Genomic DNA, 43527 nt, shown 5'->3' with positions numbered 1-43527 from the left:
CCGATCAGGTTGGCCGCGTTGTTGGCCTTCCAGTAGGCGGCCACGGAGTAGGCCGCGATGCCGCTGTTGGCCAGCGCGTCGCTGGCGGTGTCACCGGCGGCCTGAGCCGGGGCGGCGAGGCCCCCGGCCAGGAGGCCAGCGGTGGCGACAAAGCCACCGAAGGCGATGGTGCGCTTCATTGTGGTGCTCCTTGGTCTGTCGTGGAACGCCTCTTGCGTCCCATGCGTCAGGAAAGGGATCGGGAGCAACATAGCTCAAAAAAACGGCATTTAAAGGGCTGGCCGAAGGCGGCGATCGGCGGGGGAGGAGGCTGCGGCGCGGGTTGACGGGCGGAAGCCCCGGCTGTCATTTCGCAACCGGACCATTGCCGCAGATCCGGACGTTTTCCGGCGCTTGCTGACTCCTTGTGGACGGCCTTGCAAAGGTCCGTACTGTGACGAAGGTCACACAGAAAACGCTCAGCGAACCCCCGATGACCAGGCGTTTCGCCCTCCTAGGGGGAGGCGGCCCCCAGTCGCTTGACCTGGCTCGCCGGTTTACATGGAGGCTGAGAAATTTTCCCCGACGCGGCGCCTTCCGGGAGCGGAAAGGGGCGTGGCGACATCGGGAAACCGCACTGACCGGGGAAACCGAAAGGGGTGGCCGTAAAGGCGGCCGCGGCGCCCGACCGAGAGGCGTCGCAGGGCGGGCGAGGGGATGCCGTACGCGTGGCCTCGCAGCGCCCTGAGAAGCAGCAGGAAGGCCCGGCCGAAGGGGCCGGGCCTTCCTGTGAGGGTGGAGTTCCCGTTCAGCCGGTGCGCGGCCTCCTCACGCCGCGCACCGCGTGCCCGGTCAGGCGATGGAGCCGGACCAGACGTTCGAGGCGGCCTTGTAGACGCCGTAGGTCTCGCCGTCGAAGTAGGGGGAGACGCTGGTGTCGATCCGCTTGTTGCCGTCGGTGTCGGCGACCCCGCTGGTGACGCCGTTCAGGTAGCCGAGGCGGCGGGTGTTCTTGTAGTTGAGCAGCCAGGCCGAGCCCGACGAGCCCTCACCGGTGAAGGACGACTTGACGCCGACCAGTTCCTCCGCCTTGACCGCGGGGGCCTTGGCGGCGAAGGTCTTGCCGTACGACCACTTGAGGGTCTTGCCGGAGAAGGCGTGGTTGCCGTCCGGGTGCGACCCGCTCGGGTAGCCGAACACGAAGACCTTCTTGCCGATCTTCTGGTTGTACGCGAGGCCCTGGCCGCCCACGTTGTCGCCCAGCCGACCGGCGTCGGCGAACGTGAAGACGTAGTAGTGGCCGCCGGACGCCTCGTTCTTGTTGCCGTCCTTGTCGAGGTCGAGGACGTCCCTGTCCGTACGGACGTAGGGGTCGTACTTGTCGTACGTCGCCTTGTCGACCTCCTTCCAGGTGCCGACCGTGTCCCAGTTGTCCTTCTGGATGCCGTCGTGCGGGGCCTTGAGGCCGTTGTAGACGGTGACGAAGGCGTAGTCGCGGTCGCCGTCCTCGTAGACGTCGAAGTCGTAGTGGGTGAACGCCTGCTTGCCGACGTAGACGCCCCACGGCGTCTTGCCCTGGTAGTAACCGGGGACGAAGACCCACTTGTCGAACGTGGTCTTGTTGGAGTCGGTGTCGTAGACGCAGTGGCCGGCCGTCGCGACGAGGTTGTGGTAGTGCGACTGGACCGAGGTGGCGGTGCACCAGTGCGGCTTGCCGTCGGCGCCCAGGAAGAAGACCTTGCCCGTCGTCCGGGGGAGGTTGACGTTCTTGGACTTCGAGGACGACTTCTTCTCGTCGCCGATCGCCGGGACCACGCCGGGCTTGCTGTCGGGAGCCGGGCCGCCGGTGGAGATGTGCTTGGCGGAGACCTGGGTCTCGTACGGCGAGGCGTTGATCAGGTTGGCCGACTCCTCGGCGAACCAGTAGGCGGCGATGTTGTACGCGGCGATGCCGGTGGTGGCCAGCGGGTCGGAGGACGTGTCACCGGCGGCCTGCGCGGGTGCCGTGAGGCTGGAGCCCACGAGGGCGGTGACAGCGGCGGCACCGAGGGGGAGTGCCAGGCGCTTGACTCGGGTGTTCATGGTGCTCCTTGCGCTGTCGTGAGACGCATCATGCGTCCCATGCGTCAGTAAAGGGATGTCAGGACACTACTGCGACGATCTTGCAGGTGGTGGGGTGTTATCCGACCTTTTATGGCACCTGCGAGGCGTGACTTTTCTGTGACATTTCACAGGGCTTGTCGGATGCGAGATCGTCTCGTGATTTCGCGCAGGTGGTCACGGTCCACAGATCGCCACCGTCGTGTCGAGACCGCGCCGCCGTACGCGAGGCCATGACCATCCGATGTGATGTAAATCACACAATGTGGATGGCACCGATTCCCGATGGACTACGTCTAATGTGCTCGTTCCAATGCCCTGGAACGCGGCAGGGCCCGGCCGCCGAGGCGACCGGGCCCTTCTGGGGGGTGCTGGGAACGGGGTCGTGTCCCTAGGCGATGGAGCCCGACCAGACGCCAGCCGCGGCCTTGTACACGCCGTACAGCTCGCCGTCGAAGTACGGGGAGACGCTGGTGTCGATCCGCTTGTTACCGTCGGTGTCGGAGACGCCGCTGGTGACGCCGTTCAGGTAGCCGAGGCGGCGGCTGTTCTTGTAGCTGAGCAGCCAGGCCGAGCCCGACGAGCCCTCACCGGTGAAGGAGGACTTCACGCCCACCAGCTCCTCCGCCTTCACGGACGGGGCCTTGGCGGCGAAGGTCTTGCCGTACGACCACTTGAGGGTCTGGCCGGTGAAGGCGTGGTTGCCGTCCGGGTGCGACCCGCTCGGGTAGCCGAAGACGTAGACGGACTTGCCGAGCTTCTGGTTGTAGGCCAGGCCCTGGCCGCCGACGTTGTCACCGAGGCGACCGGCGTCGACGAACTTGAGGACGTAGTACTTGCCGCCCTTGGCCGCGCGGATGTGGCGGTCGTACTTGTCGTAGGTGGCCTTGTCGACCTGCTTCCAGTTCCACTCGGCGGTGTCGCGGAGGTTGCTGCCGTGGCCGGCCTTGAGGCCGTTGTAGACGGTCACGAAGGCGTAGTCGCGGTCGCCGTCCTCGTAGACGTCGAAGTCGTAGTGGGTGAAAGCCTGCTTGCCGACGTAGATGCCCCACGGGGCCTTGCCCTGGTAGTAGCCGGGGATGAAGACCCACCGGTCGAGCGTGGCCTTGTTGCTCTTGGTGTCGTACACGCAGTGGCCCGCCGTGGCGACCAGGTTGCGGTAGTGGGACTGCACGGAGGTGGCGGTGCACCAGTGCGGACGGCCGTCGGCGCCGCGGAAGAACACCTTGCCCGTGGTGCGGGGGAGGTTGACGTTCTTCGACGTGCCGCCGGACTTCTTCTCGTCGCCGATGGCCGGGACGGTGCCGGGCTTGCTGTCCGCGGACGGGCCGCCCGTGGAGATGTGCTTGGCGACGACCTGGGTCTCGTACGGCGAGGCGTTGACGAGGTTGGCCGCCTTCTGGCCCAGCCAGTAGGCGACCACGTTCTTGGCGGCGATGCCACTGGTGGCCAGCGGGTCCGAGGCGGTGTCGCCTGCGGCCTGGGCCGGCACCGTCAGGGTGGCCCCGATGAGGCCGGCGGCCGCTACGCCCCCGAGGGGGAGGATCAGGCGCTTGACTCGGGTGTTCATGAAACTCCTGTGCTGTCGTGAGACGCCCCACGCGTCCCACTGGTCAGTAAAGGGATAGTCAAGACACTACCCTCCCGATTTACGCCTGCTTTACCTGGTGATCGCGCACAGTGGGCCGTGACTTTTCCGTGATCTTCCACAAGCGGTGTCAGCTTCGAGATCGTCTTGTGACGATCGCGCAGGTCGCCTCGCGGGATCCCTCAGTCAGAACGCGATCACCAAGGGTGGCCGCGGGCGGCGGGAATGTGACGAGGATCACGTTTATTCGATGGCACCGCGGCGCGATCGACTACGTCTAACCTTCTTGGCGCCGCGAGACGGTCAGCTCGTGGACTGGCGGGCGGCCTGGAGGTAGACCCGCTGGGTGAGCGTGTTGAAGTAGGGCGCGGAGATCGCGTCGAGCTTGCCGCCGCCGTTGAGGTTCCAGGTCAGGCTCGTCACGCCGATCAGGTAGCCGGTGCGCTTGGCGGCGTTGTAGCCGACCACCCAGGGGCCGCCGCTCGCGCCGGAGGTGAACGTGCAGCCCGGCAGCCGGACGCCGTGCTCGAGCTGCCAGGTCGGGGCGCTGACGAACTTCTTCTCGGTCGTCCCGGTGCAGCTCTTGACCGTCTGCCCGTCGTAGGGGCGGCTGCCGTCGGGGTTGGCCCCGGCGGGGTAGCCGAAGGCGTCGACGGGCCGCCCGATCGGCTTGTTCGAGGAGAACTGGAAGGCGCCCACCTTGTCCTCCAGCCGTCCGGCGCTCACCGCCCGGTACTTCACCTGGGCACCGTCCTTGTACGCCTGCCAGGTGAACCCGCGGTGCACGGTGACGAAGGCGTAGTCGCGGTCGAAGTCGCCCTGGCCCGCGAAGTCCTCCTGCATGTACAGGGTGTTGCCGACGAAGATCCCGGCGTTGGTGACCCCGTCGTGGTAGGAGGGAATGAAGATCCAGTTCTCGACCGGCTTGTCCTGGCCCAGCGCGTACGCGCAGTGCCCGGCGGTGGCCACGAGGTTGTGGTACCGCGAGTGGACGGCCGAGGCGGAGCACCAGTACTCCTTCTCGCCGACCTTGAAGAAGACCTTGCCGACCATCGGCGGCGCGGTGGGGGCCGGGGCGCTCAGGGGGGCCCGGCCGGAGGGCGTCGCCGTCCCCTTGGGGACCTCGAACGCCGACGTGGTGGCCGATCCCCTCGCCGGGCCCTTCACCTCGGCCTTCGCGGGGCTCTTGGACGCGCTCTTCCCCGGCGGCGACGGCTTCGTGCTCGGCTCGTAGCTGCTGGCCTGCTTGAGCCGCTCCGGGCTCCAGTACGCGGCGACCCGCTGCATGTCGGCGTCGGTGGGCGCCAGCGGGAACGTGCTCACACCGTTCTTCGACGGGCCGGCGGCCGGCATCGCCGTCGAGGCCGCCTCGTAAACGGCGGAGGCCGGGGCCGTGCGCGGCGCGGCGGCCGAGGCCGGGAGGGAGGCCCCCTGGGTCCAGAGCATGGCGGCGGCACTCACGACGGCGGCGACGCCGCCGAGGAGGAGTGCGAGCTGCCTGGCCACCGGGGACCTCTCAACGTGGGGAAATGGATGGTAAGGGGTGATTTTTCCAGATCCACACGGTTGCGGCACAGCTTCTTGGCCAGCTCGTTATGAAACCAGTGGAACCAGGGTGAATGACGGGACGTCAGATTTGACCCAGCGCGCGGAGTGGACGCTTGAACGGGGGCGCTCCCCTGGCGAGGCTGACGACCAGCCGAAACGGGGGGATCGACATGAAGCCACTCCTTGCTCTACTCGCCGGTACGGTGATCGCGGCCGGTCCGTCCGCGATCACTCACATTCCTCCTCCGCCGCGTCCCGCCTGGACGCCGCACGCGGGTGGGAACACGGCGACCACCGCGCGCGACGCGGCCGGCCGCACACTGATTGTGACAGTAAGCCGCGGCGAGCAGCCGCGTCCCGCGCAACGGTTCGCGCTGCTGACCTGCGATCCGGTCACCGGAACCCATCCGAGCGCCGTCGAGGCCTGCCAGACCCTGGAGAAGGTCCAGGGCGACCCGACCCGGCTCAAGGCGGACCCGAACCTCGTCTGCCCGCTCATCTGGGATCCGGTCACGGTCACCGCCAACGGCATCTGGGACGGCAGGTACGTCTGGTACCAGCGCACCTTCGCCAGCAGCTGCGAGAAGCGGTCCGTCGGCGACGGCGTATTCGACATCTGACCGCGCTGTCCGTACGGGCAGCGTAAAGGGGAGGAACGGAAGGGGGCCCGGTGGCGGTGCCACCGGGCCCCCGAGCCCGACCGAATGGCCGTGCGGTCAGGCGACGCGCGTCAGGACGTCCACCGGTTTGCGGCCACCTTGTACACGTCGTAGGTCTCGCCGTTGAAGTACGGCGAGGAGATCCTGTCGTAGCGGTCGTTGCCGTCCGTGTCCCAGGCGACGCTGTTGATGCCGTTCAGGTAGCCCGTACGGCTCTTGCTCTTGTAGTTGAGCAGCCAGGGGCCGCCGCTCGCGCCCGCGGTCATCCCGCACTTGAAGCCGATGTGCTCCTGGATGTTGTACTTGGGCGCGGCCGGCATGGGCGTGCTCTGGCCGTAGCACCACTTCATCGTGCGACCCGTGAAGGGGCGGTCGCCGTCCGGGTGGGGGCCGGCCGGGTAGCCGAACGAGAAGACCTTGACCTTCGTGCTGCGGTTCCACGTGAAGCCCTGGCCGCCGACGTTGTCGCCGAGCCGGCCCACGGGGGTCTTCGTCGCCTTGTAGGTGTTGCCGACCTTCTCCCACTTGATCTTGAAGCCGGACGCCACGTTGACGAACGCGTAGTCGTAGTCGTAGTCCTCCTTGACCACGAAGTCGTCGTGCGCCTGGAACCAGGTGGCCGGGTAGATGCCGTACGGCGCCTTGCCCTCCCACGCCTGGTTCCCGTCCCAGTAGGACGGGATGAACACCCAGTTGTCGTAGAACTGGTTGGTCACCGGGTCGTAGACGCAGTGCCCCGCGGTGGCGACGACGTTGTGGAACTTGCCCTGGACCGAGGTGCCGGAGCAGTACTTCCAGCTCTTCGGGTCGAGGGGGTTCTTGCCGGGCAGCGTGAAGAACACCCGGCCGACCGTGTTGGGCAGGTTGACCTGCTTCGACGTGCCGGCCTTGCCCTTCTCCTGGCCGATCGGCGGGACCGTGCCGGCCTTGCCGTCCGGCGTCGCCTTGCTGACCTTGCCGAAGCCCTTCACCGAGTTGCCGAGATCCTCGGTGTAGTCCTTGGCGGCCCGCAGACGGTCCGGCGACCAGAACGCGACCGCCGCGCTCGTCGACCCGGAGGCGGCCTTGGTGGTGACGTCACCCGATCCCGCGTGGACCGTGGTCACGCCGCCTCCGGCGGATGTGGTGGCGGCCGCACTGGGGGCCGCCTGGGTGGCGCCGACCACGCCGGACGCGAGCAGCGCTCCGGCGAGGGGGATGGTCAGGCGCCGTGCTCGGGAGATCATGGAGCTCCTTTCCCCGGGACGTTTGAGGGTGCGTCCCATTCGTCAGGAAAACGCTCCGAAGATTAATAAGGCGATCATTACCCATGCTCGGGATATAACGAGAACAATCAGCAGATTGCCCTATCCGTTATCGATGCCGAGCGGTTATGGATACCGTCTTCCCAGGTCAGACGCTATGCCGAGGGAGGGTCGCATCAGCCTGTGGAGCGGTTTACCGGCATTCTTGACCGGTCTTTCTTCTCGTCCGCCCCGGTGGTTCTTCCTGTCCCGCTGATGGTGTGGCGTCACAAATCGGACGCGGGCGGGTTGTTCCCGGAGAACCAGGCGACCCAGCGGCGCTGCCACGGCGTCTCGACGGCCCGGCGGTGGTAGTTCGCGCGCACCCAGGCGACCGCCTCGCCGGGGGGCAGGCCTCCCAGCGTCGCCAGGCAGGCGAGAACGGTGCCGGTGCGGCCCACGCCGCCGCCGCACGCCACCTCGACCCGCCTGCCGGCGAGGGCCTGCTCGCGCAGGCCGGCGACAGCTCCGGCCGCGGCCTGCCGGTCGAGGGGCAGCAGGAAGTCGGGCCAGCGGAGCCACTGGTGCGGCCACGGCAGCGCCTCCTCGTGGCGCCGCCGCAGGCGGTCCGAGCCGAGGTAGAGCCCGAACTCGGGGGACGGGCCTCCGGGCGCGGGACGCCGCAGGCCGCGTCCGCGCACCAGGATGCCGCCGGGGATCTCGATCGCACCCGTCAGCGATGGCGTCATGCGTCCATTCTCGGGTGCTCCGCATCGAAGGGGATGGGCATCCTCACAATCGACGCGGCATGCCGGCGGCACGGTGCTCCCTTCGGGGATCGGCCGGGGCAACGAAGTAATGTTCTGGACATGTTCGCCGTAACCGCCACGCAGACCGATCCCGACAACCCGCTGAAGGGGCTGACGCTCGGGGAGCACCCCGAGCCCGTCGTTCCCGAGGGCTGGACGACGGTCACCGTCAGGGCCGCCGGGCTCAACCACCACGACCTGTGGACGCTCAAGGGCGTGGGCATCAGCCAGGACCGGCTGCCGATCGTCCTCGGGTGCGACGCCGCCGGAGTCGACGAGGACGGCAACGAGGTCGTCGTCCACTCGGTGATCGGCACGCCGGTCAACGGTGACGAGACCCTCGACCCCAAGCGGTCGCTGCTGTCGGAGGGCTACGACGGCACGTTCGCCGAGAAGGTCGCCGTGCCCCGGCGCAACCTGGTGCCCAAGCCGGCCGCGATCAGCTTCGAGGAGGCGGCGTGCCTGCCCACGGCCTGGCTGACCGCCTACCGGATGCTGTTCGACAAGGCCGGGCTGGAGCCCGGGTCGACGATCCTCGTGCAGGGCGCCGGCGGCGGCGTCGCGACAGCGCTGATCGCGCTCGGCAGGGCCGGCGGGTTCCGCGTCTGGGTCACCAGCCGGTCGGAGGAGAAGCGCGCCAGGGCCCTGGACCTCGGCGCCGACCGGGCCTTCGAGACCGGCGCGCGGCTGCCCGAGCGGGTGGACGCCGTGATGGAGACGGTCGGCGAGGCGACCTGGAACCACTCGCTCAGCTCGGTGCGCCCCGGCGGCCGCATCGTGGTCAGCGGCGCGACCAGCGGAATGGTCGCCCCCACGCAGCTCGCGCAGGTGTTCTTCCTGCAGAAGTCCGTCATCGGGTCCACCATGGGAACCCGGGACCAGCTCGCCAGGCTCGCCGTGTTCCTGGAGCAGACGGGCGTCCGGCCGCTGATCGACCGGGTGCTTCCGCTCGCCGAGGCGGAGGAGGGCTTCGCCGCCATGCACCGCGGCGACCTCTTCGGAAAGATCGTCTTCACGGTCTGAGGGCGAGGCGGCCGCTGCCGCCGCCGCCTCCCCCGGGTGGGCCGGTCAGGGACGCGAGGGCGCGGGAGCGCCGGGGCGGCGGGCCTCGGCCTCGCCGCCCGCCGGGCGGTCCTGGCCGGCGGGCCGCTCGGGCCGGGAGACCCCGGCGGGGGCGGCCGGCGGCCGGGGCAGGGGAGAGCGCAGGAACGGGTTGCGCCAGCCGTACGGGCCCATCGCCGCCTCCTCGTGCACGACGGTCCGAATGGGTGGGGGATCACTGCCGCAGCGAGGCGCGGATGCGCTCGGCGGCATCGTCCAGAGCGGCGCGGCACTCGGCCAGCGCCGCGTCGGTGAGCCGGCCCTCCGTGGCGGCCCGGCGGATCTCGCCGACGAAGTCGGCCAGCAGGCGCCCCAGCTCCGCGTCACGGTTGTAGCCGGGGCCCGGCGGCATCCCGGTCAACGACAAAGCGTCCTCCCAGATGCGGCGCCACTCGTGCTGCCAGCGCTGGGCCTCGTCGCGCATCTGGCGCTTGTGGCGGCGCCACTGGTCCTTCTGCTGGCGCCACTGCTCCTTCTGCCACTCGCGCTGGCGCTTCCACTCCTCCTTCTGGTCACGCCAGGCGTCGCTGCTGTCCCGGGGCGTCTCCTTGCCGATGTCCCTGGCCATCTGGGTCAGCTCCTCGCGGAGGGAGCGCACGGTCTGCCGCACGTCCTCCTTGACCTCCCGCGCGATGTCCTGGACGGAGGCGGTGATCTCCCGCTCCAGCTCGGCCAGCTCGTCCATCCGGTCGGCCAGCTCGGCCCGCCCCTGCTCGGTGAGCGTGAACACCTTCTTGCCCTCCACGACCTCGTGGGTGACCAGGCCCTCCTCCTCCAGGCGGGCGAGGCGCGGGTAGATCGTGCCGGGCGACGGCGAGTAGACGCCGAGGAAGCGGTCCTGCAGCAGCCGGATCACCTCGTAACCGTGCCGGGGGCTCTCCTCCAGCAGCTTCAGCAGGTACAGCCGGAGCCGTCCGTGGCCGAACACAGGGCTCATGCCCTCTCCTCTTCTCGCCTGTCGCTCGTCTGCTTGCTGAGCAGGGTCACACTCCCCGACACGGTGGTGGCCGAGACACGGGCCATACCGCCGCCCAGCCGGCCGCTGAGCGAGCGCGCGCCGGGATGGCGGGCGCCGGTCAGGCGGGGGAACGCGGACTCGATCCTGCCCGACGTCGAGTGGACGCTCACATCCGCGTCGACCGTCTCGGGGAGACGGATCACGATGGAGCCCGACATGCTGTTCAGCGAGAGGTTGCCGGTGGGGGTCAGCTCCACGTCGGCCGTGATGCTCCCCGACACCGTGTTCGCCGCCAGGCGGTGCGGGATGCCGCCGGCCACGGTCAGCTCCCCGGAGACGCTGCTGAAGGACAGGTCGCCCGCGAGGCCCCGGCTCTCCACCGAGCCCGAGACCGTCTCCGCGTGCACCTCGCCGCTCACGCCGTCCAGCACGATGTCGCCCGAGACGCTCTTGACGCCGGTGGCGCCCTCGAAGCCCGCGACGACCGCCGACGCGCTGATCACCCCGGCCTGCACCGGGCAGTCCTTCGGCACGGTCAGCGTCAGGACGCTGGACCGGGAGCCGGGACGCAGCCACCCGAGGATGCCGTCCCAGGTCAGGTCCTTGTACGCCACCGTGAGGCGGCCGTCCGCCTCGTCGTGCGTCACCAGCAGCGGGCCCGACTCGAGGCCGGTCACCTCCAGGGTCGGCGGGCCGTCACTCGCCAGCAGGGCCAGCCGGCCGGCCACGATGCGCACGCTCAGAGCGCTCACGGTGTCGAACGTCAGCTGCCCGGGCTTGTCGATCGTCCATTGGGGCATTGCTCGGCCCTTCCACGCGACCTGGTCCGTCGTGTCGTCGTCCGACGACGCTGTACAAGACACGATATGTCGCGTTGGGCGAAAGTCAAGATGTATCGCGTTTATCTCCCGGGTTCGCGCGGGCCGTACGCGACGGTCGCCGGGCGGTGGTGGTTGCCGCGCCACGGCCGGGCCGTGGCGGGCGCCGGGCGAGGCCGGCCCCCGGCGGCGGGTGGTTCAGTCCTCCTCGTCGAGGCGGGCCAGCCAGGTGGCCAGCCGCTCGACGGGCGTCTCGAACTCGGGGTTGAGGTCGACGAACTCGCGCAGCCGCTCGGCGAGCCAGCCGACGCTGACCTCCTCCTCGCCGCGCCGCTCGGCGAGCTCCTCGATGCCTCTGTCCGTGAAGTACATGTCCGGTCGCTTCCTCGATGGAACGTGGTCGGGTATGGGGAAGTCCCCCGCGGTCCGGCCGCGGGGGACTTCCGTCGTCGTCGAGGTCCCCGGCGTCAGCCGAAGATCTCCTTCAGCATGGCGGCCACCTCGGAGTCGTGCGTGGAGTGCGACCCCGTGGCCGGCGACGAGTTCGGCGTGCGCGACACCCGGCGCAGCCTACGGCCGCCCAGCAGGTCGGGCTTCTCCGTCATCTTCAGGCTCAGGTACGGCCAGGGGCCCATGTTGACCGGTTCGTCCTGCGCCCAGATCAGCTCGACGTCCGCGCCGTACCGGTCGAGCTCGGCGTTGAGCGGGTTCTCCGGGAAGGGGTAGAGCCGCTCGACCCGGACCAGGGCCACGTCGCCGCGCCCCAGCTTCTCGCGGTGGGCGAGCAGGTCGTAGTAGATCCTGCCGGAGGAGACCACGACCTTGGTCACGGCCGACGGGTCGACCGTCGCGTCGCCGATGACCGGCCGGAACGAGCCGGAGGTGAACTCCGACGTCGCCGACGTCGCGCTCTTGTGCCGCAGCAGCGACTTGGGCGTGAAGACGATCAGCGGCCTGCGGCGGTTCGACAGCACCTGCCAGCGGAGCAGGTGGAAGTAGTTCGCCGGGGTGGTCGGCTGCGCGACGGTCATGTTGTCGAGCGCGCACATCTGCAGGTAGCGCTCGATGCGGGCGGAGGTGTGGTCCGGCCCCTGGCCCTCGTAGCCGTGCGGCAGCAGCAGGACGATCGAGGACCGCTGGCCCCACTTCTGCTCGCCCGAGGAGATGAACTCGTCGATGATCGACTGGGCGCCGTTGGCGAAGTCGCCGAACTGGGCCTCCCAGGCGACCAGGGCGTCCGGCCGGACCACGCTGTAGCCGTACTCGAAGCCCATCGCGGCGAACTCGCTGAGCAGCGAGTCGTAGACGTAGAACTTCGTGGTGCCCTGGTTGAACGTCTTGAGCGGGGTGTACTCGTCGCCGGTGACCCGGTCGACGAGCACCGCGTGGCGCTGGCCGAACGTGCCGCGGCGGGAGTCCTGGCCGACCAGGCGGACCGGGTGACCGTCGATGAGCAGCGAGCCGAAGGCGATGGTCTCACCGGTGGCCCAGTCGATCGCGTCCTCGGACACCATCGCGCCGCGGCGCTGGAGCACCGGGGCGAGCCGCGGGTGCACGGTGAAGCCCTCGGGGAGGTTGAACTGGGTCTCGATGACCCGCTTGACCGTCTCCTCCGAGACCGCCGTCTTGGTGTCGTCGTGCGCCCACGGGATCACCTCGTCCGGCTCGGGCGCGACGACGGCGCCCGGCTCCAGCGGCCGCTTGGTCGCCTCGCGGGTCTCGGTGAAGGCCCGCTCGAGCTGCTCCTGGTAGTCGCGCAGCGCCTGCTCGGCCTCCTCGACCGTGATGTCGCCGCGGCCGATCAGCGCCTCGGTGTACAGCTTGCGGGTGGACCGCTTGGCGTCGATGAGGTCGTACATCAGCGGCTGGGTGAAGCTCGGGTTGTCGGCCTCGTTGTGGCCGCGCCGCCGGTAGCAGACCAGGTCGATGACGACGTCCTTGCGGAACGTCTGGCGGTACTCGTAGGCGAGCCGCCCGACGCGGACCACGGCCTCGGGGTCGTCGCCGTTCACGTGGAAGATCGGCGCCTGGATCATCCGCGCGACGTCGGTCGCGTAGACCGAGGAGCGCGAGCTGGCCGGGCTGGTGGTGAAGCCGACCTGGTTGTTGACCACGATGTGCACGGTGCCGCCGGTGCGGTAGCCGCGCAGCTGGGACAGGTGCAGGGTCTCGGCCACCACGCCCTGGCCGGCGAAGGCCGCGTCGCCGTGGACGAGCACAGGAAGGACGGTGAAGCCCTCCTCGCCGCGCTCCAGGAGGTCCTGCTTGGCGCGGACCACGCCCTCCAGGACGGGGTCGACGGCCTCGAGGTGCGACGGGTTCGCCACGACGGAGGCAGCGATCTTCTTGCCGTCCGGGCCGACGAAGTCGCCGGAGGCGCCGAGGTGGTACTTCACGTCGCCCGAGCCGTGCGCGCTGCGCGGGTCGAGGTTGCCCTCGAACTCGCCGAAGACCTGGGCGTAGGACTTGCCGACGATGTTCGCGAGCACGTTGAGCCGGCCGCGGTGGGCCATGCCGATGACGACCTCGTCGAGCTCCTCGGCCGCCGCCGCGCTGATCACCGAGTCGAGCAGCGGGATCAGCGACTCGCCGCCCTCGAGCGAGAACCGCTTCTGCCCGACGTACTTCGTCTGCAGGAACGTCTCGAACGCCTCGGCGGTGTTGAGCCGGCGGAGGATGTGGAGCTGCTCCTCGCGGCTCGGCTTGGCGTGGGGCCGCTCCACCCGCGCCTGGATCCAGGCCCGCTCCTCGGGGTTCTGGATGTGCATGTACTCGATGCCGACCGTGCGGACGTAGGAGTCGCGCAGCACGCCGAGAACGTCGCGGAGCTTCATCAGCGCGCAGCCGCCGAAACCGCCCGTCGGGAACTCGCGCTCCAGGTCCCACAGGGTCAGACCGTGGGACTGGATGTCCAGGTCTGGGTGCTTGCGCTGCCGGTACTCCAGCGGGTCGGTGTCGGCCATGAGGTGGCCGCGCACGCGGTAGGCGTGGATGAGCTCCAGCACGCGGGAGGACTTGGCCACGTCGTCGTCGTGGGTGGCCGAGATGTCCGGGACCCAGCGGACCGGCTCGTACGGGATGCGCAGCGACTCGAAGATCTCGTCGTAGAAGCCGTCGGCGCCGAGCAGGAGCTGGTGGATGCGGCGCAGGAAGTCGCCCGACTGGGCGCCCTGGATGATCCGGTGGTCGTAGGTGGAGGTGAGCGTCATCACCTTGCTGATCGCGAGGCGGGACAGCGTCTCCGCCGACGCGCCCTGGTACTCGGCGGGGTACTCCATCGCGCCGACGCCGATGATCGTGCCCTGGCCGGGCATGAGGCGCGGCACCGAGTGCACCGTTCCGATGGTGCCGGGGTTGGTCAGCGAGATCGTGGTGCCCTGGAAGTCCTCCACGCCGAGCTTGCCGGAGCGGGCCTTGCGGACGATGTCCTCGTAGGCGACCCAGAACTGCCGGAAGTCGAGGGTCTCGGCCTGCTTGATGGACGGCACGAGGAGCTGGCGGGTGCCGTCCTCCTTCTGCACGTCGATGGCCAGGCCGAGGCCGACGTGCTCGGGCTTGACCAGCGCCGGCTTGCCGTCCAGCTCGGCGTAGGCGTGGTTCATCTCCGGCATCGTCTTCAGCGCCCGGACGATCGCGTACCCGATCACGTGGGTGAAGGAGATCTTGCCGCCGCGCCCGCGGGAGAGATGGTTGTTGATGACGATGCGGTTGTCGATGAGCAGCTTCGCGGGGACCGCGCGCACGCTGGTCGCGGTGGGGACCGCCAGCGAGGCCTCCATGTTGAGGACCGTGCGGGCGGCCGCGCCGCGCAGGCGCTCCTCGGCGGCGCCGGCCGGGATCGGCGTGCTCGCCTTCGGCTTGGCCGCGGGCACCGCCTTGGCGGCGGGCGCGGGCGCGGCGGGGGCCGCCGGGGCGGCGGGAGCCTGCTGCGGCGCCGGCGGCGCCGGCGGGGCCGTCTCTGGGGCCTCCGGGGCCGGCGCCGCGACGGCGGTCACGCCGTTGGCGCCGGTGGAGGCCTTGGGAGCGGTCTTTCCCGCACCGTTGTAATCCGCGAAGAAGTGCCACCAGGCCTGGTCGACAGATTCCGGATCCTCGAGGTACTTCTGATAGAGCTCGTCGACAAGCCATTCGTTCTGCCCGAAGCTTGCCAGCGGGTTTGTCCGCGACGACTCAGACGACACGGCGGAAATCGCCCTCTTCCGCAGATCGGCGTTGATGTTTGATGAACCTGTCCAAGGCTACTCGCCCGGGGCGGTGAGGTGCGCCGGTCGGGTCGCAGGTCCCGGCCCATCCTCCCAGGACCGATCAAACAGGTCACGCGGGAGTAGCCCGTCTGGGTGGTCAGGTTCTCCTCACCAGATGGTCACATCGGAGCGCTGCGGCGGCTCAGCCGACGAGCCGCGTCTCGATCCGGACGTCTGGGGAGATCTCCGACAGCTTCCCGGCGAGGTCGTCGCCGGCCGCGCGGAGCCCCTCGATCGTCAGCGGCTCCAGCCGTTCGAGCAGGAAGAGGGCGTCCACCGTCTCCTCGGTGATCCGCGTCCTGACGCACTGGCGCCAGTTCCACCGGCGGCACGTCACGCCCGTGTCGTCGCGCCAGACGACCTCGCCGATCTCCGGCTCGCCCAGCGCCTCCTCGGACGGCTCGTCGCCGGCCGCCCGCACGAGCCGCGCCGGGCCCGTGTAGCGGCGCAGGTCCTCCCCGCCGATCGGCAGCCCGTGCCGTACGGACACGGCGTTGTAGGCGTCGACGACCTGGTTGATCTCGGGCAGCGGCATCCGCCGGACCAGCGCGTCGACCGACGGCCGGGTGCGCTGCGGCTTGGCGCCGAACGCCCGGTAGGCCGCCCGCCACGCCTCGATCCTGGCGTCGTCCGGCGGCACGGCGGCCTCGGCTGCCTCGGCCAGCCACCCGCGCGACCGGTCGTCCGCCGGGCCGTTCGCGAGGCCGTGCGCGGTCATCACAAGGACGGCGAAGTCGGGGCGCAGGGCGGTGACGGCGGCGTCCACCGCGATGTCGTCGATCACGGGCACAGCTTACGGCCAGGCCCGCAGGGCGAGCGTCGCCACGGCGTCGAGGTCGTCCCTGGTCGCGCCGTCGCGGGCCTGCGCCGACATGCCCTGCAGGGCGGCGGCGTAGAAGGTCGCGAGCCCGTGCGCGTCGGTGTCCGCGGGAAGCAGCCCGGCCTCGACGTCCTCCTCGATCCGGCGCAGGATCTGCCGCCTGCCGGCCTCGCGGTGGTCCCTTAGGCCGGCCGCGACGCCCGCGTCCGTGGTGTTGACGCCCGCGAAGATGATCAAGCAGCCCGGCGGGTGGGCGGGGTCGGTGTAGATCCGCGCCGCCTCGCGGAGCAGGCGCTCGACCGCCCGCCCGGCCGTCGGCTCCTCCGACAGCGCGCGGGCGCTGAACGCCCCGTGGGTCTCCTGGTAGCGCCGCACGGCCTCGCCGAACAACGACTTCTTGTCCCCGAAGGCGGCGTAGAGGCTCGGCGGGTTGATGCCCATCACCGCCGTGAGGCCCGCGATCGAGGTGGCCTCGTACCCGTTCCGCCAGAACTCCTCTAGTGCCCGTTCCAGGGCGGCGTCCCGGTCGAACGCCCGCGTCCTCCCCATCGGCCCATTCTATAGCGCTCACTACACAACGTGCTATCGTCTCAATTGTAGTGATCGCTACAGAAAGGATTTCAGGCATGAGCCGTGCTCTGGACGGAAGGACCGCGCTGGTCACGGGCGCGAGCAGGGGGATCGGCCGGGCCGTGGCCGAGCGGCTGGCCGCCGAGGGCGCGCTGGTCGCCGTCGGGTACGCCCGGGACGAGGCGGCGGCCCGGGAGGTCGTCGACGCGATCGCCGGCGCTGGAGGGCGGGCCTTCCCCGTACGGGCCGAACTCGGGGTCCCGGGCGACGTCGAGACGCTGTTCGACGCCCTCGACGAGGCTCTCGGCCCGGACGCCCCGCTGCACATCCTGGTGAACAACGCCGGGATCAGCGTGCACGCGCCGATCGAGGACGTGACCCCGGAGATCTACGACCGGGGGTTCGCGGTGAACACCCGGGCGCCGTTCTTCGTCACGCGGCGCGCGCTGCCGCGCATCCCCGACGGCGGCCGGATCGTCACCGTCACCTCCGGCGTGACCCGGATCTCCTTCCCCGAGGCCATCGCGTACGCGATGACGAAGGGGGCGCTGGAGACGTTCACGCTCGCGCTGGCCAAGCATCTCGGGCCGCGGGGGATCACCGTCAACAACGTCGCGCCGGGCATCGTCGACACCGACGCCAACGCCGGCTGGCTGAGGGGCGACCCGGGGGCGTGGGAGGCGTCCGCGCGGCGATCCGCGCTGGGCCGCGTCGGCGTGCCTCGGGACGTGGCGGGAGTGGTGGCGTTCCTCGCCTCGGACGACGCGGGCTGGGTGACCGGCGTCACGGTCGACGCGACCGGAGGCGGCGACCTCTGACCGGCGCACCCCCAGGAGGCGAGCTGCGACACCAGAGAACGCCTATGGGGGTTGCGCGCAGGCGACACCGTTGTTAGCTTTCAACGGTGTCGCCTTCCGTTCCGGTGGAACCGTTCGCCGTCTCCGTCCCCGACGCCGTGCTCGACGACCTGCGGGACCGCATCGCGCGGACCCGCTGGCCGGACCAGCCGGCCGGCGCCTGGGAGTAGGGGGCCGACCTGGGATACCTGCGTGAGCTGCTGGCCTCCTGGGGCGGCGAGTTCGACTGGCGCGCCCAGGAGCGGACGCTCAACGCGCTCGCGCACTTCCGGGCCGACCTCGGCGGCCTGCGGGTGCACTTCGTCCACGAGAGGGGCCGGGGGCCGAGCCCGCTGCCGCTCGTCCTGACCCACGGCTGGCCGAGCTCGTTCGTGGAGTACCTCGACCTCGTCCCGATGCTCGCCGATCCCGCCGCGCACGGCGCCGACGCGGCCGACGCCTTCGACGTGGTGGTCCCCTCGCTGCCCGGCTACGGGTTCTCCGACCGGCCCGCCGGACCCGGGCTGCTCAACACCGAGGTCGCCGATCTGTGGTGCCGCCTGATGACCGAGGGGCTCGGGTACGACCGCTTCGGCGCCTGCGGCACCGACATCGGGGCGGGCGTCACGAGCAGGCTCGGCCTCCGGCACCCCGGCCGCGTGGTGGGCGTGCACCTGTCCGCCGCCAGCTTCCCGGTGCCGCCCGAGCCGTGGAGCGCGGCCGAGCGGGAGTTCTTCGCGGCGCAGGCGCGGTGGGACGACGAGGAGGGCGCCTACGCGCACCTGCAGGCGACCCGGCCGCAGACCCTCGGATACGGGCTGACCGACTCCCCGGCCGCTTTGGCCGCCTGGATCGTGGAGAAGTTCCGGGCGTGGAGCGACTGCGATGGCGACGTCGAGTCCCGGTTCAGCAGGGAGCGCCTGCTCACCAATCTGACCGTCTACTGGGCGAGCGGAACCGCCGCCTCGTCCCTGCGGCCGTACCACGCCCATCGCGACCGCGGCGCGGCGCTGCGGGAGGACGACCCGGTGCGGGTGCCGATGGGGTACGCGTCGTTCGCGAACGAGTTCGCCCCCCAGGGCCGGCCGCCGCGCGAACTGGCCGAGCGGTACTTCGACGTGCGCCGGTGGACCGAGTCGCCGCGGGGCGGGCACTTCGCCGCGCTGGAGGAGCCGCGGGCGCTCGCCGAGGAGATCCGGGCCTTCTTCCGCCCCTTGCGGGCGACGGCCTGACCGGCTACGACGCGGAGCCGTCCTCCCCGTCGGCGTGGCGCTCCCGGTAGCGCCGCGTCTTGGCCCGGTTGCCGCACACGGCCATCGAGCACCAGCGCCCGCCTCCGCTCCGCGAGGTGTCGTAGAAGACCCAGTGGCAGTCGGGGGCCGCGCACATCCGCAGCCGGTTCCACGAGCCCCGGGCCGCCGCCCGCGCGACGGCCGCGACGATGCCGCCCAGGGCCTCCGCCAGCACGCCGCCGCCGTCCGGGTCGAGCCGGGGCGTGCCGCCCGGCGTCAGCCCCAGCCGGAGCGGGAACCAGCCGAGCGTGGTGTTGGCCTCGGCGACCGCGTCCTCGTCCGGCGGCTCGATCCGCCCGGCCAGGGAGGCCCGCAGGGCCGCCCGCAGGTCGCGCGCCACGGACAGGTCGTCACGGCCGGCCCGCGTGCCCGGGGGGACGAGGCCCTCCCGCGCGAGCCACGCCGACAGCGCCGCGGGCGTGGTGAGCTGGTCACCGCCCGCGTGCCGCGTTCCGCGGTGGGTGTAGGCGCGCTCGTCGAGCGTGTTGAGGAACGCCTCGACGGCGAGCAGTTCGGCGGGGGCGGAGCGGTCGGCGGCCACGACACCATCGTAGAGCGACGGCGGTTGAGGTCCGGACGCGCGCCGGCCGCCGCCCGGGTGGGGACGGCGGCCGGCGCCCGCCGCCCCCGCGGGAGCGGGCGGCGGCGGGGTGGTGCGGGCGTTGCGCCGGTCAGGCGCAGGCCGCGCCGTTGAGCAGGAACAGGTCGGGGCTCGGGTTGGCCCCCGGCGCCGAGGTGCCGTTGAAGCCGAACGTCACCGACTGGCCGGGGTTGATGGTCTTGTTCCAGGCGTCGTTGGCCGCCGTGACGGTCGCCGCCTGCTGGGACAGGACGGCGCTCCATCCGTGGTCGATCTTCTGGCCGCCGAGGAACGACCACTTCAGGGACCAGTCGTCGATCTTCTTGGTGCCGGTGTTCTTCAGCGTGACCTGGGTGGTGAAGCCCTGCGGCCACGAGCCGTGCACCGTGTAGGTGACCTTGCAGGCGGCGGGCGCCTGGACGGTGCCGTCACCCTGCCCGGCGATGAAGCCCGAGACCCACGACAGCGCCGAGTTCCAGTTGATGGCCTCCTCGTTGGTGGAGTAGGAGCCGATGTCGTCGATGTAGCAGAACTGGGGCTTGCAGCCCGTCAGCTTCGCCTGCGCCACCGGGTCCTGGAGGCCGGAGTTGGCGCCTCCGGCGAGCGTGCCGTGCGGCGGGTTGGGCAGCGAGGTGTCCAGCGAGTGGGCGTACCACCTGCTGTGCTCGTTCTTCGACGCCACCTCGCCGTAGCCGGTCACGTACGACTGGTTGAGGGCGTTGCGGCCGAGCAGGTAGTCGATGCCCTGGAGCACGGCGTCGCGGTACTTCACGTTCCCCGTGAGGTCGTAGCCCGCCCCGAGGACCACCATGTTGTTGAGGATCGCGCTGTTGGAGCCCCAGAAGTAGTCGCCCGGGTTGAACGGCAGCCCGTACGGGTGGTCGTTCACGATGGCGAGGTACCGGTCGGCTCCGTCGAGCACCGACGTGCGGACGGCGGCGCGGCCCGGCAGGTCGTTCGGCACGGTCGCCAGGTCGATGCGGCCGAGCGCCGCGACGTGACCCCAGTCGAAGGCGCCGGAGGGGCTCCACAGGTCGGCCGTGTGGTGCGGGGAGGCGAGCACGAAGTCGCGGTACTGGGCCTCGCCGGTCGTGATGTACAGCTCGGCCGCCGCCCAGTAGAACTCGTCGCTGACGTCGGCGTCGTCGTAGGTGCCGCCGCCGTTGCCGTCGGACGGGGACGCCAGCAGGCCGGGGTTGGCCCGGGCCGCCGCCCACGCCTTCTTCGCGGCGGCGAGGTTCTTGGCCGCGAAGGCCGCGTCGTACGGGGCGAAGATCCGGGCGGCCTGGGCGGCCGTCGCGGCGAGGTTGAGCGTGGCCGCCGTGGAGACCGGGTGGAGCTCACGCTTCTGCGGGTCGAGGTTGGGCAGCAGCGGCAGGCCGGTCCAGTTCTGGTCGTGGATCTTGTGGTGGACCATGCCGTCCGGCCGCTGCATCTTGAGCAGGAACTCCTGCTCCCAGCGGGCCTCGTTCAGAATGTCGGGGACGGCGTCGCCGCTCTCGGGGATGGCCAGGGAGCCGATCGGCTTGGCGGTCGCGGCGTTCTTGGTCCGCTCGAACTCGCTCATGAGCTGCGCCACCGCGATGCCGCCGTTGACGACGTACTTGCCGTGGTCGCCGGCGTCGTACCAGCCGCCGGAGACGTCGAGGGAGTAGTCGCACACGCCCGGCTGGCACGGCACGCTCGTGTCGCCCTGGTTGGGGGCGACGCCGACGTGGCCGGCCGGCCTGCCGTACCCCGGCCGCAGCGCGTCGTCGATCGCGATGCCGCTGCGCTGGGTGTAGTAGAACTTCAGCGCGTCGAGCTCGAGGTCCCGGTAGGAGTCGCCCTTGATGTCGAACGGCCGGCTGGTCTCGCCGTCGGCCGTCAGCGTGAACCCGGTGCCGCCCCGGGTGTAGGAGCTGAAGTCGATCGAGTGGACGTTCTGCCCGGAGCTCGCGTCCACGCCGCGCGGGGTGGTCACGCCGTGGGCGACGGTCGTCCCGGAGGAGTTCTTGAGCTGCCAGGGCAGGGCCGCGGTGGCGTCGGTGACGAGCGTGGCGTTCTTCGGCCCCTTGGGGAGGTAGGCCACCTGGTTCACCCGCACCCGCGGGCCGGTGTCGGGCGTGTAGACCTCCGGCGGGACGCCGCCCTTGAGCGACACGTCGTCCACGCAGAACCGCCACGGCGTCGCGCTGCCGCCCAGCTGGAAGACGACCTGCCCGTTGGCGAGGTCCACCGGTGACGTGAACGTGTAGCTGTAGGTGTCGCCCGACACGCTCAGCTCCGGCGCCGCCGAGACGTACTGCGTGTACGGGTCCACCGGGAGCTGGACGTACGCCCGCGCGACCTTCCCCGGGTCGGCCGAGGCGAAGAAGCTGAACCCGTACGTCTCGTCCTTGACCAGCGGGATGTCGTTGACCCCGATGATCGCGTCCCAGGGGTTGACCGTTCCGCCCGGGACGTCCGCGCACAGGCGGCCGCCCGAGAGGGAGAAGGACAGGTTGTCCGTGTGCCACCAGGGGTCGGTGGTCGTGTCGAAGGTGCCGTTGGGGATCTGCTCGGGGCCGTCCGCGTGGGCCGGCACGCCGGTCACGGACGCCATGGCCAGGGTCGTGGCCAGCGCCGCGGAGGCGAGCATGCTGAGTCGTCTGAGCACGGTGGTCCTCGAAGATATGGGAGCGCTCCCAAAGTGGTGAGCGACTCGATGTTTGCCCTGGGTTTCGCGGGGCGTCAACGACGGCCGGAGGTCGCGGGCGCTGACCGTGCCGTTGTGATCCCGCACCGATGAAAGTTTCAATTCCGCAAAGAGATGTTTGCAAAGTTCTCTTTGCATTGTTAGCGTTCCGAAGGAGGGAGAGGAGGCGTCGGCAATGGGCGACGAGGTCTTTCACGTCGGCGACCCCCGCACGCTGAAGGCGGTGGCGCACCCGCTGCGGGTGCGGCTGCTCGGCGCGCTGCGGGCGGACGGGCCGGCCACCGCGACCGAGCTGGCCGCGCGGTTCGGCGAGAGCTCCGGGGCGACCAGCTACCACCTGCGGCAACTCGCGCGGTACGGCTACGTCGAGGAGGACGAGGACCAGCGGGACCGGCGCGAGCGGCGCTGGCGCTCCGCGCACCGCGCGACGGCCTGGAACAGCGCCGAGATGGCGGCCACGGCCGAGGGCAGGGAGGCGGCGGCCTTCCTGCGGCGCCGCCAGATCGAGGTGCTCACGGCCGACGCGGAGGCGTTCGAGCGCGACCGCGACTCCTGGAGCCGCGCGTGGGTCGAGGCGGCCGGGATGTCCGACGAGGTCGTCCGGCTGCGCCCGGCCACGGTGGCGGCGCTGCACGAGCGCTTCGACGCCCTCCTGCGCGAGGCCGCCGAGCGCGACGCGGGCGCGCCGGACGCCGAGCAGGTCTCCGTCTTCGTGGCCGCCCTCCCGCGCCGCCGTCCCGCGACGGACTCCCCGCCTCCTGAGTCGCGCCGTGGCTCCGGTGCGGGCTCCGCGTCCCCGGGGTCGCGCCGCGGTTCCGGTGCGGGCTCCGCGCCCTCGGAGGATCGCCTCCCGCGCCACAGGTCCACGTCCGGGCCGGCCGAGGAGGCCGGCCGTGCGTGACCGTGCCGCGAGCCCGAGGCGCGGCGGCTGGGGGCGGTACGCCGCGATCGAGTTCCTCACCTGGCTGCCGCCGGGGCTCATGATGGCGCCGATGGTGCTGCTCATGGCGGCCCGCGGGCTGAGCGTCGCCGAGATCGGGCTCGTGAGCGCGGCCTACTCGGTCACCATCGTCGTGCTCGAACTGCCGACGGGCGGCCTGGCCGACGTCCTCGGCCGCCGGGCCGTGCTGGCCGCCTCCGCCGCGACCAGCGTGGTGGCCCTCGTGGTGCTGGCCACCGCCACCACGGCCTGGCTCTTCCTGGTGTCGTCGCTGCTCAAGGGCGTGGCGCGGGCGCTGTCCAGCGGGCCGGCCCAGGCGTGGTACGTGGACCGCCTGCATGACGCCGAGGGGCCGTCCGCCGACCTCAAGCCCGGCCTCGCGGCGGGCGGCGCCGCCGGGTCGGCCGCCCTGGCGATCGGCACGGTCATCGGCGGCCTGCTGCCGCTGGCCGTCCCCGGCGCCGGCCTGGTCGCGCCCGTCTGGGCGGCCGCGGCGGCGGCCGCGGTCCTGCTGGCGGCCGTCCTCGTCCTCATGCGCGAGCCGCGCGGTCGTACGCGGGGCGCGGAGCCGGAGCGGGCCGCCACGTCGGCGGCCGCCGGGACGCGCCTGCGGGCCGTGCTGCGCGGCGTGCCGGCGACGATCGCGGGCGGGGTGCGGCTGGGGCTGGTCGACCGCGGGCTCGGCCGCCTCCTGCTCGTGGCCGCGGGCGTCGGGGTGATGCTCAACGCGATCGAACTGCTGACCCCCGGTCGCCTGGCCGGCCTGACCGGCGGGGCCGAGACGGGAAGCGCGGCGTACGCCCTCGTCACGGCCGCCGGGTTCGCGGCCGACGCCCTGGGCAGCTCCCTCGCGCCCGCCGCGGCCCGTCTCGCCGGCGGCTCGGCGCGGGCGGCCGTGCTCGCCTCGGCCGTCGTCGCGGCGGCGGTCGCCGCGCTGGCCGCGTCCGTGGCCCTGGACGGCTGGGCGGGCGTCGCCGCGGCCTGCGGGGCGTACGTCGTGCTCTTCGCGGCCCTCTCGGTCGCCGGGCTGATCCGGTCGGAGCTCGTGCACCGCCGGGTCGCGTCGGCCCAGCGGGCGACCGTGATGTCGGTGGACTCGCTCCAGTTGCAGTTCGGCGGGCTGCTGTCCGCGCTGTTCCTCGTGCCGCTGGCCGGCGCCGCCGGTCCGGGAGTCGCCTGGGCGGTCACCGCCGCGGTCGTCGTCGCCTCCTCGCTGCTGTTCGTCCGGCTCCCGGCCCCGAAGGCCGCCGTACGGCCCGAGGAGGGCGCGTTGAGCCACCCGCAGTAGAACGAGGTTCGGGAGAGGGGGACAATCAGGCGGGACCGGGCTGCGAGAGGGGCAGGGGCCGATGAGCAAGACGAAGGTGACCGCGGCGAACCAGGAGCAGCGCGCGGCGTGGCTGGACGGGCGGCTGCCCGAGGTCGAGCGCGTGCGGCCGGGGCTGTGGTCGATCCCGGTGCCGATCCCGATCAACCCCCTGCGGTACGTGCTGGTCTACGCCCTGGAGGTCCCCGACGGCGTGGTGATCATCGACGCGGGCTGGAACACCGACGAGGCGTTCACCGCGCTCGCGGCCGGACTCGGCGTCGCCGGGTACGCGATCACCGACGTCAAGGCCGTGCTCGTCACGCACATCCACCCCGACCACTACGGCCTGGCCGGCCGGATCCGGGAGACGTCCGGCGCCTGGATCGGGCTGCACCCGGCCGACGCGCGGCTCGTCCACGACCGGTACGACGACTCGGCCATCGAGGCGCTGATGGCTCGGGAGCGGTCGCTGCTGCTGCGGTCGGGGGTGCCCGAGATGACGGCCCAGGAGCTGGCCGGGGCGTCGATGATGATCCGCCAGTTCGTGACGATGGCGGCGCCCGACCGGCTCATCGAGGACGGCGACCGGCTCGACCTGCCGGGGTGGGACCTGCGGGCCATCTGGACGCCCGGCCACTCGCCGGGCCATTTGTGCTTCGTGGAGCCCGGCCGCCGGGTGCTGTTCTCCGGCGACCACGTCCTGGCCAGGATCACGCCGATGGTGGCGGTGCACCCGCAGTCGGGCCCGAACCCCCTCGCCGACTACCTCGACGCCCTGCGCGCGGTGGGCAAGCTCGACGTCGACGAGGTGCTGCCCGCCCACGAGTTCCGCTTCCTCGAGCTGGGCGAGCGGGTCGACTACGTGATCGGCCACCACGAGGAGCGGCTGGCCGAGGTGGAGCAGGCGGTGACCGCCGTCCCCGGCTCGACCTGCTGGGACATCGCGCGGCAGCTGCGCTGGTCGCGGGCCTGGGACGCGATCCCGCCGCACATGCGGCGGGCGGCCAACAACGAGGCCCTCGCGCACCTGGTGTGGCTGGAGGCGCGCGGCACGGTCTCCCGCGTCGCGGGCGAGCCGGAGCGCTGGTATCCGGCGGAGTCCTGAATATCCCTGCAAAAGCAGTAGGAAATGTTGACTATGCCCCGGGATGCGTTTAGCGTCTCGGGTATGAGCCAGGGCCTGTACTTGATCCGGCGCGTCCACGTGGACTTCGGCCACATCCTCAGCGCGCAGTGTCGTCGCGTCGCCCCCTAGCACAGGGGGGATGTCCGCCCCACGACGGGCGCGGCGCACCCGACGTCCCGTCGCCCCCTTTCCCGCCGCGCGCGCCCCCTTCCGCCCCCGGCCGCGCGGACCAGCGGTCGGCGGCTCGTCGAGCCGCCGCGTGTACAGCTCTGAGGACTTCGCATGCGCGCGTTCAGAATCGCTCTCGTGTCCACGCTGCTCGCGGCCCTGTCCGCCTGCGGCTCGTCGGGACCGCCCAGAGGCGGCGAGGTCGCCGAGTTGCGCTACCAGGGCAACGCGGGAGCCGTCACACTCCCCGAACTGGCGGCCGACCTCGGTTACCTCGGCACGGTCAAGCTCAAATGGGTCGGCAACACGATCAGCGGCCCCCAGGACATCCAGTCGGCGGCCACCGGCCAGACCGACTTCGGCGGCGCCTTCAACGGCGCGGTGGTCAAGCTCGTCGCCGCGCGGGCGCCCATCAAGGCCGTCATCAGCTACTACGGCTCCGACAAGGACGCCTACAACGGCTTCTACGTCCTCGACGGCGGCCCGATCAGATCGGCCAGGGACCTGATCGGCAAGAAGGTCGGCGTCAACACGCTCGGCGCCCACCTGGAGGCGGTGCTCAAGGAGTACCTCCAGCGGCAGGGCCTGACGAAGGAGCAGGTCGCGCAGGTCCAGCTCGTCGTGGTGCCGCCGGTCGACACCGAGCAGGCGCTGCGCCGCGGGCAGATCGACGTGGCCTCGCTCGGCGGCATCCTGCGGGACAAGGCCCTGGAGCGCGGCGGGATCCACCCGCTGTTCACCGACTACGAACTGCTCGGAGCGTTCGACGCCGGCACGTACGTCCTGCGGAACGACTTCATCCGGGACAACCCCACCACCACGAGGGCCTTCGTCACCGGGGTGGCCAAGGCCATCGAGTGGAGCAGGACGCACCCCCGCCAGGAGGTGGTCGCCCGGCTGAAGGCGATCATCGCCAAGCGCGGGCGCAACGAGGACTCCACGGCCGTCGGCTACTGGAAGAGCTTCGGCGTCGCCAGCACCGGCGGGGTGATCGACGACAAGGACTTCCAGACCTGGATCGACTGGTTGCAGCGGGAGGGCGAGCTCCGGCCCGGCCAGGTCAAGGCGGCCGACGTCTACACCAACGCGTACAACCCCTATGCGAACGGAGGCGCGAGGTGACCGCCACCACGGCGAAGATCGCCGTACGCGGCGTGGGCAAGGTGTTCCGCACCCGCGACGCCGACCGGCCGTTCACCGCCCTGGACGGGGTGGACCTCGACGTGCGGGAGGGGGAGTTCCTCACCCTGGTCGGGCCGAGCGGCTGCGGCAAGTCGACCCTGCTCGACCTGATCGGCGGGCTGGCCGCACCCACGTCCGGCGAGATCCTCCTCGACGGCGAGCCGGTCACCGGGCCGGGCCTCGACCGGGGCGTGGTCTTCCAGCAGTACGCGCTGTTCCCGTGGCGCACGGCCCTGGCGAACGTCGCGTTCGGGCTTGAGGCGAAGTCGGTCCCGAGGCGTGAGCGGGAGGAGCGGGCCCGTCACCATCTCGGCCTCGTGGGGCTGCGCGGGTTCGAGGACCGCTACCCGCACGAGCTGTCCGGCGGCATGCGGCAGCGGGTGGCCATCGCCCGGAGCCTCGCGTTCGACCCGGACGTGCTGCTCATGGACGAGCCGTTCGCCGCGCTCGACGCGCAGACCCGGGAGTCGCTCCAGGAGGAGCTGCTCGGCATCTGGGAGCGGACCGGCAAGACGATCGTGTTCATCACCCACGGCATCGACGAGGCCGTCTACCTCGGCCAGCGGGTGGCCGTGATGACCTCGCGGCCGGGCCGGATCAAGCAGGTCATCGACGTCGAGTTCGACTCGCGGACCGGCGACCTGCGGGCGGACCCTCGGTTCGGGGAGTACCGCCACCGGCTGTGGACGCTGCTGCGCGACGAGGTCGCCGCGGCCAGGGAGCAGGAGGTGGCCCGCGTTGGCTGACACGCTGACCTCGCCCGCGGCCGTGTCGGCGCCGGCGCTCGAGCGGTCCCGCGGCGGGGGGATCGCGGCCCGGCTGGGCGCCTTCGGCAAGCGGTCGCTGGCCGTGGCCCTGCTGCTCGCGCTGTGGGAGATCCTCCCGAGAGCCGGTGTGGTGGACCGCGTCTTCCTGCCGCCCCTGTCCGAGGACCTGGCGGCGTGGGCCGACCTGCTGCGCAGCGGGGAGCTCCTGGAGCACACCGAGGCCAGCGTGGCCCGGTCGCTCACCGGGTTCGGCCTGGCCATCGTCGTCGCCATTCCGCTCGGGCTGCTGATCGGCTGGTACAAGCCGGTGGCCGAGTTCCTCAGCCCGGTGCTTGAGCTGTTCCGCAACACCTCGGCGGTGGCGCTGCTGCCGGTCTTCACACTGATCCTCGGCATCGGCGAGACCTCGAAGATCGCGTTCGTGCTGTACGCCTGCGCCTGGCCGATCCTGCTCAACACGATCAGCGGCGTGAAGACGGTCGACCCGCTGCTGGTCAAGTCGGCCCGGTCGATGGGGCTGCCGCCCGCCCGGCTGTTCCAGAAGGTGCTGCTGCCCGCCGCCGTGCCGGCGATCTTCACGGGCGTCCGGCTGGCCGGGGCGTACTCGATCCTCGTGCTGCTGTTCGCGGAGATCGTCGGCGCCAAGGCGGGGCTCGGCTACCTCATCAACGCGGCCCAGTCCAGCTTCCGCATCCAGGACATGTACGCCGGGATCATCACGATCTCCGTCATCGGCCTGCTCTTCAACCAGCTCCTCGTCCATCTGGAGCGCCGCTTCTCGACGTGGAGGACCACATGACCAGGAGACTGCACCTCAACGCCTTCCTGATGGGCGTCGGGCACCACGAGGCGGCGTGGCGGCACCCGCGGACCGAGCCCCGCCGCGTGACCGACGTCCGGCACTTCCAGGACCTCGCGCGGATCGCGGAGCGGGGGAAGCTCGACTCGGTCTTCCTGGCCGACGGCCTCGCCCTCTGGGGCAACGTCCGGCACAACGCGCTCGGCGGGCTCGAACCGCTCACGCTGCTGTCGGCCCTGGCGGCCGTGACCGAGCACGTCGGGCTCATCGCCACCGTGTCCACGACGTACAACGAGCCGTTCCACGTGGCGCGGAAGTTCGCCTCGCTCGACCACATCAGCGGCGGCCGGGCCGGCTGGAACATCGTGACCTCGGCAGGCGAGGCCGAGGCGCACAACTTCGGCATCGAGCGCCCGCCGCACCGCCTGCGCTACGAGCGGGCGACGGAGTTCCTCGAGGTGGCCACCAAGCTGTGGGACAGCTGGGAGGACGACGCGGTCCTGGCCGACCGGGTCGGCGGCGTCTACGCCGAGACGGCCCGCATCCATCCGGTGGAGCACGTGGGCGAGCACTTCCGGGTGCAGGGCCCGCTCAACACCCAGCGGCCGCCGCAGGGCCGCCCGCTGCTGGTCCAGGCCGGGTCGTCCGACGACGGCAGGGACTTCGCCGCCCGGCACGCCGAGGCCGTGTTCACCGCCCAGCAGACCCTGGAGGAGGGCCAGGAGTTCTACGCCGACCTCAAGGTGCGGGCGGCCCGGTACGGCAGGCGGCCCGAGGAGATCCTCGTCCTGCCCGGCATCTCGCCCATCCTCGGCTCGACCGAGCGGGAGGCGCTGCGCCTGGAGAAGGAGCTGGAGGACCTCATCATCCCGGCGTACGGCGTGGCCCAGCTGTCCAACGTCCTCGGCGTCGACCTGTCGGGACACCCGCTGGACGAGCCGCTGCCCGAGATCCCGGAGCGCACCGAGGGCCAGCAGAGCCGGCTGAAGCTGGTCGTCGACCTCGCGCGGCGCGAGCGGCTGACCATCCGGCAGCTCGTCGGCAGGCTCGCCGGCGGCCGCGGCCACCGGGTGGTCGCCGGTACGCCGGAGCAGGTCGCCGACCAGCTTCAGGAATGGTTCGAGAACGGCGCGGCCGACGGGTTCAACGTCATGCCGCCCATCCTTCCGGCCGGCCTGGAGGACTTCGTGGACCACGTGGTCCCCGAACTGCGGGCCCGCGGCCTGTTCCGCCACGAGTACGAGGGCCGGACGCTCCGTGAGCACTACGGCCTGGCGAGGCCCGCGAGCCGCTACGCGGCGGCCGCGGACGCCCCGCCGCAGGAGGAGCCCGCCGTGGCGGTCCCCTCGTGACCGCGCCGGAGGGGAACCGGCACAGCTCAGCACTGTTAGGGAGGACCGCATGGGCATCGTGACGCTGGTGGGGAACCCGAGGGACGGCTCGCGCACGCTCGCGGTGGCCGTCCGGGCGGCCGAGGAGATCGCCAAGGGCACCGGGACGTCCGCGCCGGTGGACGTGGTCGACCTCGCCGGCCTGGCGGCGCACCTGTTCGCCCCCGGGCCGTCGTCGGGCGTGGAGGTGGCGCTCGAGCTGGTTCGCGAGGCCGACGTCCTCGTGGTGGCCAGCCCCACCTACAAGGGCACGTACACGGGCCTGCTGAAGGCGTTCCTCGACCGGCTGCCGCACCGGGCGCTGGCCGGCACGGCGGCGCTGCCGCTGCTGGTCATGGGGGACGCGAAGCACGCGCTGGCGGTCGAGGTGCACCTGCGCCCGCTGCTGGTCGAGCTCGGCGCGACCGTGCCCACCCCGGGGCTCGCCGTACTGGAGTCCCAGATCCCCGACCTCGACGGCGTGCTGGCCGCGTGGGCCGGTCAGGTGGTCCCGCAGCTCCCCTTCCGCCAGGAGGTGTCCGCATGACGAGCGACGCCGCCACGTCCGCCGGGGAGGAGGGCGGCGCGGCCGTGCACGGGCCCGCGCCGGAGGGCCCCGCCCCGGCGCGGCTGCGGCTCGTCTCGTCGCACGGCGACGCGTCCGTCGGAGGCGACGAGTTCCGCCGTGCGCTCGCCGAGCACGCGGCGGGCGTGGTGGTGATCACGGCCCGGCCGGAGGGGGTGCCGGTCGGGCTCACCGCCACGTCGTTCTCGTCGGTGAGCCTGTCGCCGCCGCTGGTCTCCTTCTACGTGGCGCAGTCGTCCACGACGTGGCCGTGGCTGCGGCGGGCCGACCTGTTCGCGGTGAACATCCTCGGCGGCCACCAGGCCGACCTGGCGGCCCGGTTCGCGAAGAAGAGCATCGACCGGTTCGCCCACCCCACCCGCTGGACGCCGGGGACGGACGGGGTGCCGCTGCTCGACGACGTGCCGGCCCACCTCCTGTGCCGCCCCCACCACACGGTCGAGGTCGGCGACCACTTCCTGGTGGTCGGGCTGGTCACCTCGACGGTGGTCTCCGGCGGCGGGCGGCCGCTGCTGTACCACCAGGGCAGGTTCGGACGGTTCCTCCCCCACTGAGCGGGACCGGCCGGTCAGGCGAGGCGGACCGTGCCCCGGCCGGTGGCGAGGGGCAGGTCGAGGATCGTGCGGATGCCCGGCGGCGCCGCGCACACGGAGGCGATCGAGTTCACCGCGTGCGCGGCGGCGCCGGCGAGGCCGTGGGTGACCTCGTCCACCCTGATCGCCATGCCCGGCTGGCCCTCGATGTGGATGGCGAAGCCGGGCTCCGCCCAGCGCCGCACCTTCCGCGCGTCGGCCTTGTAGACGCACTCGACGGTCATGAACGGGCGGTTGCGCACCAGCCCGGTGAACATCCAGCGGGAGGCGCACACCGTGCCTGGACGCACCGTGCCCGCCGCGATCTCGAACTCCTCGCCGGCCAGCTCGTACTCGTCCGTCTCCTCGATCTCGTCGAGCCGTACGCCGAGGGCGGCGGCGACGAGCTGGACGCTCTCGGCGAACAGCGACCGCTGGAACGCCCGGAACGGCCGGACCGTGCCCGCGTAGTCCTTCGGCTCCCGGGTGAACCCGATGAGGTCGGTCACGATCTCCCGCGACGGGTGACCCCGGTAGTCGGAGGTCTCGCGGACGTAGATGTGGTCGAGCCGGGTCGACAGGCCCGACAGCGCGAGCGGCAGCAGGTCGCTCATGAACCCCGGGTTGATGCCGGTGCCGTGCAGCGACGCGCCGCCGCGCGCGCAGGCCGTCTCCAGCCGGTCGACCACCCCCGGCCCGTACGCCTGGGGGTAGACGAAGCCGGTGGTGGTGACGACGTTCTTGCCCGACAACAGCAGCGCGCAGATGGTCTCCACGTCGGTCGCGGGATCGCCGCCGAAGTAGGACGCGGGCAGGGGCATGTAGAGCACGCAGTCGGCGTCGAGCGCCAGCACGTGGTCGACGTCGTCGGTGCAGGCCACCCCCGCCTCCCCGACGCCCACCAGCTCCCCGGCGTCGCGGCCGACCTTGTCCTGGTCGTAGACGAGCACGCCGGCCAGCTCGAACTCGGGCCGCGTGATCACACTGCGCAGCGCGTACCCCCCGACCGCGCCCGTGGCCCACTGGACGACGCGTAGGGGTCGGGTCGCGGGCATGGGGCCTCCAGCCAGAGTCGAATCTGGGCGAGGCCGTGCTGGGAGAGGTGTCATCGTCGACCCACGCCCGTGCGGGGGCCAGAACTATAGCAGGAATTCACAATTTTGATCACTATCTGCGGCGTCGCGCTTTCCGCCCGCTTCGGGTCCCCACGTCGGCCGGTTATTGTGCTGCAGTACCAGAACCTTGTTCTCTCAGGAGGCGCCATGTCCGAGGTCCCGGTTTCCGACGCGGGCTCCGAGCTCAGGTTCGACGGGAAGGTCGCGGTCGTGACGGGGGCGGGGCAGGGGCTCGGCCGCTCGCACGCCCTCCTGCTCGCCCGCCGCGGTGCGAAGGTCGTGGTGAACGACCGGGGCGGCGCCCTCGACGGCACCGGCGCATCCGCCGGCCCGGCGGCCGACGTGGCGGAGCTGATCGGCAAGGAGGGGGGAGAGGCGGTCGCCAGCACGGACGACGTCGCCACCCCCGAGGGTGCGCAGGCCCTGGTCGCGGCCGCCCTCGACGCCTTCGGCCGGATCGACATCGTGGTGAACAACGCCGGCATCCTGCGGGACAAGTCGTTCGGCAAGATGTCGGTCGAGGAGTTCGACGCCGTGCTCGCCGTCCACGTGCGCGGCTCGTTCCTCGTCAGCCGCGCCGCCTTCCCCCACATGAAGGAGCAGGCGTACGGCCGGATCGTCAACACCTCCTCGCCCGCCGGGCTGTTCGGCAACTTCGGCCAGGCCAACTACTCCACGGCGAAGATGGGCCTGGTGGGCTTCACCAAGACGCTCGGCATCGAGGGCGCCCGCGCGAACATCAAGGCCAACGCGATCGCGCCCGTCGCGTGGACGCGGATGACCGAGGCGCTGCTGCCCGCGGAGTTCGAGTCGAGGTTCACCCCCGAGCGGATCAGCCCCCTGGTGGCGTACCTGGCCCACGAGAGCTGCCCGGTCAGCGGCGAGGTGTTCTCGGTCGGGGCCGGGCGGGTCGCCCGCGTGTTCGTCGCCGAGGGGCCGGGCTGGCGGACCGACGACCTCACGGTGGAGGCGATCCGCGACAACTGGGACGCCGTCATGACCGAGCAGCCGTACCTCCAGCCGACCGCGCTGGGGGAGCAGGCCACCGCGTCGCTCCAGGCCATGCTCCGGCCCTGAGCCGGCCCGCATGAGCCGGCGGGCCGGTGCGGCAGGATGTAGCCCGACGTCCGCCCCCGGCCCGTACGGCCCCGGCATCCCCGAGGAGATCGCCATCGCCTCCATCCGGCACGAGATCGTGATCGACGCCCGTCCCGAGACGGTGTGGGACGCCGTGCGGGACGTGGGGGCGGTGCACGAGCGGCTGCTCCCCGGCCGCGTCCTCGACACGCGGATCGAGGGAGTCGAGCGGACCCTCGTCTTCCCGCACGGGGGAGTGGTCCGCGAGCTCATCGTGGACGTCGACGACGACGCGCGCCGGCTGGCGTACGCCGTGGTCGAGGGCGCCCGCCCGCCGCTCGCGCATCATCACGCGGCGTTCCAGGTGCTCCCGGAGGGCGCGGACCGCACCCGGCTCGTGTGGACGACCGACCTGCTGCCGGACTCGGCGGCGCCGGAGGTCCGCGTCCGGATGGAGCGGGGCGCGGAGGAGATGAGGCGGACCCTGGAGACCGCCGCAGGACCCGGGCGGCCGTAGGGTGAACGGGTTCCGGCCACAGAGGAGAGGACGCGGGCAGTGACCGTCGAACGCATCGGACCGCCCACGGTGGCGGGGGAGCGCGAGATGCTGCGCGCCTTCCTCGACTACCACCGGGCCACGCTCGAATGGAAGTGCGAGGGCCTGTCGGACGAGGACCTGCGCCGCCGGTCGATGCCGCCCTCGACGCTGTCGCTGCTCGGCCTGGTCCGGCACATGGCCGAGGTCGAGCGCACCTGGTTCCGCCGGGTGATCGGCAAGGAGGACGTCCCGCTCGTCTGGTCGGACGAGGGCGACTACCAGGCGGCGTACGACGCGACCGGGGCGACCCGCGCGGAGGCGTTCGCCGCCTGGCGCGAGGAGGTCGAGCACTCCCGCCGGATCGAGCGTGAGGCGGAGTCGCTCGACGTCACCGCCTACCAGCCGCGCTGGGAGCAGGAGGTCTCGCTGCGGTTGGTGATGCTCCACCTGATCCACGAGTACGCCCGGCACAACGGGCACGCCGACTTCCTCCGCGAGGGCGTCGACGGGACCGTGGGCGCCTGACCGTCACGTGGCGCGGGGGCGGCGGGGCACCGGCTCGCGCCCGGGCGGCTGGCGCACCTCCAGGCGGGGGAACGGCGGCGACGGGACGGGCCGGGTGACCGGCTGCCGGCCCAGCCGGATCTCCTCGCCGTGGTGGGCGAGCGTGAGCGGCGGCCCGTCCAGCAGCTCGTACGTGGCCGCGCCCGGAGTGACGTCCACCCGCAGCAGGCGGCCCCGGTACCGCAGCCGGAACGCGAGCCGGGTGAGCGCCGAGGGCAGCCGGGGGGCGAAGCACATCAGGCCCTGCCCGGCGCGCATGCCGCCGAACCCGGCGACCAGCCCGGTCCACGCCCCGGCCAGGGAGGCCATGTGGACCCCGTCCCTGGTGTTGTGCTCCAGGTCGCGCAGGTCCATCAGCGCGGCCTCGCCCAGGTAGGCGTGGGCCAGCTCCAGCTGCCCGACCTCGGCCGCCAGCACCGCCTGCGTGCACGCCGACAGCGACGAGTCCCGCACCGTCAGGGCCTCGTAGTAGGCGAAGTCGCGGGCCTTCTGCTCGGGCGTGAACGCCTCCCCGCACAGGTGCAGCGCCAGCACGAGGTCGGCCTGCTTGACCACCTGCTTGCGGTAGAGGTCGAAGTACGGGAAGTGCAGCAGCAGCGGGTACTGCTCGGGCTTGGTGGCGGCGAAGTCCCACAGGGCGTGCCGGGTGAAGCCCTCGCTCTGCGGGTGGACGCCGAGCCGCTCGTCGTACGGCACGAACATGGCGGCGGCCGCGTCACGCCAGACCGCCACCTCCTCCAGCGACACCCCGAGCTGCTCGGCCTGGTCGAGGTGCCGCGTCGCCACGTCGACGGCGGCGCGCAGGTTCCGCTGAGCCATCAGGTTCGTGTACACGTTGTTGTCGGCCACCGCGCTGTACTCGTCCGGGCCGGTCACGCCGTCGATGCGGTACTTGCCCTCGGCGTCGTGGTGACCGAGCGCGCACCACAGCCGGGCGGTGGACACGAGCAGCGGCAGGGCCGTCTCCCGCTCGAACGCCTCGTCCTCCGTGGCGTCGACGTACCGGACCACGGCGTCGGCGATGTCGGCGTTGACGTGGAACGCGGCGGTCCCGGCCGGCCAGTAGCCCGAGCACTCCTCGCCGTTGATGGTCCGCCAGGGGAAGGCCGCGCCCTTCAGCCCGAGCTGCGCGGCCCGGTCCTCGGCGAGCGGCTGGATCGACCGCCGCCAGTCCAGCGCGTCCGCGGCCGACCGCGGGTGGGTGTAGGTGAGCACGGGCAGCACGAACGTCTCGGTGTCCCAGAACGCGTGGCCGTCGTACCCCGAGCCGGTGAGGCCCTTGCCGGGGATCGGCCGCCGCTCCAGCCGGGCGCCCGCCTGGAGCAGGTGGAACAGCCCGAACCGGACGGCCTGCTGGACCTCCGCGTCGCCCTCGACCTCGACGTCCGCCCCGGCCCAGAACTCGTCGAGGAACCGGCGCTGGTCGGCGCACAGGCCGTCCCAGCCGGTCAGCCTGGCCGCCGCCAGCGCGGCCACGACCTGGTCGTGCAGCGCGGGCCGGGAGCGCTTGGCCGACCAGCCGTAGGCGAAGAACTTGATCAGGCGCAGCGACCGGCCCGGCTCCAGCCGGGTGGCGACCGTCACCCGGTTCACGTCGCCGCCGCCGTCCGGCTCGATCCGGGTGCCCTCGGGGCCGTCGATCTCGTGCCGCATGGCGGCCGCCATCCGCAGCCCGCTCAGGCGGGTGCGGTGCACCATCACGCCCACCCCGTTGTCGGCCGCCTCGTTCTCCTCCAGCACGAGCGGGGCCTCAAGCACGGCGGCGGCGCGGGGGTCGTCGGCCAGGTGGGGGACGGTCTCGTTGGCGACGAGCTCCGACTGCAGCACCACGTTGAGCGGCTGGCCGACGGCCTCGACCTCGTAGCGGACGGCCGCGACGGCGCGGTGGGTGAACGACACCAGCCGGGTGGAGGTCACCCGGAGCCGCCCTCCGGCCGGGGAGGTCCAGTCCACCCGCCGGACCAGGGTGCCGGCGCGCATGTCGAGGACCCGTTCGTGCGCGTGCAGCGTGCCGTACCGCACGTCGAACGGCTCGTCGTCGGCCAGCAGCCGGATCAGCTTGCCGTTCGTCACGTTCACCACGGTCTGGCCCGCCTCGGGGTAGCCGTAGCCCCCCTCGGCGTACGGCAGGGGCCGCACCTCGTAGAAGGAGTTGAGGTAGGTGCCGGGCAGCCCGTGCGGCTCGCCCTCGTCGAGGTTGCCGCGCAGGCCGATGTGCCCGTTCGACAGCGCGAAGACCGACTCCGTCTGCGCGAGCACGTCCAGGTGGAGACGGCACTCGCGGACGGCCCACGGCTCGACCGTGAAGGCCGGGTGCTGGATCACGGCCGGTCCAGCAGCTCGGCGAGGTCGGTCACGACGACGTCGGCGCCGCTGTCGCGCAGCGCGTCCGCCTGCCCCACCCGGTCGACGCCGACGACGTGGGCGAAGCCGCCCGCGCGCCCGGCCGCCACCCCGGCCAGCGCGTCCTCGAACACCGCCGCCTCGCCGGGCTTCAGGCCGAGGGCCTCGGCTCCCGCGAGGTACATGTCCGGCGCGGGCTTGCCCGGCAGGTCGCGCCGCCGCGCCACCACGCCGTCGATCCTGGCCTCCACCAGGTCCGCCAGGCCGGCGGCGGCGAGCACGTGCTCGGTGTTGGCGCTGGACGAGACGACCGCCCGGCGCAGGCCCGCCTCCCTCGCCGCGCGCAGGTAGCGCACCGACCCCTCGTACACCTCGACGCCCTCCCGGTCGAGGATGGCTCTGACCAGGTCGTTCTTGCGGTTGCTCAGGCCGTACAGAGTGGGGGAGCCGGGAGGGTCGCCGGGCGTGCCCTCCGGCAGGTCGATGCCGCGGGACTCCAGGAACGACCGGGTGCCGTCCAGCCGTTTCCTGCCGTCCACGTACCGGTCGTAGTCGTCCACGCGGTCGAACGGGACGAACGGCTCGCCCCTCCGCTCCGCCCGCTCGCGCAGGAAGTCGTCGAACATCGCCTTCCACGCCCCGGCGTGCACGGTGGCCGTACGGGTGAGCACGCCGTCCATGTCGAACAGGCAGCCGCGGACGCCGTCAGGCAGTCCCAGCATGGGCCTCTCCCTCCCGAGAGCTCCTCCGGCTCCATGCCTACCCAGGGAGAGGAGTCCTGCGCGTACCGGACACTTTTGCTGATTCCAGCGAAAGTTCGCATCAGATCCATAAAAGGTCTTCCCAGGGTGGCGGAAGAGAGGTACGTTCACGCCAATCACTGGGAGGCGGAGGCGGTGTGAAGCGCACAGCCAGGCCGGAGAACGTCCACCAGGCGACCCTGTTGCGGTTGCTTCGGGACGGGGGCCGCTCTCGGGCCGAGCTCGGCGACGTGGTGGACCTGTCCAGGTCGAAGCTGAACGTCGAGCTCGACCGGCTCGTCGAGCTGGGACTGGCCGAGCCGGACGGGCTCGCCGCGTCGCGCGGCGGGCGCCGGTCGGGCCGGGTACGGCTGTCGCCGCGGACCAGGTTCGCCGGGATCGACATCGGCGCCACGTCGATCGACGTCGCGGTGACCAACGGCGAGCTCGAGGTGCTCGGGCACCTCAGTGAGCGCGCCGACATCAGGGAGGGGCCGGCCGCCGTGCTGGAGCGGGCCGTCGAGCTGGTCGGCAAGCTCCGCCGCGAAGGCCTGTGCACCGAGCTGAACGGCGTCGGGATCGGCGTCCCCGGACCGGTGAGCTTCGCCGAGGGGGTCCCGGTCGTGCCGCCGATCATGCCCGGGTGGGACCGCTACCCGGTGCGCGAGACGATCGCCCAGGAGCTCGGCTGCCCGGCCATGGTGGACAACGACGTCAACATCATGGCCCTCGGCGAGCTGCACGCGGGCCTCGCCAAGAACGTGGACGACTTCCTGCTCGTGAAGATCGGCACGGGCATCGGCTGCGGCATCGTCGTGGACGGCAAGATCTACCGGGGCGTCTCCGGCAGCGCCGGGGACATCGGCCACATCCGCGTCGACGACCTCGGGCCGGTGTGCGCCTGCGGCAACTCCGGCTGCCTGGAGGCGTACTTCGGCGGGGCCGCCCTCGCCCGCGAGGCCGCCGCCCTCGCCCGTGCGGGCGGCTCCGCGCACCTGGCCGAACGGCTGGCCGTCGCCGGCGCGCTCACCGGGGAGGACGTGGCGGCGGCCGCCGCGCAGGGCGACCCGGGGGCGATCGCGCTCATCCGCGACGGCGGCCGCCGGGTCGGCCAGGTGCTCGCCAGCCTCGTCAGCTTCTTCAACCCGGGACTCGTGATCATCGCGGGCGGCGTGGCCAGGCTGGGCCACGTGCTGCTCGCCGAGATCAGGAGCGTCGTCTACCGGCGCTCCCTGCCGCTGGCCACGGGCAACCTCCCCATCGTGCTCTCCGAACTGGGGGACACGGCGGGCGTGGTCGGCGCGGCCCGGCTCATCAGCGACCACGTCTACTCCGCCATATAGGGAGAGCAATGGCCGAGGAGCAGCCCCTGCTGCGCGTGCAGGGCATCGTCAAGCAGTTTCCCGGTGTGCGGGCGCTGGACGGTGTGGATCTGGAGGTGCGGGCGGGGGAGGTGCACTGCCTGCTGGGGCAGAACGGGGCGGGCAAGTCGACGCTGATCAAGATCTTGTCGGGGGCGGTGCAGCCGGACGCGGGTGCGGTGCTGGTGGACGGCCGGGCGGTGCGGCTGTCGTCGCCGACGGCGGCGATGGCGGCGGGGATCGCGACGATCTACCAGGAGCTGGACCTGGTGGACGGGTTGAGCGTGGCCGACAACATCTTCCTGGGGCATGAGCGGGCGGCCGGAGGGTTCGTACGGCGTCGGGAGGCGCATCGGGCGGCGGCGGCGCTGCTCGGCCGGTTGGGGCACGCGGAGATCCGGCCGGGGCTGGAGGTCGGGCGGTTGGCTCCGGCGGGCAAGCAGATCGTCTCGATGGCGCGGGCGCTGTCGCGCGAGGCCCGGTTGATCATCATGGACGAGCCGTCGGCGGCGTTGGCGCACGACGAGGTGGCGAATCTGTTCCGGGTGATCCGCGAGCTGACCGCTCAGGGAGTGGCGGTGATCTACATCTCGCACCGGCTGGAGGAGATCCGGCAGATCGGCGACCGGGTGACGGTGCTGAAGGACGGGCGGACGGTCGCGGTGGGGATGCCGGCCCGGGAGACGGCGACGTCGTCGATCGTGGCGTTGATGACGGGGCGGAATGTGGAGTACGTGTTCCCGCCGCGGGGCTCGGCCGAGCTGGGGGCCGAGGTGTTGCGGGTGGAGGGGCTGAGCGTGCCGGGCCGCGTCGCCGATGTGTCGTTCGGGGTGCGGGCCGGGGAGATCGTGGGCCTGGCCGGGTTGGTGGGGTCGGGGCGGTCGGAGATCGTGGAGGCGGTGTACGGGGCGCGGCGGGCATCGGGGCGGGTGCTGGTCGAGGGGCGGCCGGTGCGCCGGGGTGGGACGGTCGGCGCGGTGCGGGCGGGGATGGGGCTGGCGCCCGAAGAGCGCAAGGCGCAGGCGTTGCTGCTGGACGACAGCGTGGCCGGGAACATCACGCTGGCGAGTCTCGGCCGGTATTCGCGGTGGGGGTGGCTGGATCGGCGGGCGGAGGCGGCCGAGGCGCGGCGGCTGGCGGAGTCGCTGGACATCCGGCCGCCGGATGTGCGGCGGGCGATCCGGACGTTGTCGGGGGGCAACCAGCAGAAGGCGGTGCTGGCGCGGTGGCTGGTGGAGGGGCGCAGGCTGCTGTTGCTGGATGAGCCGACGCGCGGGGTGGACGTCGGGGCGCGGGCGGAGCTGTACGCGTTGATCCGCCGGTTGGCCGACGAAGGGGTGGGGGTGTTGCTGGTGTCCAGCGAGGTGCCCGAGGTGCTCGGGCTGGCCGATCGGGTGCTGGTGATCCGGGAGGGCCGGCTGGTCCACGAGGCCCCCGCCGCCGACCTCGACGAGCACACGGTGCTCGACCTCGTGATGGTGTCCGCGGGCGGCCACGCCGCGGGCGGGGACACGGCCGGCGGCGGCACGGGGGTCGGTCCCGGCCCGGCCGGTGGGGGCGGTCACGACGACGGCGACGCAGAGATCTCTTCCGAAGGAGCGTTCCATGACTGAGGTGGATCCCGCCACGCACGCGAGTCCCGCGGAGGAGGCGGTGGCGGGGCGGCCGGGTGCGCCGGGCCGCTCGTGGGGGTGGGGCCGGGTGGGTGAGGCCCGGCATCTGGGGTTGGTGGCCGCGCTGGTGCTGCTGGCGGTCGTGGGGCTGGTGACCCGGCCGGACAACTTCGCGACCTCCTCCAACCTGGTGAGCATCCTGGCGTTGGCCTCGACGATCGGGGTGATCACGGTGGGGATGACCTTCGTGATCATCGGGGGTGGGATCGACCTGTCGGTCGGGGCGGTGATGGCGTTGGCGTCGGTGTGGGCCACGACGCTGGCCACCCAGTCGTACGGGCCGGTGGTGATGGTGGTCTGCGCGGTGCTGGTCGGCACCGGGGCGGGGCTGGTCAGCGGCTTCCTGATCGCCTACGGGCGGATGGTGCCGTTCATCGCGACGCTGGCGATGCTGGTGGCGGCGCGGGGCCTGGCCCAGCGGATGTCGGGGCAGCGCACCCAGTTGGTGCAGGCGGGCAACACCGCGATCGTGGAGTTGTCCACGACGCGGGTGCTGGGGTTGCCGTTGCTGGTGTACGTGTTCGCGGCGGTGGTCGCGGCGGGCTGGGTGCTGTTGAACCGGACCACGTTCGGGCGGCGGACGTTCGCGGTGGGGGGCAATCCGGAGGCGGCGCGGCTGGCGGGCATCGATGTGCGGCGGCACACGATGGTGTTGTACGCGTTGTCGGGGTTGTGCTGCGGGATCGCGGCTGTGCTGATCATGGCGCGGACCACGACCGGATCGTCCACGCACGGGGATCTGTACGAGCTGGACGCGATCGCGGCGGTGATCATCGGGGGGACGCTGCTGACCGGGGGGCGGGGCAGCATCATCGGGTCGATCCTGGGCCTGCTGATCTTCACTGTGATCACGAATCTGTTCATCCTGAACGGCCTGAACACCAGCGACCAGCTGGTGGCCAAGGGCCTGATCATCGTCGTCGCCGTGCTCCTGCAGCGACGCAGCCTTCGCACCAGTACCTGACCGTCGTCGGGGCCGTCCCCGACCTTCTCGCTCCTTCTCGTCCTTCGATGTCCCTTCTCCGGTCCGCGGCCGCATGGCCGCGGTCTGGGCCTCTCACGCCCTTTTCACCCCCTGATACCAAGGGAGAACGACATGACCAACTACTCCGGACGCCGGGGTTTCCTGCTCGGCGGCGCCGTCCTCGGGGCGGGCGCCCTGGTGTCGGCCTGTACGAGTAACGAGCCGGCGGCGGCCCCGGCCTCCGCGGCGGCGGCGCCGTCGGGCCCGGCCGGGGCCAACGACGCGCCGGGCACCGCGGTCACCATCGGGTTCTCCGCTCCGGCGGCCGACCACGGCTGGATCGCCGCGATCGCCAAGAACGCCCAGAGCGCCGCGGGGCGGTACTCCGACGTCACCTTCAAGCCGGTCGAGCCGACCAACGACATCAACCAGCAGATCTCCGCTGTCGAGTCGCTGATCCAGGCCAAGGTCAACGCGCTGGTCATCCTCCCCAACGACGGCCAGCAGCTCAACCAGGTCGCCCGCGCCGCGATGGACGCCGGCATCCCGGTGATCAACCTGGACCGGGTCTTCCCCGACAAGCTGTCCTACCGGACCTGGATCGGCGGCGACAACTACGGCATGGGGGTCGCCGCCGGGCACTTCATCGGCGACAAGCTGAAGAGCTCCGGGGCGTCCAACCCGGTCATCGTGGAGATCCAGGGCATCGCGACGCTGCCGCTGACCCAGGACCGCAGCAAGGGCTTCGCCGACGCGCTGAAGACCTACGGCTTCTCGGTGACCGCGCAGCAGGACGCCAAGTTCACCGTGGAGTCCGGCACCCAGGTCGCGGCGAACCTGCTGCAGGCCCACAAGAAGATCGACGCGATCTGGAACCACGACGACGACCAGGGCATCGGCGTGCTGGCCGCGATCAAGGAGGCCGGGCGGGACGAGTTCTTCATGGTCGGCGGGGCCGGGTCGGCCAACGCGATGCGGGAGATCCAGTCCGGCAGCAGCGTGCTGCAGGCCACCGTCACCTACAGCCCGACCATGGCCGCCTCGGCGATCCGGCTGGCCCGCCTGATCGCCCAGAACAAGGGCATGAGCGACCTGATGGAGAACGAGGTCCCCCAGTCCATCACCCTGGCCTCGGAGACCATCACCAAGGACAACGTCGCCCGCTACCTGCCCCTGGGCTTCGAATCCTGACCCCGCACCCTGGTTTGAGACTCTGATTCATGCCCGTCCGCCCTTCGGGGGCCGCACCCCCCGGGGGGCGGGACGGGCGCCGACATCGCGACAAGGGGGATCTTCGTGAGTGACAGCAGGCCCGTGCTGGGCGTCGGGATGGTGGGGTACGCGTTCATGGGACGCGTGCACTCCCACGCCTGGCGCAACGCCGGCGCGTTCTTCGACCTGCCGGTCCGGCCTCGGATGGCCGCACTGGCCGGCCGGAGCCGCGACCAGGCCGAGGCCGCCGCCCGCACGCTGGGCTGGGACAGCGCGGAAACCGACTACAAACGCCTGATCGACCGCGACGACATCCACATCATCGACATCTGCACCCCTGGCGACTCCCACGCGGAGATCGCCATCGCCGCCCTGGCCGCGGGCAAACACGTCATCTGCGAGAAGCCCCTGGCCAACACCGTCGCCGAAGCCGACGCCATGGCCCAGGCCGCCCGCGCCGCCGCGACCGCCGGCGTCCGCGCCATGGTCGCCTTCAACTACCGCCGCGTCCCGGCCGTCGCCCTGGCCAGACAGCTCATCGCCGCCGGCCGGATCGGCACCATCCGCCACGTCCGCGCCCAATACCTCCAGGACTGGATCATCGACCCCGACTTCCCCCTGGTCTGGCGGCTGCAGAAGGACAAGGCCGGCTCCGGCGCCCTCGGCGACATCGGCGCCCACATCATCGACACCGCCCAGTACCTCACCGGCCAGCGCCTGACCGGGGTGTCCGCCCTGACCCACACCTTCATCACCGAACGCCCCCTGCCCCAGACCTCCACCGGCCTGACCGCCCAGGCGGCCGCCGGGGAACAGCCCGAGCGGGGGACGGTCACGGTCGACGACGCCGCCCTGTTCTTCGGCCGCCTGGACGGCGGGGCGCTGGCCACCTTCGAGGCCACCCGCTTCGCCACCGGCCGCAAGAACGCGCTGCGCATCGAGATCAACGGCTCACTCGGCAGCCTCGCCTTCGACTTCGAGTCCATGAACGACCTGTGGCTGTACGAGACCAGCCAGGACCAGGCCGGGTTCCGCCGCATCCTGGTCACCGAAGGCGACCACCCCTACGCCAGCGCCTGGTGGCCCCCCGGCCACGGCCTGGGCTACGACCACGCCTTCGTCCACGAGATCACCGACTTTCTCACCGCCGTGGCCGCAGGGGTCGACCCCAGCCCCGGCTTCGACGACGGAGCACAGATCCAGCGCGTGCTGGCGGCCGTCGAACGCAGCGCCGCACACGACTCCGCCTGGACCACCCCCTGACCCTCACCGTGACCGACGCACCACGCGAAGACGAAAAGGAGCGGGCGATGAGCCGA

Annotated in this window: 37 protein-coding genes and 1 pseudogene; 21 read left to right on the top strand and 17 right to left on the bottom strand. The window is 71.7% G+C overall.

Annotated elements, in window-relative coordinates:
• Positions 1–831: 831 nt before the first annotated feature.
• The 3 genes from Mco01_RS36020 to Mco01_RS36010 all read right to left on the bottom strand — a co-directional run bounded on the left by Mco01_RS36020 (position 832) and on the right by Mco01_RS36010 (position 5173).
• Entirely contained in the window at positions 832–2061 is a 1230-nt protein-coding gene (locus Mco01_RS36020) for a trypsin-like serine peptidase (RefSeq protein ID WP_204061291.1), read from the bottom strand.
• Between the two features lie 409 nt (positions 2062–2470).
• Positions 2471–3649: a trypsin-like serine peptidase gene (locus tag Mco01_RS36015; RefSeq protein WP_204061290.1), complete on the bottom strand. Its 1179-nt coding sequence runs from the start codon at positions 3647–3649 to the stop codon at positions 2471–2473.
• 321 nt (positions 3650–3970) lie between these two features.
• Positions 3971–5173 carry a trypsin-like serine protease gene (locus Mco01_RS36010; RefSeq protein WP_204061289.1) on the bottom strand — a complete coding sequence of 401 codons (1203 nt, stop codon included), beginning with the start codon at positions 5171–5173 and terminating at the stop codon, positions 3971–3973.
• 368 nt (positions 5174–5541) lie between these two features.
• On the opposite strand from Mco01_RS36010, the gene Mco01_RS36005 reads away from it, so the two are divergent.
• Positions 5542–5835: an SSI family serine proteinase inhibitor gene (locus tag Mco01_RS36005; protein ID WP_204061288.1), complete on the top strand. Its 294-nt coding sequence runs from the start codon at positions 5542–5544 to the stop codon at positions 5833–5835.
• Between the two features lie 110 nt (positions 5836–5945).
• Here the strand turns inward: Mco01_RS36005 and Mco01_RS36000 are convergent, their stop codons facing one another.
• Both Mco01_RS36000 and Mco01_RS35995 read right to left on the bottom strand, forming a co-directional pair.
• Positions 5946–7100 carry a trypsin-like serine peptidase gene (locus Mco01_RS36000; protein WP_204061287.1) on the bottom strand — a complete coding sequence of 385 codons (1155 nt, stop codon included), beginning with the start codon at positions 7098–7100 and terminating at the stop codon, positions 5946–5948.
• Between the two features lie 284 nt (positions 7101–7384).
• On the bottom strand, positions 7385–7846 hold the full coding sequence (locus Mco01_RS35995) for a protein-tyrosine phosphatase family protein (RefSeq protein WP_204061286.1): 462 nt from the start codon (positions 7844–7846) through the stop codon (positions 7385–7387).
• Between the two features lie 120 nt (positions 7847–7966).
• Between Mco01_RS35995 and Mco01_RS35990 the strand changes: the two genes are divergently transcribed.
• Positions 7967–8929 (top strand): zinc-binding dehydrogenase, encoded by a 963-nt coding sequence (locus Mco01_RS35990; RefSeq protein WP_204061285.1) that lies wholly within the window; start codon positions 7967–7969, stop codon positions 8927–8929.
• Between the two features lie 45 nt (positions 8930–8974).
• On the opposite strand, the gene Mco01_RS35985 is transcribed toward Mco01_RS35990, so the two are convergent.
• The 7 genes from Mco01_RS35985 to Mco01_RS35955 form a co-directional block, all read right to left on the bottom strand.
• Complete coding sequence (locus tag Mco01_RS35985) at positions 8975–9160, bottom strand: hypothetical protein (protein WP_204061284.1); 186 nt, start codon at positions 9158–9160, stop codon at positions 8975–8977.
• Between the two features lie 22 nt (positions 9161–9182).
• Positions 9183–9944: a PadR family transcriptional regulator gene (locus Mco01_RS35980; RefSeq protein ID WP_204061283.1), complete on the bottom strand. Its 762-nt coding sequence runs from the start codon at positions 9942–9944 to the stop codon at positions 9183–9185.
• Positions 9941–10765: a DUF4097 family beta strand repeat-containing protein gene (locus Mco01_RS35975; protein WP_204061282.1), complete on the bottom strand. Its 825-nt coding sequence runs from the start codon at positions 10763–10765 to the stop codon at positions 9941–9943. Before Mco01_RS35975 ends, Mco01_RS35980 begins: the two co-directional genes overlap by 4 nt.
• A 216-nt stretch (positions 10766–10981) precedes the next feature.
• A complete protein-coding gene (locus Mco01_RS35970) occupies positions 10982–11155 on the bottom strand; it encodes a DUF6104 family protein (protein ID WP_198167514.1) in 174 nt (57 codons plus the stop codon).
• A gap of 95 nt (positions 11156–11250) precedes the next feature.
• Positions 11251–14964: a multifunctional oxoglutarate decarboxylase/oxoglutarate dehydrogenase thiamine pyrophosphate-binding subunit/dihydrolipoyllysine-residue succinyltransferase subunit gene (locus tag Mco01_RS35965; protein ID WP_204061281.1), complete on the bottom strand. Its 3714-nt coding sequence runs from the start codon at positions 14962–14964 to the stop codon at positions 11251–11253.
• A 205-nt stretch (positions 14965–15169) separates the two neighbouring features.
• Complete coding sequence (locus Mco01_RS35960; RefSeq protein ID WP_204061280.1) at positions 15170–15811, bottom strand: B3/B4 domain-containing protein; 642 nt, start codon at positions 15809–15811, stop codon at positions 15170–15172.
• 9 nt (positions 15812–15820) lie between these two features.
• Positions 15821–16396: a TetR/AcrR family transcriptional regulator gene (locus Mco01_RS35955; RefSeq protein ID WP_204061279.1), complete on the bottom strand. Its 576-nt coding sequence runs from the start codon at positions 16394–16396 to the stop codon at positions 15821–15823.
• A gap of 77 nt (positions 16397–16473) precedes the next feature.
• Between Mco01_RS35955 and Mco01_RS35950 the strand changes: the two genes are divergently transcribed.
• Positions 16474–17235 carry an SDR family oxidoreductase gene (locus Mco01_RS35950; RefSeq protein ID WP_204061278.1) on the top strand — a complete coding sequence of 254 codons (762 nt, stop codon included), beginning with the start codon at positions 16474–16476 and terminating at the stop codon, positions 17233–17235.
• 86 nt (positions 17236–17321) lie between these two features.
• Positions 17322–18485, top strand: a pseudogene (locus Mco01_RS35945) (epoxide hydrolase family protein).
• A gap of 4 nt (positions 18486–18489) precedes the next feature.
• On the opposite strand, the gene Mco01_RS35940 reads toward Mco01_RS35945, so the two are convergent.
• Positions 18490–19086 carry a CGNR zinc finger domain-containing protein gene (locus Mco01_RS35940; RefSeq protein WP_204061276.1) on the bottom strand — a complete coding sequence of 199 codons (597 nt, stop codon included), beginning with the start codon at positions 19084–19086 and terminating at the stop codon, positions 18490–18492.
• Positions 19087–19216: 130 nt separating this feature from the next.
• Positions 19217–21763 (bottom strand): glycoside hydrolase family 9 protein, encoded by a 2547-nt coding sequence (locus tag Mco01_RS35935; RefSeq protein ID WP_307825750.1) that lies wholly within the window; start codon positions 21761–21763, stop codon positions 19217–19219.
• A gap of 214 nt (positions 21764–21977) precedes the next feature.
• On the opposite strand from Mco01_RS35935, the gene Mco01_RS35930 reads away from it, so the two are divergent.
• The 9 genes from Mco01_RS35930 (at position 21978) to Mco01_RS35890 (ending at position 30603) form a co-directional block, all read left to right on the top strand.
• Positions 21978–22703, top strand: coding sequence for a winged helix-turn-helix domain-containing protein (locus Mco01_RS35930; protein ID WP_204061275.1), 726 nt, complete (start codon positions 21978–21980; stop codon positions 22701–22703).
• The gene (locus Mco01_RS35925) at positions 22696–24030 is read left to right on the top strand and encodes an MFS transporter (protein ID WP_204061274.1); all 1335 of its coding nucleotides are present in this window, start codon (positions 22696–22698) and stop codon (positions 24028–24030) included. The genes Mco01_RS35930 and Mco01_RS35925 overlap by 8 nt, the downstream gene beginning before the upstream one ends.
• A 61-nt stretch (positions 24031–24091) precedes the next feature.
• The gene (locus tag Mco01_RS35920; protein WP_204061273.1) at positions 24092–25156 is read left to right on the top strand and encodes an MBL fold metallo-hydrolase; all 1065 of its coding nucleotides are present in this window, start codon (positions 24092–24094) and stop codon (positions 25154–25156) included.
• A 303-nt stretch (positions 25157–25459) separates the two neighbouring features.
• Positions 25460–26467, top strand: coding sequence for an ABC transporter substrate-binding protein (locus tag Mco01_RS35915; protein WP_204061272.1), 1008 nt, complete (start codon positions 25460–25462; stop codon positions 26465–26467).
• Positions 26464–27273: an ABC transporter ATP-binding protein gene (locus Mco01_RS35910; RefSeq protein WP_204061271.1), complete on the top strand. Its 810-nt coding sequence runs from the start codon at positions 26464–26466 to the stop codon at positions 27271–27273. Before Mco01_RS35915 ends, Mco01_RS35910 begins: the two co-directional genes overlap by 4 nt.
• Positions 27266–28093, top strand: a complete 828-nt coding sequence (locus Mco01_RS35905; protein ID WP_204061270.1) for an ABC transporter permease — start codon at positions 27266–27268, stop codon at positions 28091–28093. Before Mco01_RS35910 ends, Mco01_RS35905 begins: the two co-directional genes overlap by 8 nt.
• A complete protein-coding gene (locus Mco01_RS35900) occupies positions 28090–29445 on the top strand; it encodes an LLM class flavin-dependent oxidoreductase (RefSeq protein ID WP_204061269.1) in 1356 nt (451 codons plus the stop codon). Before Mco01_RS35905 ends, Mco01_RS35900 begins: the two co-directional genes overlap by 4 nt.
• 49 nt (positions 29446–29494) lie before the next feature.
• On the top strand, positions 29495–30010 hold the full coding sequence (locus Mco01_RS35895; RefSeq protein WP_204061268.1) for an NADPH-dependent FMN reductase: 516 nt from the start codon (positions 29495–29497) through the stop codon (positions 30008–30010).
• Positions 30007–30603: a flavin reductase family protein gene (locus Mco01_RS35890; RefSeq protein WP_204061267.1), complete on the top strand. Its 597-nt coding sequence runs from the start codon at positions 30007–30009 to the stop codon at positions 30601–30603. The genes Mco01_RS35895 and Mco01_RS35890 overlap by 4 nt, the downstream gene beginning before the upstream one ends.
• A gap of 14 nt (positions 30604–30617) precedes the next feature.
• Here Mco01_RS35890 and Mco01_RS35885 read toward each other — a convergent pair whose 3' ends face one another.
• A complete protein-coding gene (locus Mco01_RS35885) occupies positions 30618–31676 on the bottom strand; it encodes an NAD(P)H-dependent amine dehydrogenase family protein (protein ID WP_204061266.1) in 1059 nt (352 codons plus the stop codon).
• A 207-nt stretch (positions 31677–31883) separates the two neighbouring features.
• On the opposite strand from Mco01_RS35885, the gene Mco01_RS35880 reads away from it, so the two are divergent.
• The 3 genes from Mco01_RS35880 to Mco01_RS35870 are packed head-to-tail and all read left to right on the top strand — an operon-like array spanning position 31884 to position 33876.
• Positions 31884–32813, top strand: coding sequence for an SDR family oxidoreductase (locus Mco01_RS35880; protein ID WP_204061265.1), 930 nt, complete (start codon positions 31884–31886; stop codon positions 32811–32813).
• A 10-nt stretch (positions 32814–32823) separates the two neighbouring features.
• Positions 32824–33330 carry an SRPBCC family protein gene (locus Mco01_RS35875; protein WP_239104178.1) on the top strand — a complete coding sequence of 169 codons (507 nt, stop codon included), beginning with the start codon at positions 32824–32826 and terminating at the stop codon, positions 33328–33330.
• A gap of 39 nt (positions 33331–33369) precedes the next feature.
• Positions 33370–33876 carry a DinB family protein gene (locus tag Mco01_RS35870; RefSeq protein WP_239104177.1) on the top strand — a complete coding sequence of 169 codons (507 nt, stop codon included), beginning with the start codon at positions 33370–33372 and terminating at the stop codon, positions 33874–33876.
• 3 nt (positions 33877–33879) lie between these two features.
• On the opposite strand, the gene Mco01_RS35865 is transcribed toward Mco01_RS35870, so the two are convergent.
• Together Mco01_RS35865 and Mco01_RS35860 are read right to left on the bottom strand one after the other, a co-directional pair.
• Positions 33880–36240, bottom strand: a complete 2361-nt coding sequence (locus tag Mco01_RS35865; RefSeq protein ID WP_204061264.1) for a glycoside hydrolase family 65 protein — start codon at positions 36238–36240, stop codon at positions 33880–33882.
• Positions 36237–36980: a beta-phosphoglucomutase family hydrolase gene (locus tag Mco01_RS35860; RefSeq protein ID WP_204061263.1), complete on the bottom strand. Its 744-nt coding sequence runs from the start codon at positions 36978–36980 to the stop codon at positions 36237–36239. Before Mco01_RS35860 ends, Mco01_RS35865 begins: the two co-directional genes overlap by 4 nt.
• A gap of 176 nt (positions 36981–37156) precedes the next feature.
• On the opposite strand from Mco01_RS35860, the gene Mco01_RS35855 reads away from it, so the two are divergent.
• From Mco01_RS35855 to Mco01_RS35835, 5 genes are all read left to right on the top strand, one after another.
• Positions 37157–38341, top strand: coding sequence for an ROK family transcriptional regulator (locus Mco01_RS35855; protein WP_204061262.1), 1185 nt, complete (start codon positions 37157–37159; stop codon positions 38339–38341).
• Positions 38342–38349: 8 nt separating this feature from the next.
• On the top strand, positions 38350–39972 hold the full coding sequence (locus tag Mco01_RS39970; RefSeq protein ID WP_204061261.1) for a sugar ABC transporter ATP-binding protein: 1623 nt from the start codon (positions 38350–38352) through the stop codon (positions 39970–39972).
• A complete protein-coding gene (locus tag Mco01_RS35845; protein ID WP_239104176.1) occupies positions 39965–40996 on the top strand; it encodes an ABC transporter permease in 1032 nt (343 codons plus the stop codon). The genes Mco01_RS39970 and Mco01_RS35845 overlap by 8 nt, the downstream gene beginning before the upstream one ends.
• A 132-nt stretch (positions 40997–41128) precedes the next feature.
• Positions 41129–42187, top strand: a complete 1059-nt coding sequence (locus Mco01_RS35840; RefSeq protein WP_204061260.1) for an ABC transporter substrate-binding protein — start codon at positions 41129–41131, stop codon at positions 42185–42187.
• A 105-nt stretch (positions 42188–42292) separates the two neighbouring features.
• On the top strand, positions 42293–43471 hold the full coding sequence (locus Mco01_RS35835; protein WP_239104175.1) for a Gfo/Idh/MocA family protein: 1179 nt from the start codon (positions 42293–42295) through the stop codon (positions 43469–43471).
• The last annotated feature ends 56 nt before the right edge of the window (positions 43472–43527 follow it).

The sequence above is a fragment of the Microbispora corallina genome, from assembly GCF_016863035.1.
Taxonomy (GTDB): Bacteria; Actinomycetota; Actinomycetes; order Streptosporangiales; family Streptosporangiaceae; genus Microbispora; species Microbispora corallina.
This window is presented reverse-complemented; position numbering and strand designations above follow the sequence as displayed.

Bases quoted from the DNA above. Each gene is read 5' to 3' on its own strand.
- Mco01_RS36020 (WP_204061291.1), bottom strand. From the start codon at position 2,061: ATGAACACCCGAGTCAAGCGCCTGGCACTCCCCCTCGGTGCCGCCGCT.
- Mco01_RS36015 (WP_204061290.1), bottom strand. From the start codon at position 3,649: ATGAACACCCGAGTCAAGCGCCTGATCCTCCCCCTCGGGGGCGTAGCG.
- Mco01_RS36000 (WP_204061287.1), bottom strand. From the start codon at position 7,100: ATGATCTCCCGAGCACGGCGCCTGACCATCCCCCTCGCCGGAGCGCTG.
- Mco01_RS35995 (WP_204061286.1), bottom strand. From the start codon at position 7,846: ATGACGCCATCGCTGACGGGTGCGATCGAGATCCCCGGCGGCATCCTG.
- Mco01_RS35990 (WP_204061285.1), top strand. From the start codon at position 7,967: ATGTTCGCCGTAACCGCCACGCAGACCGATCCCGACAACCCGCTGAAG.
- Mco01_RS35980 (WP_204061283.1), bottom strand. From the start codon at position 9,944: ATGAGCCCTGTGTTCGGCCACGGACGGCTCCGGCTGTACCTGCTGAAG.
- Mco01_RS35975 (WP_204061282.1), bottom strand. From the start codon at position 10,765: ATGCCCCAATGGACGATCGACAAGCCCGGGCAGCTGACGTTCGACACC.
- Mco01_RS35970 (WP_198167514.1), bottom strand. From the start codon at position 11,155: ATGTACTTCACGGACAGAGGCATCGAGGAGCTCGCCGAGCGGCGCGGC.
- Mco01_RS35955 (WP_204061279.1), bottom strand. From the start codon at position 16,396: ATGGGGAGGACGCGGGCGTTCGACCGGGACGCCGCCCTGGAACGGGCA.
- Mco01_RS35950 (WP_204061278.1), top strand. From the start codon at position 16,474: ATGAGCCGTGCTCTGGACGGAAGGACCGCGCTGGTCACGGGCGCGAGC.
- Mco01_RS35930 (WP_204061275.1), top strand. From the start codon at position 21,978: ATGGGCGACGAGGTCTTTCACGTCGGCGACCCCCGCACGCTGAAGGCG.
- Mco01_RS35920 (WP_204061273.1), top strand. From the start codon at position 24,092: ATGAGCAAGACGAAGGTGACCGCGGCGAACCAGGAGCAGCGCGCGGCG.
- Mco01_RS35915 (WP_204061272.1), top strand. From the start codon at position 25,460: ATGCGCGCGTTCAGAATCGCTCTCGTGTCCACGCTGCTCGCGGCCCTG.
- Mco01_RS35900 (WP_204061269.1), top strand. From the start codon at position 28,090: ATGACCAGGAGACTGCACCTCAACGCCTTCCTGATGGGCGTCGGGCAC.
- Mco01_RS35895 (WP_204061268.1), top strand. From the start codon at position 29,495: ATGGGCATCGTGACGCTGGTGGGGAACCCGAGGGACGGCTCGCGCACG.
- Mco01_RS35890 (WP_204061267.1), top strand. From the start codon at position 30,007: ATGACGAGCGACGCCGCCACGTCCGCCGGGGAGGAGGGCGGCGCGGCC.
- Mco01_RS35885 (WP_204061266.1), bottom strand. From the start codon at position 31,676: ATGCCCGCGACCCGACCCCTACGCGTCGTCCAGTGGGCCACGGGCGCG.
- Mco01_RS35880 (WP_204061265.1), top strand. From the start codon at position 31,884: ATGTCCGAGGTCCCGGTTTCCGACGCGGGCTCCGAGCTCAGGTTCGAC.
- Mco01_RS35875 (WP_239104178.1), top strand. From the start codon at position 32,824: ATGAGCCGGCGGGCCGGTGCGGCAGGATGTAGCCCGACGTCCGCCCCC.
- Mco01_RS35860 (WP_204061263.1), bottom strand. From the start codon at position 36,980: ATGCTGGGACTGCCTGACGGCGTCCGCGGCTGCCTGTTCGACATGGAC.
- Mco01_RS39970 (WP_204061261.1), top strand. From the start codon at position 38,350: ATGGCCGAGGAGCAGCCCCTGCTGCGCGTGCAGGGCATCGTCAAGCAG.
- Mco01_RS35845 (WP_239104176.1), top strand. From the start codon at position 39,965: ATGACTGAGGTGGATCCCGCCACGCACGCGAGTCCCGCGGAGGAGGCG.
- Mco01_RS35840 (WP_204061260.1), top strand. From the start codon at position 41,129: ATGACCAACTACTCCGGACGCCGGGGTTTCCTGCTCGGCGGCGCCGTC.